The sequence below is a fragment of the Magnetospirillum sp. SS-4 genome (genome assembly GCF_902729425.1).
GTDB lineage: Bacteria > Pseudomonadota > Alphaproteobacteria > Rhodospirillales > Magnetospirillaceae > Phaeospirillum.
This window is the reverse complement of record NZ_CACVCH010000043.1, coordinates 1-56,831: the sequence shown is the minus strand read 5'-3', so window position 1 is coordinate 56,831 and position 56,831 is coordinate 1. Positions and strand designations below refer to the sequence as shown.

Annotated in this window: 46 protein-coding genes and 1 tRNA gene (1 of these 47 running past the window's edge); 28 read left to right on the top strand and 19 right to left on the bottom strand. The window is 67.4% G+C overall.

The window, feature by feature from the left end:
- Positions 1-318, bottom strand: the 5' end (the start) of a protein-coding gene (gene rarD / locus MTBSS4_RS05940; protein WP_173982479.1) for an EamA family transporter RarD. It extends 585 nt beyond the left edge of the window; 318 of the gene's 903 nt are visible here — the first part of the coding sequence; its start codon is at positions 316-318; its stop codon lies off the left edge, out of view.
- A 115-nt stretch (positions 319-433) separates the two neighbouring features.
- Here rarD and MTBSS4_RS05935 point away from each other — a divergent pair, with 115 nt between their 5' ends.
- Positions 434-1,672 (top strand): DUF2325 domain-containing protein, encoded by a 1,239-nt coding sequence (locus MTBSS4_RS05935; RefSeq protein ID WP_173982478.1) that lies wholly within the window; start codon positions 434-436, stop codon positions 1,670-1,672.
- A gap of 9 nt (positions 1,673-1,681) precedes the next feature.
- Here the strand turns inward: MTBSS4_RS05935 and MTBSS4_RS05930 are convergent, their stop codons facing one another.
- The 7 genes from MTBSS4_RS05930 to MTBSS4_RS05900 all read right to left on the bottom strand — a co-directional run bounded on the left by MTBSS4_RS05930 (position 1,682) and on the right by MTBSS4_RS05900 (position 9,640).
- Positions 1,682-2,851: an NnrS family protein gene (locus MTBSS4_RS05930; RefSeq protein ID WP_173982477.1), complete on the bottom strand. Its 1,170-nt coding sequence runs from the start codon at positions 2,849-2,851 to the stop codon at positions 1,682-1,684.
- Positions 2,848-3,582 (bottom strand): ABC transporter ATP-binding protein, encoded by a 735-nt coding sequence (locus MTBSS4_RS05925; protein ID WP_173982476.1) that lies wholly within the window; start codon positions 3,580-3,582, stop codon positions 2,848-2,850. Before MTBSS4_RS05925 ends, MTBSS4_RS05930 begins: the two co-directional genes overlap by 4 nt.
- Positions 3,582-4,403: an ABC transporter permease gene (locus MTBSS4_RS05920; protein ID WP_173982475.1), complete on the bottom strand. Its 822-nt coding sequence runs from the start codon at positions 4,401-4,403 to the stop codon at positions 3,582-3,584. The genes MTBSS4_RS05925 and MTBSS4_RS05920 overlap by 1 nt, the downstream gene beginning before the upstream one ends.
- A gap of 4 nt (positions 4,404-4,407) precedes the next feature.
- Positions 4,408-5,397 carry an ABC transporter substrate-binding protein gene (locus MTBSS4_RS05915; RefSeq protein WP_173982474.1) on the bottom strand — a complete coding sequence of 330 codons (990 nt, stop codon included), beginning with the start codon at positions 5,395-5,397 and terminating at the stop codon, positions 4,408-4,410.
- A 22-nt stretch (positions 5,398-5,419) separates the two neighbouring features.
- Positions 5,420-7,426 carry a TonB-dependent receptor gene (locus MTBSS4_RS05910; protein WP_173982473.1) on the bottom strand — a complete coding sequence of 669 codons (2,007 nt, stop codon included), beginning with the start codon at positions 7,424-7,426 and terminating at the stop codon, positions 5,420-5,422.
- A 115-nt stretch (positions 7,427-7,541) separates the two neighbouring features.
- Entirely contained in the window at positions 7,542-8,921 is a 1,380-nt protein-coding gene (locus MTBSS4_RS05905; RefSeq protein WP_173982472.1) for an ATP-binding protein, read from the bottom strand.
- Positions 8,918-9,640 (bottom strand): response regulator, encoded by a 723-nt coding sequence (locus tag MTBSS4_RS05900; RefSeq protein ID WP_173982471.1) that lies wholly within the window; start codon positions 9,638-9,640, stop codon positions 8,918-8,920. Before MTBSS4_RS05900 ends, MTBSS4_RS05905 begins: the two co-directional genes overlap by 4 nt.
- A 194-nt stretch (positions 9,641-9,834) precedes the next feature.
- Between MTBSS4_RS05900 and hisG the strand changes: the two genes are divergently transcribed.
- From hisG to MTBSS4_RS05870, 6 genes are all read left to right on the top strand, one after another.
- Positions 9,835-10,434 (top strand): ATP phosphoribosyltransferase, encoded by a 600-nt coding sequence (gene hisG / locus MTBSS4_RS05895; protein ID WP_254432410.1) that lies wholly within the window; start codon positions 9,835-9,837, stop codon positions 10,432-10,434.
- Entirely contained in the window at positions 10,431-11,729 is a 1,299-nt protein-coding gene (gene hisD, locus MTBSS4_RS05890) for a histidinol dehydrogenase (RefSeq protein ID WP_173982469.1), read from the top strand. Before hisG ends, hisD begins: the two co-directional genes overlap by 4 nt.
- Positions 11,729-12,202 carry a UPF0262 family protein gene (locus MTBSS4_RS05885; RefSeq protein WP_173982468.1) on the top strand — a complete coding sequence of 158 codons (474 nt, stop codon included), beginning with the start codon at positions 11,729-11,731 and terminating at the stop codon, positions 12,200-12,202. The genes hisD and MTBSS4_RS05885 overlap by 1 nt, the downstream gene beginning before the upstream one ends.
- 2 nt (positions 12,203-12,204) lie before the next feature.
- Positions 12,205-12,648 carry an arsenate reductase ArsC gene (locus MTBSS4_RS05880; protein WP_173982467.1) on the top strand — a complete coding sequence of 148 codons (444 nt, stop codon included), beginning with the start codon at positions 12,205-12,207 and terminating at the stop codon, positions 12,646-12,648.
- A gap of 90 nt (positions 12,649-12,738) precedes the next feature.
- Positions 12,739-12,957, top strand: coding sequence for a translation initiation factor IF-1 (gene infA / locus MTBSS4_RS05875; protein ID WP_068495116.1), 219 nt, complete (start codon positions 12,739-12,741; stop codon positions 12,955-12,957).
- Between the two features lie 4 nt (positions 12,958-12,961).
- Entirely contained in the window at positions 12,962-13,549 is a 588-nt protein-coding gene (locus MTBSS4_RS05870) for a nucleoside triphosphate pyrophosphatase (protein WP_173982466.1), read from the top strand.
- Positions 13,550-13,607: 58 nt separating this feature from the next.
- Here the strand turns inward: MTBSS4_RS05870 and MTBSS4_RS05865 are convergent, their stop codons facing one another.
- The gene (locus MTBSS4_RS05865) at positions 13,608-14,642 is read right to left on the bottom strand and encodes a TIM44-like domain-containing protein (RefSeq protein WP_173982465.1); all 1,035 of its coding nucleotides are present in this window, start codon (positions 14,640-14,642) and stop codon (positions 13,608-13,610) included.
- Positions 14,643-14,805: 163 nt separating this feature from the next.
- Here MTBSS4_RS05865 and MTBSS4_RS05860 point away from each other — a divergent pair, with 163 nt between their 5' ends.
- Complete coding sequence (locus MTBSS4_RS05860) at positions 14,806-15,558, top strand: hypothetical protein (RefSeq protein ID WP_173982464.1); 753 nt, start codon at positions 14,806-14,808, stop codon at positions 15,556-15,558.
- Here MTBSS4_RS05860 and MTBSS4_RS05855 read toward each other — a convergent pair.
- The gene (locus tag MTBSS4_RS05855) at positions 15,536-16,165 is read right to left on the bottom strand and encodes a YkgJ family cysteine cluster protein (RefSeq protein WP_173982463.1); all 630 of its coding nucleotides are present in this window, start codon (positions 16,163-16,165) and stop codon (positions 15,536-15,538) included. The two genes, MTBSS4_RS05860 and MTBSS4_RS05855, sit on opposite strands and share 23 nt — an antisense overlap.
- A gap of 1 nt (position 16,166) precedes the next feature.
- Complete coding sequence (gene rnd / locus MTBSS4_RS05850) at positions 16,167-17,360, bottom strand: ribonuclease D (RefSeq protein ID WP_173982462.1); 1,194 nt, start codon at positions 17,358-17,360, stop codon at positions 16,167-16,169.
- A 149-nt stretch (positions 17,361-17,509) separates the two neighbouring features.
- On the opposite strand from rnd, the gene MTBSS4_RS05845 reads away from it, so the two are divergent.
- The 4 genes from MTBSS4_RS05845 (at position 17,510) to glyS (ending at position 21,484) form a co-directional block, all read left to right on the top strand.
- Positions 17,510-18,016 (top strand): ferritin family protein, encoded by a 507-nt coding sequence (locus tag MTBSS4_RS05845; RefSeq protein WP_173982461.1) that lies wholly within the window; start codon positions 17,510-17,512, stop codon positions 18,014-18,016.
- Positions 18,017-18,131: 115 nt separating this feature from the next.
- Positions 18,132-18,446, top strand: coding sequence for a TusE/DsrC/DsvC family sulfur relay protein (locus MTBSS4_RS05840; RefSeq protein WP_173982460.1), 315 nt, complete (start codon positions 18,132-18,134; stop codon positions 18,444-18,446).
- 93 nt (positions 18,447-18,539) lie between these two features.
- Positions 18,540-19,415 carry a glycine--tRNA ligase subunit alpha gene (locus tag MTBSS4_RS05835; RefSeq protein ID WP_173982459.1) on the top strand — a complete coding sequence of 292 codons (876 nt, stop codon included), beginning with the start codon at positions 18,540-18,542 and terminating at the stop codon, positions 19,413-19,415.
- 2 nt (positions 19,416-19,417) lie between these two features.
- Positions 19,418-21,484 (top strand): glycine--tRNA ligase subunit beta, encoded by a 2,067-nt coding sequence (gene glyS, locus MTBSS4_RS05830; protein WP_173982458.1) that lies wholly within the window; start codon positions 19,418-19,420, stop codon positions 21,482-21,484.
- A 37-nt stretch (positions 21,485-21,521) separates the two neighbouring features.
- Here the strand turns inward: glyS and MTBSS4_RS05825 are convergent, their stop codons facing one another.
- Complete coding sequence (locus MTBSS4_RS05825) at positions 21,522-23,636, bottom strand: ATP-binding protein (protein ID WP_173982457.1); 2,115 nt, start codon at positions 23,634-23,636, stop codon at positions 21,522-21,524.
- A 167-nt stretch (positions 23,637-23,803) separates the two neighbouring features.
- Here MTBSS4_RS05825 and MTBSS4_RS05820 point away from each other — a divergent pair, with 167 nt between their 5' ends.
- The 6 genes from MTBSS4_RS05820 to MTBSS4_RS05795 all read left to right on the top strand — a co-directional run bounded on the left by MTBSS4_RS05820 (position 23,804) and on the right by MTBSS4_RS05795 (position 32,352).
- Entirely contained in the window at positions 23,804-27,169 is a 3,366-nt protein-coding gene (locus MTBSS4_RS05820) for a chemotaxis protein CheB (RefSeq protein ID WP_173982456.1), read from the top strand.
- Between the two features lie 12 nt (positions 27,170-27,181).
- Positions 27,182-27,811: a LysE family translocator gene (locus MTBSS4_RS05815; RefSeq protein WP_173982455.1), complete on the top strand. Its 630-nt coding sequence runs from the start codon at positions 27,182-27,184 to the stop codon at positions 27,809-27,811.
- The gene (locus MTBSS4_RS05810; protein WP_254432409.1) at positions 27,811-29,247 is read left to right on the top strand and encodes an ATP-binding protein; all 1,437 of its coding nucleotides are present in this window, start codon (positions 27,811-27,813) and stop codon (positions 29,245-29,247) included. Before MTBSS4_RS05815 ends, MTBSS4_RS05810 begins: the two co-directional genes overlap by 1 nt.
- 9 nt (positions 29,248-29,256) lie before the next feature.
- On the top strand, positions 29,257-29,889 hold the full coding sequence (locus MTBSS4_RS05805; RefSeq protein WP_173982453.1) for a response regulator transcription factor: 633 nt from the start codon (positions 29,257-29,259) through the stop codon (positions 29,887-29,889).
- Positions 29,890-30,022: 133 nt separating this feature from the next.
- A complete protein-coding gene (locus MTBSS4_RS05800) occupies positions 30,023-30,442 on the top strand; it encodes a response regulator (RefSeq protein ID WP_173982452.1) in 420 nt (139 codons plus the stop codon).
- Positions 30,439-32,352 (top strand): hybrid sensor histidine kinase/response regulator, encoded by a 1,914-nt coding sequence (locus MTBSS4_RS05795; protein ID WP_254432404.1) that lies wholly within the window; start codon positions 30,439-30,441, stop codon positions 32,350-32,352. The genes MTBSS4_RS05800 and MTBSS4_RS05795 overlap by 4 nt, the downstream gene beginning before the upstream one ends.
- On the opposite strand, the gene MTBSS4_RS05790 is transcribed toward MTBSS4_RS05795, so the two are convergent.
- On the bottom strand, positions 32,331-33,029 hold the full coding sequence (locus MTBSS4_RS05790; RefSeq protein ID WP_368667764.1) for a response regulator: 699 nt from the start codon (positions 33,027-33,029) through the stop codon (positions 32,331-32,333). The two genes, MTBSS4_RS05795 and MTBSS4_RS05790, sit on opposite strands and share 22 nt — an antisense overlap.
- 188 nt (positions 33,030-33,217) lie before the next feature.
- Here MTBSS4_RS05790 and MTBSS4_RS05785 point away from each other — a divergent pair, with 188 nt between their 5' ends.
- The 7 genes from MTBSS4_RS05785 to MTBSS4_RS05755 all read left to right on the top strand — a co-directional run bounded on the left by MTBSS4_RS05785 (position 33,218) and on the right by MTBSS4_RS05755 (position 45,389).
- Positions 33,218-34,255: an ATP-binding protein gene (locus MTBSS4_RS05785; RefSeq protein WP_173982450.1), complete on the top strand. Its 1,038-nt coding sequence runs from the start codon at positions 33,218-33,220 to the stop codon at positions 34,253-34,255.
- 304 nt (positions 34,256-34,559) lie between these two features.
- The gene (locus tag MTBSS4_RS05780) at positions 34,560-35,816 is read left to right on the top strand and encodes a D-alanyl-D-alanine carboxypeptidase family protein (protein ID WP_254432403.1); all 1,257 of its coding nucleotides are present in this window, start codon (positions 34,560-34,562) and stop codon (positions 35,814-35,816) included.
- An 80-nt stretch (positions 35,817-35,896) separates the two neighbouring features.
- Complete coding sequence (locus MTBSS4_RS05775) at positions 35,897-36,844, top strand: hypothetical protein (RefSeq protein ID WP_254432402.1); 948 nt, start codon at positions 35,897-35,899, stop codon at positions 36,842-36,844.
- A gap of 55 nt (positions 36,845-36,899) precedes the next feature.
- Complete coding sequence (locus MTBSS4_RS05770; protein ID WP_173982448.1) at positions 36,900-38,960, top strand: adenylate/guanylate cyclase domain-containing protein; 2,061 nt, start codon at positions 36,900-36,902, stop codon at positions 38,958-38,960.
- 38 nt (positions 38,961-38,998) lie between these two features.
- Complete coding sequence (locus tag MTBSS4_RS05765; RefSeq protein WP_173982447.1) at positions 38,999-42,658, top strand: tetratricopeptide repeat protein; 3,660 nt, start codon at positions 38,999-39,001, stop codon at positions 42,656-42,658.
- A complete protein-coding gene (locus tag MTBSS4_RS05760; protein ID WP_173982446.1) occupies positions 42,658-44,934 on the top strand; it encodes a cyclic nucleotide-binding domain-containing protein in 2,277 nt (758 codons plus the stop codon). Before MTBSS4_RS05765 ends, MTBSS4_RS05760 begins: the two co-directional genes overlap by 1 nt.
- Positions 44,928-45,389: a hypothetical protein gene (locus tag MTBSS4_RS05755; RefSeq protein WP_254432401.1), complete on the top strand. Its 462-nt coding sequence runs from the start codon at positions 44,928-44,930 to the stop codon at positions 45,387-45,389. Before MTBSS4_RS05760 ends, MTBSS4_RS05755 begins: the two co-directional genes overlap by 7 nt.
- A 33-nt stretch (positions 45,390-45,422) precedes the next feature.
- Here MTBSS4_RS05755 and MTBSS4_RS05750 read toward each other — a convergent pair whose 3' ends face one another.
- Together MTBSS4_RS05750 and MTBSS4_RS05745 are read right to left on the bottom strand one after the other, a co-directional pair.
- Entirely contained in the window at positions 45,423-46,484 is a 1,062-nt protein-coding gene (locus MTBSS4_RS05750; protein ID WP_173982445.1) for a M48 family metallopeptidase, read from the bottom strand.
- Positions 46,484-47,560: a YjgN family protein gene (locus MTBSS4_RS05745; protein WP_254432400.1), complete on the bottom strand. Its 1,077-nt coding sequence runs from the start codon at positions 47,558-47,560 to the stop codon at positions 46,484-46,486. The genes MTBSS4_RS05750 and MTBSS4_RS05745 overlap by 1 nt, the downstream gene beginning before the upstream one ends.
- Positions 47,561-47,683: 123 nt before the next feature.
- Between MTBSS4_RS05745 and MTBSS4_RS05740 the strand changes: the two genes are divergently transcribed.
- Positions 47,684-49,132, top strand: coding sequence for a glycosyltransferase (locus tag MTBSS4_RS05740; protein WP_173982443.1), 1,449 nt, complete (start codon positions 47,684-47,686; stop codon positions 49,130-49,132).
- Between the two features lie 9 nt (positions 49,133-49,141).
- Here MTBSS4_RS05740 and MTBSS4_RS05735 read toward each other — a convergent pair whose 3' ends face one another.
- Together MTBSS4_RS05735 and MTBSS4_RS05730 are read right to left on the bottom strand one after the other, a co-directional pair.
- On the bottom strand, positions 49,142-50,041 hold the full coding sequence (locus MTBSS4_RS05735; protein WP_173982442.1) for a 50S ribosomal protein L11 methyltransferase: 900 nt from the start codon (positions 50,039-50,041) through the stop codon (positions 49,142-49,144).
- Between the two features lie 13 nt (positions 50,042-50,054).
- Positions 50,055-52,433 carry an ATP-dependent helicase gene (locus MTBSS4_RS05730; RefSeq protein ID WP_254432399.1) on the bottom strand — a complete coding sequence of 793 codons (2,379 nt, stop codon included), beginning with the start codon at positions 52,431-52,433 and terminating at the stop codon, positions 50,055-50,057.
- A 72-nt stretch (positions 52,434-52,505) separates the two neighbouring features.
- Between MTBSS4_RS05730 and MTBSS4_RS05725 the strand changes: the two genes are divergently transcribed.
- Positions 52,506-52,581: transfer RNA gene (locus tag MTBSS4_RS05725), tRNA-Glu, on the top strand.
- A gap of 1,104 nt (positions 52,582-53,685) precedes the next feature.
- Positions 53,686-55,011, top strand: a complete 1,326-nt coding sequence (locus MTBSS4_RS05720) for a HEPN/Toprim-associated domain-containing protein (protein WP_173982441.1) — start codon at positions 53,686-53,688, stop codon at positions 55,009-55,011.
- 81 nt (positions 55,012-55,092) lie between these two features.
- Here MTBSS4_RS05720 and MTBSS4_RS05715 read toward each other — a convergent pair whose 3' ends face one another.
- A complete protein-coding gene (locus MTBSS4_RS05715; protein ID WP_173982440.1) occupies positions 55,093-55,494 on the bottom strand; it encodes a hypothetical protein in 402 nt (133 codons plus the stop codon).
- A complete protein-coding gene (locus MTBSS4_RS05710) occupies positions 55,491-56,810 on the bottom strand; it encodes a recombinase family protein (protein ID WP_173982439.1) in 1,320 nt (439 codons plus the stop codon). The genes MTBSS4_RS05715 and MTBSS4_RS05710 overlap by 4 nt, the downstream gene beginning before the upstream one ends.
- Positions 56,811-56,831 lie beyond the last annotated feature (21 nt).

Below are 56,831 nucleotides of genomic sequence, written 5' to 3'. Positions count from 1 at the left end.
GGCTTCCAGCACCTTGCCGCCGCCCACCGCCGCGATGAACACCAGCCAGTTGACGCTGATGCAGGCGGTCGAGGCGGCCAGCACCGCCAGCCGTCGCCGCGATCCCAGCAGGACGAGTACGTCGTTCCAGCGCCGCTGCCATCCCACCAGGATCAGCACCGCCAGCAGCGACCAGACGATGCGCCAGGCCAGCACGTCGGCCGGGGGCAATTCGGCCAGCAGCCGCCAGAATGCCGGAAACAATCCCCAACTGCCGTAGCAGGCGATGGCGAACAGCACGCCCTTGCGGGCTTCGGCGGGGGATAGGGAAGTGGTCATACCGCGACCATGCCCGAGCTGGATTTCGACCACAAGCCCGCGATTTGCGGGAAAGTAATTGAAATTAAGAATTACTCGCATATAAGATCGCCTCTCGATCTTTCCGGAGGTGATCATGTGCGAATCCTGCAAGGCGGATGCTCTCCCGGTTCCGGTCGCGGGAAAGCGGCTGAGGCTTTCCGACCTGGAAACCGGGTGGTACTGCACCATCATCGGCACCTGTCTCAGCATGGGCGAATTGCGGCGGCTGGCGGTCAGGCAGGGGGCGGTGTTTCCCCGGCCCAATCCCACCGATTACGAGGTCCACACCGGGATGATCCAGCTGGCCTCCCGCGAGCGGGCGGTGTCCAAGGCCATCACCAAGCTGCTGGATCACAAGCACGCTTCCGCCCTCGGCCGCTTCCGCCGGGCCGCCTCGGTCGCCGACCTGGAGGCGCTGTGGCGCGACGCCATGGACAAGGGCGAGGTGGCCGGGGCCTGCTGGGCGCTGATGTCCCATCCGGCGGCGACCGAGACGCTGCGCGCCAGCGTGTTCGGGGAAATCCACATGCTGTCGCATCAGGTCGGCGCTGCCGCCCGTGTCGACCTGAAGCGATTCCACGACCTTCAGAAGGAAAACGCCGAACTGGAGGCCAGGGCCGCCCGCCAGCAGGAACGCCTGCGGGCCGAGACGGAGGCCCGCGACGCCAGCATCCGGGAACTGAAGGAGCGGCTGGACCTGGAACTGGCGGAAAACCGCCGGCTTGCCCATGCGGTCGACGCCGCGGCCGAACTGACGGCGCTGAAGGCGCTGGTGGGGGAATTGCGCCAGAGCCTGATTCTGGAGACCGCCGCCCTGAAATCCGCCGAAGCCGCCCGGCGGGATCTGGAGGCCAAGGCGGCCGAGGCCCTGCGCGAAAATCTTGATCTCAGCCAGGAGATGAACGACGTCCGCGCCGAGCTGGCGGCCATGGAATCCCGTCTGGGCGGCGTGTTCGATGGCGATGCCGCCGCATTCTGCGGCCGGACGTGCGGCCGGCCGGATCTGTGCGGCCGCTGCATCCTCTATGTCGGAGGGCGGGCCGGCCACGTCCAGCACATGCGCCGTCTGGTGGAGGAATGCAACGGCACCCTTGTCCATCACGACGGCGGCTTCGAGGAAAGCATGGGGCGGCTGTCGGGCCTGCTGAGCCAGGCGGACGCGGTGATGTTTCCGGTCGATTGCGTCAGCCACATGGCCCACGACCAGCTCAAGCGCCTGTGCAAGCGGTGGGAAAAGCCGTTCGTTCCCGTCCGCCGCTCGGGCCTGGGCGCCTTTCTGCGCGCCCTGGAGACGGTGGGGCACGCGCCGGCGGCGGCCGGCGGCTCGGCCTGAGGCGATTTTCTATCCCGGCTGGCCGTCGGCGCGGGGGGCGGTCAGCCACCGGGCGAAGCGCCAGCCCCAGAAGAGGAACGCCGCCGCCCACAGCACGGCGGGAACCGTCACTCCCCACGTCGCCATGGCCTGCGGCGCCAGATGCGGCACGCCGACCCGCAGCGCCGCCGCCAGGCCGACCAGGGCGGGGGCCACCCATGTCGCGCCGGGCAGCGGGAACGCCCGCCCGGTGTGGCGAAGCGTGACGATGGACATCACCGCCAGCACGGTGAACGCCGCCGCCCCCAGTCCCAGGGCGTGCCGCATGGCGGTCACGTCGAGGGGGGCGCCCAGGACGGCCAGCCCGACGCCGCCCAATCCGACCACCATCCAGGCATGGGCCAGATGGAACAGCAGAACCTGGGGCCGCAGCATCGACCGGCCGATATGCATTTCGGTCATGCGGTCGGCCTGGGCGCAGGCGGCGGCCAGGGCGATCCAGCCGGTGACCGGGCCGTGCGGCTGAATCAGCTCGGCGATGGCGAGCAGGCCGAGGGTGACGCTGGCCAGATGGCGGCGGCCGGGCGCCAGCCGGACCATGACGGCGGCGCCCGTCTCCGTCAGTGCCGACCGCAGGGTGACCGGCAAGATCCGGCCGCTGGCGATGGCGATCATCATCAGGAACAGGTCCAGGCCGGCGTACAGAAGCCGCTCGGGGGGCAGGTCGATCAGTCCCAGCCGTCCCAGGTGGAAGGCGGCATTGGCCCCGGCCAGGAGTGCCAGGGCGGCGGGCAGCTCCCACGGCTTGCGTTCCGCCCCCAGCAGGGCGGGAAGGGTGGTGGCCAGCAGGGCGGGAAGGAACATCGCGTCCAGGCCGGCGACCAGCCAGGACGGCAGCGCGCCGTCCAGCCAGAATCCCAGGCGTCCGGCCAGCCACAGCGCCACCAAGGCCTTCAGGGGAGTCCCGGTCACCGGCCGGGTGTTGGTCCAGCTGGGCAGGGCGGTCAGCAGGAATCCGGCCAGCGCCGCCGACAGAAAGCCGAACACCTGTTCGTGGCCGTGCCAGAGGCCGGCGGGCATGCCGCCGCCGCTTCCTCCCAGTCCCAGCCACAGGACCGGCAGGGGCAGGACGGCGGCGATGGCGCCCACGGGCAGGATCAGGAAGAAGGGACGAAAGCCATAGGCCCAGAGTGTCATCATGTCTCCATCGCCAGCGCCTGGGCGGTGGCCGGGTCGGCCAGCAGGCGGTTGACCATGCAATGAACGAAGCCGTCGTCGCGGGCGGCGAAGGGCTCGGCGAGGGTGTGGCTGGCCGCCAGCCGGCCGGGCGAGGGCGACAGCACCAGGATGTGGTCGGCCAGCCGCACCGCTTCCGCCAGATCATGGGTGACCAACAGGGCGGTCAGGTCGCGTTCGGCGATCAGGCGGCGAAGCAGGGATTGCATCTGACGGCGCAATCCGACGTCGAGGGCGCTGAACGGCTCGTCCAGCAGCAGCAGGTCGGGCTCCACCGCCAGGGCGCGGGCCAGGGCGACACGCTGGCGCATGCCGCCGGACAGTTCGTGGGGGAATTTTCCGTGGTCCTCGGGCGCCAGTCCCACCGCCTCCATCAGCCGTTCGGCGCGGCTCCGCCGGGTCTTGCGGTCCATGTCCGTCGCCTTCAGTCCGAAGGCGACGTTGTCGCGGGCGTCGCGCCAGGGCAGCAGGCAGGGGTCCTGGAAGACGAAGACCGGATGGCGGAAGGCATGGTCTATCCGCCCCGAACCGGGCGCGATCAGGCCGCCGATCATGGACAGAACCGTGGTCTTGCCGCATCCCGACGGACCGATCAGGCAGCCGAGCGAGCCGGCCGGAAGCGAGAACGACAGGTCCTCGACGATGGGCTGCGGGCCGAAGGCGTGGCCGAGCCCCGTGACCTCCAGACCGGCCATCAGAATCCCCCGGCCTGAATGTCGCCGCTGCCCGGCATCTCGCGCCGCCAGACCTGCAAGTGCCGGCGGATGGGTTCCAGCATCAGATATTCCACCGCCAGCAGCAGGCCGACCACCGCCAGCACCCAGGCCATGGCCTTGACGGTGTCCACCTGGACCCGCGCCACCGCCAGCCCGTCGCCGATGCCGCCCGCCCCGCTCAGCAGTTCGGCCATGACGGTGACCTTCCACGACAGCGCCAGGCCGGTGGCCAGGGCGGGAAACAGATAGGACAGCATGTGCGGCAGATAGACGTCGCGGATCAGGGTGGTGGCGGGAACTCGGAACGAACGGGCCATGCGCCGCAGGCTGCCGTCCAGGGTCCGGGCGCCCTGGGCCGCGCCGGCGAAGACGATGGGGGCGGTGGTGATCAGCACGGTGAACGAGACGGCGGCGCCGGTGCCGCCGAACCACAGCAGCGCCAGCACCACCCAGGCGATGGCGGGAATGCCCAGCAGCAGGGTGGCGATGGGTTGCAGCAGCCGGCGCATCATGTCGGACGCGCCGGCCATGCCGCCGAGAATGCCGCCGGCCACGGTGGCGGACAGAAAGCCGCCCAGGGCGTTGCGGCTGGTTTCCAGGATGGCCGGCAGGACCTTGCCGGCCGCGCTCATGTCCCACAGGCTGGCGACGGTGTCCCTGGGCGACGGCAGCACCAGGGTGCCGTAGGCGGCGTGCCCCGCTTCCCACAAGGCGGTGAGCAGGAGCAGGCTGGAGGCCGCCCCCCAGCCCCCCCACATGTAATCCAGCGCCCTGAGGGCACGGCCGCGGCCTTCCTCCATCGGGCTAGACGCCCCAGTAGAAGCGGGAATCGGGCAGCTTGCCGCCCAGGATGTCGGGCGACATTTCCAGCAGGTCGCCGAAGAAGGCTTCCAGTTCCGGACGAGCCTCGGCCGCCGGGACCACTCCCAGGCGGAAATGCGGCAGCGAGCGTTCGATGATCGGCGCCGCCAGATCCAGGTAATCGGACCCCAGGCGGCCGGCGCTGGCCGGGTTGTTGATCACCCAGCGGGCGCTGGCGACGCAGGATTCGTGGATGGCCTTGACCAGATCGGGGCGTTCCCGGGCGAACTCTTCCGAGACACCCAGCCCGGCCTGGGGAATGCGGGCCGGGCGGTTGTTGACCCGGCCGTAGACCTCGGTCAGGTCGATGGCGCGGTGGACGGCGATGCCGGCCTGGAGACCGCGTATCTGGGCCGCCGTCGCCATGGGCTCGGACAGGATGGCGATATCGGCCTTGCCGGCCAGGAACAACTGGGTGGCCTCGGTCGGCGTCGCCACGTACTGTAGGGTGACGTCCTTTTGCGCATTCATGCCGAGGCGGCGTAGAATCTGGCGGAACACCAGGTCGGGGGCGTCGTTGCGGAACGATTGCAAGATGGTGCGGCCGGCCAGATCCTCGATCTTGGCGATGGCGGGATCGCGGCTCATGACGTAGAGCAGCCCCCAGGTCAGGATGTTGACCATCCGCACCTGGGCGCCGCGGTTGAGCAGGTTGGCGCAGGAATAGCTGGGGATGCCGAACACCTTCATCTCGCCGGAAACCACGCCGGCCCGGACCTGATCGGGGGTGCGCCACACCTTCAGCCGGGTCTTGTCCGCATGGGCGGCGAGGGCGTTGGACTCGATCATGTGGGCCAGGATCACCGACGGGGTGGCGGGCATGCCGGAGATGGTCAGGCTGTCCAGGCGGCCGGCGGCGCGTCCGCTCCGGGGCGGGATGGCGGCGGCGGCGGCCAGACCGGCCAGGACGGCGCGGCGGGAAAAGTCAGACATCGGTTTCGGTCCTTTCAATGCGTCAGAAGGTGGCGACGGCGCGGGCGTAGAAGCTGCGGCCGGGGCCGTTGACGGCGGATGGATTGGCGTCGTCGGTGGCGTTGAGGGGGCGGTGCTCGCCGTAAGTCTTGTTGAGGACGTTGTCGACGCCGATGCGCAGGCCGACGGTGTCCATCAACTGCACCCCGCCATAGAGGTCCAGCAGGGCGAAGCCGCCGCGCGAGGCCACGTCGAAGCCGCTGCCGGTCTTGGGATCGGCGTCGACCCTGGTCTGGGAGGCGACGGCGCGCAGCTTGAAGCCGGCGTTCCACGAACCGATCTCGCCCAGGGTGTCCTGGTAATCCACCAGCCAGTTGCCTTCCAGCGGGTCGATGCCGTAAAGCGCCCGGCTGTCCAGCGTGTTCTCGCCCCAGCGGTAGGACACCACCAGACGGGTCGACCAGTGACGGGTCAGGTTCACCGCCAGTTCGGCGTCGGTTCCGGCCATGCGGGCGTCGACATTGCGCCAGATGAAGGCGTTGTCGTTGAGCAGGATTCCGGGCTGGCCATGGGCGCGGTCGCGGCTGATGAAATCCTCGATCTCGTCGACATAGCCGGACACCGATATCCGCCACGACCGGCTGGCCAGGCCGTCGTCGCCACCGGGCCGCTTGCGGCCGTAATCGATCCAGTCCTCGCCCTTGAGGGCGGCGCCGGCCTCCGCCCGGTAATGGACCTCGGGCCTCAGGTTGGGATTGCCGATCTGCCGGGCGGAGGTGCCGGCGGCGGTGGCGTTGTTGGCGGCCGGCAGCGCGAAATACCGCTCCCTGGTGTCGGCGGCGCGCATGATCCGGCCCACCGAGCCGGTCAGCGACAGGCTGTCGCCGAGCATCTTGTGCTCGCCGTCCAGCTTGACGCTGATCAGATGGTCATCGCGGGAAACCGGGGTGTCGGCGCCGTTGTACAGGCGATACAGGGTCCGCGACGTGCTGGTGAAGCCGCTGACGGTGGTGATGGTGTCGGCCTTGGTGGCCTGGGCGGTGACGTAGTCGTAGCGCAGGCCCAGATTGACGTTGGTGGGGGCCGCCGGCTTCCAGGCAAGGTCGAGATTGGCCGAGCTTTCCCACATCTTGACGCCGGGAAACTGAAATCCGGACAGGGTGGAAAGCGAGGTGTTGGGGCCGCCGAACCGGGCGGCGTCGTGCCAGACGTTCTTGGTCGACAGGGTCAGCCGCGACAGCAGGTCGTCGCGCAGGGCGCTTTCACCCTGGATCGAGCCGCCGAACTCGTGACGGGCGGGACGGGCCTCGTTGCGGCTGGTGGCGGCGGTTTCCGGACGGAGATCGAAATTGTTGGCGATTCTTTGCAGGCCGCTGTAACGGAACTCCATCTTCAGGCGGTCGATGCCCGACATGGGTTTCCGGGTCTCGGCCGTCACCACTCCCACCGTCCGTTCGGTCTTGACCGGGTCGGCGCCGTAGCCCTCGGTCACGGCGACGCCGCCCTGGATGGTGCTGGCCGCCAGCGGCAGCTTGTGGTCGTCGATCTGGTCGTGCAGCAGCATCATGCGCAGCGATGCGTCCGGAGAAGGGCGGTAGGCCAGCATGAGCTGTTCGGTATGGCGGTCGTAGCCGGTGCGGACCTTGTCGCCGTTGCCGTCCTCGAACGATCGCGCCCGGTCCATGTTGCCGATCGCCCGCACCATGCCCAGGGGATGGTTGACGGTCGCCTGGATGAAATGCTCCATGGCGGTTCCGGCGTTGCCGTACCCGGTTCCCAGCTTGACCGGGGCCGCCGAATCCATCACCGAGGTCAGCACGCCCATTCCCGGATGCACCTTGTCGCGGCGATAGGGCATTTCGGTCGGCGCCCATCCCAGATCCCACATGGGCAGGACCGGGAACGGTCCCGGCGCCGCGTGCTGGACCAGTTCCGGCACGATTGCGGCGGCGGGAAGGGTCGGTCCGGCGGAAGCGGCCTGCTGGGCCGATGCGGACGAGGAAAAGGCGATGGCGGCGGTCAGGATGGCGGCGGAACGGGGACGGGACATGGAAGGTTCCCTTGTGCGAATGAGAGGCGTTGGCGACAAATACAGACGCAATTAAGACTCATTCGCATTGACGTTGGTCAATCGACCCGTGATGCCCCATCGGGGACGGTTCCATTCATCCCTTCGGCAGGCCGACGGTCACCCTGAGGCCGCCCTCGGGGCGGTTGGCGAGGCGGATGTCGCCGCCGTGGGCGCGGATGGCGGCGCGGGCGACGGCGAGGCCGAGACCGGAGCCGCCGGTATCCCTGGAGCGTGAAGCCTCCAGCCGCACGAAGGGGGCGAACACCCGTTCGAAATCGCCTTCTGGAATGCCGGGGCCATCGTCGTCGACGGTCAGTTCAACCTCGGCATCGCCCTCGGCCAGCGTCAGGCGGGCGCCGCCGCCATACTTCACGGCGTTGTCCACCAGATTGGCGATGGCCCGCTTCAAGGCCGCCGGCCGGGCCTCGACCACCAGGCTTTGCGGTCCGGAATAGGCGCAATCGGTTCCCAGATCCTCCAGGTCCTCCACCATCCCCTGCACCATGGCGGCGAGATCCATGCGCAGGCGTGGTTCGCTGGTGGCGTCGTCGCGGGCGAAGGCCAGGGTGGCGCTGATCATCGCCTCCATCTCGTTCAGGTCGGCCAGCATCTTGGCCCGCTGCTCGTCGTCGTCGACGAATTCGGCGCGCAGCCTGAGCCGGGTGATCGGGGTCTTGAGGTCGTGGCTGATGGCCGCCAGCATCTGGGTGCGGTCCTGGACGAAGCGGGCGACGCGGCTCTGCATGATGTTGAAGGCCTGGGCGGCCTGGCGCACCTCGCGCGGGCCGTGTTCCTCCATGGGCGGGGCGGTGACGTCGACCCCCAGGCGCTCGGCGGCGGCGGCGAAGCGGGCGAAGGGCGAGGTCGCCATGCGCACCGCCAGCAGCGCCACGGTGGTGACCAGCACCAGCGCCAGCAGCAGCGGCAGCACGAAGCGGGGGCGCCACAGGGAATCGCCGTGGTCGAACGGGGCCAGCACGTTCAGCCAGCTGCCATCCGCCAGCCGCACCGAAATGCGCAGCGCCGGCGGGGCGATATGGCCGGGGCCGCCGCCGTGGGAATGCATGCCGCCGCGCCCGCTGAGCCCGGTGGCGGGTCCGCCCAGCGGGCCGGGGCGGGTGGAGATCAGCACCTGGCGACCTTCCAGGCCCTTTTCCAGCACGTCGCGGACATAGCCGGCCAGACCGAAGGTCTCGTTCTCGGTCACCACCGGGGCGATTCCCCAGCCCACCCGGAACCGGGGGGTGTCGAGGTTGCGCAAGGTGGCCTGACGGAGTTCCGGCGGGATCTGCTCGCTGATAGTGACGAAGCCGCCCACCCGTTCGGCGGCGTTGCGGCCGCCGATGGCGGTCAGCGCCTCCTGGCGCTGGGCCGAGAACAGCGCCACCGCCGCCAGGGCCGACAGCAGCAGGGCCGCCACCAGCACCAGGGCGGTGCGGCCCAGCACGCTGTCGGGAAGCAGGCGGGGCTTCATGCCTTCTCCACTTCGGCGGTGAACAGGTAGCCGCCGCCCCTGACCGTCTTGATCAGTTGCGGGTCCTTGGCGTCGTCGCCCAGGCGGCGGCGCAGGCGGCTGACCTGGATGTCGATGGAACGGTCGAACGGTACCGCCGTCCGCCCCCGGGCGAAGTCCAGCAGCTGGTCGCGCGACAGCACCCGGCGGGGGTGCTCGACGAAGACCTGGAGCAGGCTGAATTCGCCGGCCGACAGCGCCACCATGATTCCATCGGGCGAGGTGAGGTCGCGGGTGGCGAGATCGAGGCTCCAACCTTGAAAGCGCAGCCGGGCGCCGTGGGGCAGGGCCGGGCCATCGGCGGCGGACTGCACCCGGCGCAGCACCGCCTTGATGCGGGCCAGCAATTCGCGCGGATTGAACGGCTTGGGGACATAGTCGTCGGCGCCCATTTCCAGCCCGACGATGCGGTCGGTGTCCTCGCCCATGGCGGTCAGCATGACGATGGGAAGGCTTGATCGGGCCTCGCGCAGCCGCCGGGTCAGGCTGAGGCCGTCCTCGCCCGGCAGCATCAGGTCCAGCACCACCAGGTCGACGCGGCGTTCGTCCAGCAGCCTCATCATCTCGGCCCCGTCCCTGGCGGTGGTGACGCGCAGGCCGTGGCGGGCCAGGAAGCGGGCCAGCAGGTCGCGGATTTCGCGGTCGTCGTCGACCACCAGGATGTGGGCTTGAGTGTCCATGTTTCCGTTATAGCGCGGCGGCGCCCAGGAATCGGCGTTGTTTCGGTAACCGATGGTAACAGCGGTAGGGCTGGTGTGCGGGCGCGAAACGCTGTAGATATTTCAGCCCCCGCAGGAACCAGAGTATCAAGACCGTGCGAGCTGAAGACAAACTGGTGATCGCCCTGCCCAAGGGCCGCATCCTGGACGAAGCCATGCCGCTGGTGAACGCCGCCGGCATCATTCCCGAACCGGCCTTCGACGATCCGAAAAGCCGCCTGTTGCGCTTTGGCACCAACCATCCCCATATCGACATCATCCGGGTGCGTTCGTTCGACGTGGCCACCTTCGTCGCCTTCGGCGCCGCCCATCTCGGTATCGCGGGCAACGACGTGCTGATGGAATTCGACTATCCCGAACTTTACGCGCCGCTGGACCTCGGCATCGGCAAGTGCCGCCTGTCGGTGGCCGAGCCCGAATCCGTCGCCGCCGACGACGATCCCAGGCGGTGGAGCCACATCCGCATCGCCACCAAGTATCCCGAGGTGACCCGGCGCCACTTCGCCGCCCGCGGGGTCCAGGCCGAGTGCGTCAAGCTCAACGGCGCCATGGAACTGGCGCCGTCGCTGGGCCTGTGCACCCGCATCGTCGATCTGGTGTCGTCGGGGGCCACCCTGCTGGCCAACGGCCTGAAGGAGGTTGAGGTGATCGCCGAGGTGACCTCGCGTCTCATCGTCAACCGCGCCGCGCTCAAGACCCGCCCCGACGAGATGACCGGCTGGATCGAGGCCTTCCGCAAGGCGTGCGGCGCATGAGGGAGCTTCTCCACACCGATTCCGGCTTCGAGGCCGCCTTCGCCGCCCTCATCGACATGAAGCGGGAAAACGACGAGGACGTGGATTCCCTGGTCGCCGCCATCCTGGCCGACGTGAGAAAGCGCGGCGACGCCGCCCTGCTCGGCTATACCGCCCGTTTCGACCGGGTGGAACTGACGCCGGAGACGTTGCGATTCACCGCCGCCGAAATCGACGAGGCCGCCGCATCCTGCGATTCCGGCCTGATCAAGGCGCTCCATCTGGCCGCCAGGCGCATCCACGCCTTTCACGCCAGGCAACTGCCCAAGGACTACGCCTTCACCGACAAGGCCGGTGTCAGGCTGGGGCTGCGCTGGACGCCGGTCCAGGCCGCCGGCCTCTATGTTCCGGGCGGCACCGCCGCCTATCCCTCGTCGGTGCTGATGAACGCCATTCCCGCCAAGGCGGCGGGGGTCGGGCGTCTGGTGATGGTGGTTCCCACTCCCGGCGGGAGGCTCAATCCGCTGGTGCTGGCCGCCGCCCGCATCGCCGGCATCGACGAGATCTACCGGGTCGGCGGCGCCCAGGCTATCGGCGCCCTGGCCTACGGAACCGAGACCATCCGCCCGGTCGACAAGATCGTCGGCCCCGGCAACGCCTATGTCGCCGCCGCCAAGCGCCGGGTGTTCGGCACCGTCGGCATCGACATGATCGCCGGCCCGTCGGAAATCCTGGTGGTGGCCGATGGCGCCAACGATCCCGGCTGGATCGCCGCCGACCTGCTGAGCCAGGCCGAACACGACGCCGCCGCCCAAAGCATCCTGATCACCGACGACCGCGAATTCGGCCGCCGGGTGGCCGAGGCGGTGGAGTCCCATCTGGCGACCCTGCCGCGTGCCGCCATCGCGCGGGACAGCTGGACCCGGCACGGCGCCGTCATCGTGGTGCCGGACCTGGAGGCGGCGATTCCGCTGGTCGACCGCATCGCGCCCGAGCACCTGGAACTGGCGGTGGCCGACCCCGATTCCCTGGCCGCCCGCATCCGCAACGCCGGCGCCATCTTCCTGGGGCGCTACACCCCGGAGGCCATCGGCGATTACGTCGGCGGCCCCAATCACGTCCTGCCCACCGCCCGCTCCGCCCGTTTCTCGTCCGGGCTGGGGGTGATCGACTTCATGAAGCGCACGACCCTGTTGGGCTGCGATTCCGACTCGCTGCGGGCGATCGGCCCGGCGGCGGTGACCCTGGCCGAGGCGGAAGGGTTGGGCGCCCACGGATTGTCGGTGTCGCTGCGTCTCAATCTCGGGGAGGCCTGATGCCGCACCGGCAGAAGCTGATCCATATCCAGCTCGACGAGAAGACCATGGTGCGGCGCGCCGCCGAGGTCGAGCACGAACGCGCCGTGGCCATCTACGATCTGCTGGAAGAGAACTACTTCGCGGTGAACGGCGATTTCATCGGCCCCTACAATCTGCACATCCGGCTGGAAGACAACCGGCTGATCTTCGACGTCCGCTCCGAGGACGGCGGGCCGCTGACCGAGGTGCCGCTGCCGCTGAAGACCTTCCAGTCGGTGGTGAAGGACTATTTCCTGGTCTGCGAAAGCTATTACGCCGCCATCAAGAAATCGACCCCGGCCCAGATCGAGGCCATCGACATGGGGCGGCGGGGGCTGCACAACGAAGGGTCCGAACTGCTTCAGGAGCGGCTGAAGGGGCGGGTCGACATCGATTTCGACACGGCGCGGCGCCTGTTCACCCTTGTCTGCGTGCTGCACATCAGGGGGTAGGCTTGGAGGACTTGCCGTCGGCCGTCCTGTTCTGCTGCACCATGAACGCGGTGCGCTCGCCCATGGCGGAAGGCATCATGAAGCGCTACCACGGCAAGCGCATCTACGTGTATTCTGTCGGCGTGCGGCGGGGGGAGGCCGACCCGTTCATCGTTCAGGTGATGGACGAGATCGGCGTGGATGTCTCGAAGCATCGGCCGCGCACCTTCGACGACCTGGAAGACACCAGCTTCGACGTGGTGGTGTCGCTGTCGCCCGAGGCGCAGCACAAGGCGGTGGACCTGACCCGGCATTTCGCCTGCGAGGTGGAGTACTGGCCCACCTTCGATCCGACCCTGGTGGAGGGAAGCCGGGAAATCATGCTGGACGCCTATCGCAAGGTCCGGGACGAATTGGAGCGCCATATCCTGAAGCGTTTTCCCCTTCCGGGCATGGCGAGGGAGTAATCCAGTTGTTGCGGCGCGAAAACGCTTGACCAAACAGCGCACAGCGCTCACTTATCTTTCCGCGCGGAAGAAGCCCGGAATGGAGGACCAATGGCGAAAGAGGATGTAATCGAGTTTTCTGGCACGGTGACCGAACTGCTTCCCAATGCCATGTTCCGGGTCAAGCTCGACAACGAACACGAAATCCTTGCCCATACGTCGGGCAAGATGCGCAAGAATCGCATCCGCGTCCTCGCCGGTGATCGGGTCAACGTGGAAATGACGCCCTATGACCTGACCAAGGGCCGCATCACCTTCCGCTACAAGTAGGATGATGAGCGGGACCGTCGCGGGTCCGGCGCTGGTTCTGGCGTCGGCTTCGCCCCGACGCCTGGACCTGCTCGGCCAGATCGGCATCGTTCCGGGACGGGTCGATCCCGCCCATGTGGACGAAACCCCCGCCAAGGGCGAGTTGCCCGCCCCCCATGCCCGCCGGCTGGCCGAAGCCAAGGCGGCCACCGTGGCGTCGCGTCATCCCGGCTGCTTCGTTCTTGCCGCCGATACCGTGGTGGCGTGCGGCCGGCGCATCCTGCCCAAGGCCGAGGATGCCGCCACCGCCCGCCAATGCCTGGACCTGCTGTCCGGCCGGCGCCACCGCGTCCACGGCGGCGTCTGCGTGCTGGCTCCGGACGGCCGGCGCAGCCTGCGTCTGGTCACCACCGTCGTGACCTTCAAGCGGCTGTCCCCGGGCGAGATCGAGGCCTATGTCGCCTCGGGCGAATGGGACGGCAAGGCCGGCGGCTACGCCATCCAGGGGCTGGCCGCCCGCTTCGTGCGCGACGTGTCCGGATCGTATTCCAACATCGTCGGCCTGCCCCTGTTCGAGACCGCCGCCATGCTGGACGGTTTGGGCTACGCATGAAAAAGCCTTCCCAGCCGTGGCCGGGAAGGCTTCATCGGGACGACGGCTCCTTGTGCCGTCAGACCTGTTCCACCGCCGACAGCAGCCACTTCCCGCCGCTGGACGACCGGACGAAGGTCCAGGCCTCGGTGTGCTGCACCGGCGTGTCCGGGCTGCCGCTGGCCACGGCGCCGGTATCTGCCCGCACCATGTAGTCGACGCACTCGAAGGTGATCATGGCGGTCAGGTAGTCGAAGCCGTTTTCGCTCCAACTCTCGCTGACGTCTCCCTTCAGCAGTTCGACGTTCTCGACCTTGTTCACCAAGCCTTCGCTGGTGTTGCGCGACAGGTCCTCGGACAGGAACATCACCACTTCCGGGGTGGCCCAGCGGCGCAGTCCGGCAAGGTCGCCGTCGCTCCACGCCTTCTGGACGCCAAGCAGGATGTCGGTGAAGGCCTGCTGGTCATCGCCCGAGGCGTCGAATTCGCGTTCGACCCGGGGGGCCGCCGGGGCCGCCGTCATCGCCCCCTGGCGCGCCATCACCGGTTCCGCATGCTGGCCGGGCATGGCGGCGCGGGCATAGGGATTGGCGGTTCCCGCCGGCGTGGCCCGGCGGCGGAACATCCGCACCGCCAGCCAGACAAGGCCGCCGATCAGCGCCAGTTGCAGCAGCATGCCCAGCATGCTGGCGCCGGGCGAGGCGTCGCTGGCCGCCGCCATGGCGGGCGAGTTGCCGAACAGCATCCCGCCGATGCCGGCGCCGATCATGCCGCCGGCGAGGCCGGCCATGAAGGGATTGCGCTGGAAGAAGCCGGGGGACTGCGCCGCCATGCCGGCGGCCGGGGCCATGGCGCCGGGGCGGGCCACGCCGGCGGGGGCCAGCGGGGCGGAATCGACGGCGCCGGGGCGGGGGGCGGCCTGGGGCGCCGGGGGCACGCCGCCCGGCGCGGCCTGGCTTGTCGGCGGCGTCAGCGAACGCTGCATGGGCGCGTCATAGGTCCGCGATCCCTTGGAGCCGAAGCCGCCGGATTTGCCGGCCCTGGCCAGCGCGTCGGCGGCTCCGGCCAGCGACAGGGTCAGGGCGACGAGTGTGGTGAGGATGATCCGCTTCATGTCGGTCCTTGCGCGGGAGAAATCTCGATGAGCTAAGGTATAGGTCGGTCTCGGCGAAATGCAAATGCGCCACCGAAATTCAGGTGGTTCCGACATCTCCTCGACAAGGTCGCGCTTCTGGCCGACACTGGTGCCTCTGTCAACCAAGGGTAAGGGGACGTCCATGCGCAAGCTGCTTATCATCGGTGGCGCCGTCGTGGCGGTGGTCATCGGCGCGGCGGTGTTTCTGTTCTCGTCGTTGGACGGCATCGTCAAGACCATCATCGAGGAGGTCGGCACCCAGGTCGCCGGAGTCAAGGTCTCGGTGGACGGGGTCAAGATCTCGCTGTCCGACGGCAAGGCCTCGATTTCCGGCCTGTCGGTCGCCAATCCCCCCGGCTTTTCGTCCGATCCCGCCTTTCGGCTGGGCGAGATCAGCGTGGCCCTGGATACCGGTTCCCTCGGCAAGAATCCCATCGTGGTCAAGGAGGTGCTGGTGGGCGCCCCGGCGGTGGCCTACGAGATCGCCTCGGGCGGCAGCAACCTCGACGCCATCCAGAAGAACGTCAAGGCCTTCACCGCCAAGCAGGGCGGCGGCAAGGACGCGGCCAAGGCCGAACCGGCCAAGGGCGAGGACAAGAAGGTGGTGATCGACCGCCTCGCCATCACCGGCGGCCAGGTCAAGCTGGCGGCCGGCGGCATTCCCGGCGCCAACACCACCGCCAAGCTGGGCGACATCGTGCTGACCGGAATCGGCAAGGATTCGGGTGGCGCCAGCGCCGCCCAGGTGGCGCAGCGGGTGCTGGATTCCCTGGTGGCCGGCGCCATCAAGTCGGCGTCCAGCTTCGGCAACCTGCTGGGCAATGTCGGCGACAAGGCCAAGTCCCTGGTTCCCGCCGATGCCGGCGGTGCCGTCAAGGGGCTGTTGGGGAAATAGTCAGCCCATCCGCCAGGGCGACCGGGCCGGGAGCGATTCCGGCCCGGGCCAAGGCGTCGGCCAGCCCGGCCTGGGCATGGGCCCAGGTGCCGTGCTGGGCCGCCAGGACGGGGATACGGCCGGTCTCGCCCAGGAACGAGTTGTGGCAGACCGTCGCGTCGGCCGAGTTGAAGGCGCGGCAGGCCATGGGGCGCGCGGCGTGGACCAGGCAGCGGTCGGTCTCGTCCAGCAGCGGACAGCGGATGTGGGCGGCCCAGTATCGGCCGGGATCGAGCCCCCGCCCCCGGACGGCCGCTTCGGCGGCGCTGGCGCGGACCTCGGCGCGGCGTTCGGGCGGCAGTCCGGCCACCGCCTCAACGATCAGGGCCAGTTCGGCCGAGGTGACCGCCACCTGCTGGTAGCAGCACCATGCGCAACCGGCCTTGCAGGCCATGCGGGCCAGATGGCCGTCCAGATTCAGGGTGTGGCGGATCAGGTCGAAGAAGGAATCGGTGGCGGCGACGGCGGCGCGGGCGGCGGCGGCCTGACCGCCTTCGCGGGCGAGGGCGGCTCCGGCCGCCTGATCGGCCCGCCGCCGGGCCTCGCCATAGCCCGGAGCCGACGACATCTCAGTCGATGATGGCGGCGGGAGGGGCGGGATCGACCGGCTCGGACGGAATCAGGCGCAGCCGGCGGCCATCGGTGCAAAACCCCAGTCCCAGATGGCCGTGCTTCAGTTTCAGCGCATCCTCGCCGAACAGTTCGCGGCGCCAGCCGTGCAGGGCGGGAACGTCGGCGGCGTCATCGGCGGCGATGGCGTCGATATCGGCGGAATTGGCCACCAGTTTGCTGGCGACGCCGTGTTCGTCGCATTTCATCTTGAGGAGGACCTTCAGCAGTTCCACCACCGGCCCCAGGCCCTTTGGCACCTCGACCCGGTCGGGCGGGACGGGGCAACGGTCCTCGGGCGTGTCGAGGCCGCGGCGAACCGCTTCCAGGATGGCCAGGCCCATCTTGCCCTCCACCAGCCCCTTGCCGATGCCCCGCGTGCGTCCCAGTTCATTGACGTCGGTGGGGTGATGGGCGGCGATCTCGGTCAGGGTCTCGTCGCGCAGCACCCGCTGGCGCGGCAGGTCGCGCTCTTGCGCCTCGCGCTCGCGCCAGGCCGCCAGCTCCTTCAGAACCGCCAGGAAGCGGGGCGAGGTGGAACGCGGCTTGAGCCGGCGCCATGCGTTGTCGGGATCGACGCGATAGGTGGCGGGATCGGCCAGCAGCGCCATCTCCTCGGTCAGCCAGTCCAGGCGCCCGTTCTTCTCCAGCTTGCGCACCAGCTTCTCGTAGGCGACGCGCAGATGGGTGACGTCGGCCAGGGCGTACTGGATCTGCTTTTCCGACAGGGGGCGGATGGACCAGTCGGTGAAGCGCATGGTCTTGTCGATGCGGGCCTTGGCCAATTGCGAGGCCAGGGTCTCGTAGCCGACCGAATCGCCGAAGCCGCACACCATGGCGGCGACCTGGGTGTCAAACAGCGGCGTCGGGACGGCGCCGCCCTGATGCAGGAAGATTTCCACATCCTGGCGAGCGGCGTGGAAGACCTTCAGCACGCTGGCGTCGGCCATCAGCCGGTATAGCGGGGCGAGGTCGATGCCGGGGGCCAGGGGGTCGATGGCGCGGGCCTCGTCGGGGCCGCCCAGCTGTACCAGACAGAGGATGGGCCAGTACGTCTTTTCCCGCATGAACTCGGTGTCGACGGTGATGTAGCTGGCGGATTTCAGCCTCTGACAGAAGGCATCGAGCGAGGCGGTATCGGAGATCATAGGCATGGAGAATTGATACACTCTGGCCGCGGAGCCGGCAAGGGGGCAGACGGGAATCGTGTCGGTCTGGATTTGCCCCGATCACCGTTCGGGGGCATACTGGAACGAGGATCGGGACCGCGGGGTAGTCCCGGCAGGCTGGGAAGGACATCCGCATGACCCAGAAGGTAGCCCTATTTCTTGCCCATGCCATGGCCATGGAACAGGAGGCGGCGGACCGCTACGACGAACTCGCCGACACCATGGAGGTTCACAACAACCGCGAGGTGGCCGAACTGTTCCGGCAGATGGCCAAGTATTCGCGCCTGCACGGCGCGTCGGTGGCGCAGCGGGCCTCGTCCCACGACCTGCCCCGCCTCAAGTCCTGGCAATACCGCTGGAACATGGCCGAACCGCCGGAGGTGGGCGAGGTCGAAGGCGGCCATTATCTGATGACCCCCTATCACGCCCTGGTCTTCGCCCTGGAGAACGAGAAGCGCGGCCATCAGTACTACGCCTTGCAGGCCACCGACAACGACGACGCCGAGGTGCGCGCCATGGCGGCGGAGATGGCCGACGAGGAAGCCGAGCACGTCGCCGAACTGGAAGCCTGGATCGCCCGGACGCCCAAGCCCGCCGCCGACTGGGCCGACGATCCCGACGACGCGGTGGTGGTCGACTGAGGCGGAGCCCCTCCTCCGGCCCCGGCCGGGGGAGGGACGCGCCGGTTGACCGGCGTCAATCCATGGCGGCGCCCCGGCGTTTCATACTGCTCTTCGCTTAACGGAGAGCCATGCCATGTCCGAGAATCCGCGCCTGGACGCCGAGGGCTATCTGATCGATTCCTCCGAGTGGAGCGAGGCCGTCGCCGAGGAACTGGCCCGGCGGGAAGGCATCGCGCTGGGCGAGGAACACTGGAGCGCCATCCGCTTCATGCGGTCCTGGCTGGAGGAACGCCAGGTCGCCCCCGACGTGCGCCACGTCATCCGGCATCTGGGCGAAACCCACGGGGCCGGCCGCAACCGGGTGTTCGAGCTGTTTCCCTACGGCTATGTGCAGCAGGCCTGCAAGATCGCGGGCATGCGTCGTCCGCGCGCGTGGAGCACCGGCTGAGCGAAACTCGGCCGCCCGCCCCCTTGACCGGCTCCGGCCCCGCCGCTAGGGTTGCGGCCAATTTGTTGCATCCCTTTGAAATGGCGGATTCCCATGGGCATTAGCGGCGCGAGGAAGCCCAGCTTCCAAAGCCTGATCCTGACCTTGCAGGCCTTCTGGGCCGAGCAGGGCTGCGTCATCCTCCAGCCCTACGACATGGAGGTGGGCGCCGGCACCTTCCACCCCGCCACCACCTTGCGGGCGCTGGGGCCGGAGCCGTGGAAATGCGCCTATGTCCAGCCGTCCCGCCGGCCCAAGGACGGCCGCTACGGCGAGAATCCCAACCGCCTCCAGCATTACTACCAGTATCAGGTGCTGCTGAAGCCCAGCCCGCAGAACGCCCAGGACCTTTATCTGGAATCCTTGCGCCGGCTCGGCGTCGATCCCATGGCCCACGACATCCGCTTCGTCGAGGACGATTGGGAAAGCCCGACGCTGGGCGCCTGGGGCCTGGGCTGGGAGGTGTGGTGCGACGGTATGGAGGTGACCCAGTTCACCTATTTCCAGCAGGTCGGCGGCATCGAATGCGATCCGGTGGCGGTGGAACTGACCTACGGCCTGGAACGCCTCGCCATGTACATCCAGGGCGTCGAGAACGTCTATGACCTCGACTTCAACGGCGACGGCGTCAGCTATGGCGACGTCTTCCTTCAGGCCGAGAAGGAATATTCCGCCCACAATTTCGAGCACGCCAACACCGACATGCTGCTGCAACATTTCCTCGACGCCGAGACGGAATGCCAGAGCCTGCTGGAAAAGGGCGTCACCCTGCCGGCCTACGACCAGTGCATCAAGGCCAGCCACCGCTTCAACCTGCTTGACGCCAGGGGCGTCATCTCGGTCACCGAGCGCCAGGCCTATATCGGCCGCGTCCGCGCCCTGGCCAAGGCCTGCTGCGAAGGCTGGCTGGCCAGCAGGAAGGGAATCTGACCATGGCCGAGTTTCTGCTTGAAATCCTGTCCGAGGAAATCCCCGCCCGCATGCAGGCCGGCGCCGCCGACGCCCTGCGCAAGCTGGTCACCGAATCCCTGGGCAAGAACGGCATCGTCTTCGAGGCGGCGCGGGCCTATGTGACGCCGCGCCGGCTGGTGCTGGTGATCGAGGGCCTGCCCCTGGCCGGCCCCGACGTGTCCGAGGAAAAGCGCGGCCCCCGAATCGGCTCGCCGGCCCAGGCCATGGACGGCTTCCTGAAATCCACCGGCATGAGCGTCGAGCAACTGGAGCAACGCGACACCGGCAAGGGCGTGTTCTATTTCGCGGTGATCAACCGCAAGGGCCGCCCCACCGCCGAGGTGCTGAAGGAAGCCGTCGAAGACGCCATGGCCGGCTTCCCCTGGCCGAAATCCATGCGCTGGGGCAGTAATTCGGTTCGCTGGGTGCGCCCGGTCCAGTCCATCGTCTGCCTGTTCGACGGCCAGGTGGTGCCGGCGTCGTTCGGGCCGGTCACGGCGGGCAATCTCACCTCCGGCCACCGCTTCCTCGCCCCGGAGACCTTCCGGGTCAAGGATTTCGCCGATTATCTCAACAAGCTGCGCCACGCCAAGGTGATGCTGGACCCGGTGGAGCGCCGCCATGCCATCCTGTCGGGGGCCGAGGCCCTGGCGGCGGCCGAGGGCCTGACCCTGAAGGCCGATGACGGCCTGCTGGCCGAGGTCACCGGGCTGGTGGAATGGCCGGTGCCGCTGACCGGCTCCATCGACGAATCCTTCATGGACGTGCCGGCCGAGGTGCTGATCACCTCCATGCGTTCGCACCAGAAATACTTTTCGCTGCTGAAGGCCGACGGCTCGCTGGCGCCCCGCTTCGTCGTGGTGTCCAACATGGAGGCCGCCGACGGCGGCAAGGCCGTCGTTTCCGGAAACCAGCGCGTGCTGCGCGCCCGGCTGTCCGACGCCAAGTTCTTCTGGGACACCGACCGCCGGCATTCCCTGCGAAGCCGCCTGCCCAAGCTGGAGGAACGGCTGTTCTACGCACGCCTCGGCACCCTGGCCGACAAGGTGGTGCGCATCCAGACCCTGGTGTCCGAACTGCCGTTCCTGTCGCTGGAGCAGAAGGGCGCGGCGCTTGCCGCCGCCACCTTGTGCAAGGCCGACCTGTCGTCCGAGATGGTGGGCGAATTCCCCGAGCTTCAGGGAATCATGGGCCGCTATTACGCCCTGAACGATGGATTGTCGGCCGAGATCGCCGACGCCATCGCCGAGCATTACTCGCCGCTGGGACCCGCCGATTCCTGCCCCACCGCCCCGGTGTCGGTGGCGGTGTCGCTGGCCGACAAGGTCGATTCCCTGGTGGGATTCTTCTCGATCGGCGAAAAGCCCACCGGGTCGAAGGACCCGTTCGCGCTGCGGCGCGCCGCGCTCGGCATCATCCGGCTGATCGTCGAGAACGGGTTGCGGCTGCCGCTGCTGGGCCTGTTCAAGGCGTCGCGCAAGACCTTCGCCGTCGCCCTGGAAACCGATGCCGACGCGGTCGGCGCCGATCTGCTCGACTTCTTCGCCGACCGCCTCAAGGTGGCGCTGAAGGAAAAGGGGGTGCGCCATGACCTGATCGACGCCATCTTCTCGCTGGGCGGCGAGGACGACCTGGTCCGCCTGCTGAAAAGGGTCGACGCCCTGGCCGCCTTCCTGGCCTCGGACGACGGCGCCAACCTGCTGGTGGCCTATCGCCGCGCCGCCAACATCGTGCGCATCGAGGAGAAGAAGGACGCCACCACCTTCGCCGGTCCCGCCGATGCCGCCCTGCTGGCCCTGGCCGAGGAAAAGGCCCTGGCCGACGCCCTGGCCTCGGTCGGCCCATTGGTGGACAAGGCCCTGGACAGCGAGGACTTCGCCGCCGCCATGGCCGCCCTGGCCCGGTTGCGCCGGCCGCTGGACGCCTTCTTCGACAAGGTGACGGTCAACGCCGACGACGCGGCCCTGCGCGTCAACCGTCTGAAGCTGCTGGCCCTGATCGGTTCGGCCATGGGACGCCTCGCCGATTTCTCCAGGGTCGAGGGGTAGGCGGAGCGTTCCCCTCCCTTCTCCATCCGTCCCGGCGTTACAGCCCGCTCGGCAGGGTGACGTGGAAGGTGCTGCCCCGGCCGGGAACCGAGTCCACCCGGATGGTTCCCTGGTGCTGGTCCACCACCTTCTTGCAGATGGCCAGCCCGATGCCGGTGCCTTCGTATTTGTCGGGGGTGTGCAGGCGCTGGAACACCCGGAAGATGGTGTCGAAATAATCCGGCGCGATGCCGATGCCGTTGTCCGCGACGGAAATGGTCAGGTGGTTGTCGTGGGGCCGGGCGGTGATCTCGATGACCGGCGGACGGTCGGAATCGCGATACTTGACGGCGTTGTCCAGCAGGTTCTGGAACAGCCGCACCAGATCGGTGTGATTGCCCCGGATGGCCGGCAGCGAATCGGGCCGCATCACCCGCCCGCCGCATGCGGACAGCGCCGCGCCGATATTGCCGAGGGCCTCGGCCATCACCCGGTTCAGGTCGGCGCGCTCGCCGGGAGCGGCATTGCGGCCGATGCGGGAATATTCCAGCAGATCGACGATCAGGCGGTCCATCCGCACCGCCCCTTGCCGGGCGAAGGCGATGAAGTCGTGGGCGTCCTGGTCCAGGCTGGCCCCATAGCGCCGTTCCAGCAAGGCGACATAGCTCGATATCTGGCGCAGCGGCTGGCGCAGGTCGTGGGAGGCCACATAGGCGAACTGTTCCAGGTCGGCGTTGGACTGGGCCAGATCGCGCAAGGTGGCCTCTTCCTCCTGCACCGCTCCGATCCATCGCGCCAGCAGCCGCATGAACTCGCGGTCGCCGTCGTCGAAATCGCGCCGGTTGGGCTGGGCGGCGCTGAAGCTGACGGTGCCGCGCAAGTCGCCGCGGCAGCGGATGGGGGCGCCGATATAGCTTTCCAGGCCGCGGGCCCGATAGCACGGATGGTCGGCATGGGGCGAGCGCCCCATGTGGGGGATGGCGATCACGTCGTTGGATTCCACCACCAGTTCGCAATAGGTCGAGGCTAGGTCGAAGACCTCTCCGGCCCGGCACGGGCCGTCGCTGGCGTGGTGCTCGATGACGTAGCGCCCACGGTCCACATGACTGACGATGCCCTGGTCGAGGCCGAGATGGCGGCGGGCGAGGTCGAGGGCCAGCGCCATGCGCGGGGCCGGGGCGGAGGTGGGCAGGGCGGCGATCTCGCTCAGGACCCGCAGGTTGTCGTGCTGGCGGCACAGCCGTTCGGTCCGTTCGGCCAGCGTCGCCTCGGCCCGCACCCGCTCGGTGATGTCCTCGTGGACCACCACCGCTTCATGGATGGCGCCGTTGTCGCCCTGGCGGATGGGATAGACATAGCCCCTGACCCACCGGTTTGCCGAAGGGTCGGCTTCCGACGGAATCGCCATGGGGGCGATCTCGACGCCGCGCCCCTTCAACGCCTCGGCAATCCTGGGCTTGAGGCTGGCATGGTCCGGGGCTTCCCATAACCCGTTCCAGGCGGGATTGGCCATGGCGGTTCGCCCGGCCGCGTCGATGATCTCCATCGCCAGCGGGCTTTGTTCGAAGATCGCCCGGAACCGCGCCTCCGAGGCGCGAAGCGCCATTTCGGCGCGCTTGCGGGCGGTGATGTCGAGGGCGGTGGAAAGACAGCGCCAGTCGTCGCCCCAGCCCCGCCTCAGCGCCACGCTTTCCAGGATCACCGGAAACGGTTCCCGCCCCTCGGGCGTGATCCATATCTCGCTGGAGGCGCGGTCGCCGCCGCGAACCAGCCGGAAATGGTGATCGAGGACGGGACGGCTGTCGCGGTCGACGAACAGCAGGAACGGCTTGCCGGCGATGCGCCCCTTGGCGCGGCCCAGCATGCCGAGGCCGGCGATATTGACGTCCACCACGGTGAAGCGGTCGCAGATGATGAAATAGCCGGCGGGCGAGCTTTCGAATAGTTCGTGATACTTGTAGCCGGTGGATTCGAGGATGCCCTGGGTGATCCGCAGATCCTCGTTCTGTGCCCGCAATTCCTCCTGGTGGACCTGAAGGCTGTGCAGCGTCTCCGCCATTCGCCGCTGGATGTCGGACATCTCCGGGTGGGTGGCGCGAAGCCCGCCCAGTTCCGCCTGAAGACCCGCGATCTCGGCCTCCAACTGTGCCTTGGTCTTTCGCGGCCCGGTCATGATTTCATATCCTTGGAATTGATGAAGAATGGGGCGGGCGACGCGGAATATGGATTGGTTCGTCCTGAATGAGCTTTTATCTGGAATTTTTCAACACGCCATATAGCCTACCGGATCGGGGAGGGGACGATGTCGCCACCCCCCCCAGGGGATTGCAGGAGGGGAGCATGGCGCGGAAACCAAAGGAGGCCGTCTCGGCGTCCAAGGGGCGCGGAACGGCGCCGACGGACCCGATTGCGGCCGAACCGGGCGGCAAGGCCAAGGGACGCCGCAGCACCCTGCACGTCGTCGGAATCGGCGCCTCGGCCGGCGGGCTGGAGGCGCTGCGCCCGTTCGTGGCCAATCTGCCGGCCTCGGCCAACATGGCCTATGTCATCGTCCAGCACCTGTCGCCCGCCTATCGCAGCATGATGGTGCAATTGCTGGGACGCGAGACCAAGCTGCCGGTGGAGGAGATCAAGGACGGCCAGGTGCTGGTTCCCAACACCATCTACATCACGCCGCCCAACAAGGATGTCCGCGTCAAGAACTCCACCTTGTGGCTGCGCGAGCCCTCGGCGCCGCTGGGGCCGAAGCCGTCGGTGGACGTGTTCTTCGCCTCGCTGGCCGAGGATCGCGGCCAGCACGCCATCGGCGTCATCTTGTCGGGAACCGGCAGCGACGGCGCTCACGGCATGCGCGCCATCAAGGCCTGCGGCGGCCTGACCGTCGCCCAGGACCCCGAGACCGCCAAGTATGACGGCATGCCGAAATCGGCCATCGATTCCGGCTGCGTCGACATGGTGCTGCCGCCCGACGGCATCGGGCCGGAACTGGCCTCGATCTCGCGCTTTCCCCGGCCGGTGGTGCAGCAGAAATCCGCCGAGTCCGAGACCCGCGACACCATCACCGAAATCTTCCTGCTGGTCCGCAAGCGCACCGAGGTGGATTTCACCCAGTACAAGCCCAATACCGTCCGCCGCCGGCTGGAACGCCGCATGGCCGCCAATCGCATCGAGACCCTGGACGCCTATCTGGATTTCGTCCAGCGCCACCCGTCCGAGCTGGACCTGCTGTGCAAGGACATCCTGATCTCGGTCACCTCGTTCTTTCGCGACACCAAGGCGTTCGACGAGGTCAAGGCCACCCTGGCCGATCTGCTGACCACCAAGAAGCCGGGCGATTCCATCCGGATCTGGGTGCCGGCCTGCGCCACCGGCGAGGAAGCCTATTCCTTTGCCATGATGCTGAACGACCTGCTGGGCGAGGCGGTCAAGTCCTACAAGATCCAGGTGTTCGCCACCGATATCGACCTGGACGCCATGCGCCACGCCCGCAAGGGCACCTATTCCGCCACCACGGTCGAGAATCTGGACAAGTCCTACGTCTCCACCTATTTCGACGCCATGGGGCAGAACTATCAGGTCAAGAAGCCCATCCGCGAGATGGTGGTGTTCGCCCGCCAGGACCTGATCAAGGACCCGCCCTTCGTCAAGGTCGACCTGATCAGTTGCCGCAACGTCCTGATCTATTTCAACACCGACCTTCAGGACCGCATCTTCCAGGTTTTCCACTACGCCCTGCTGCCCGACGGGCATCTGTTCCTGGGCAAGTCGGAATCGGTGGGGCGCTGCGCCGACCTGTTCCGCCCGGTCAAGGCGAGCTCGAAGATATTCCAAAAGCGCATGGTGGCGCCGCGATCCAACAATCCGGTATTTGGGGCCTTCCGCCCCAAGCCGCCGGAACTGCCGGAAACCGGGGCGATCACCGGCAATTCCATCGAGGCGCTGGTGCGCGACGGCTTCGTCGAGGCCTGCATGCCGCCCAGCGTCGCCATCAACGAGAACCTGGACATCCTCTATTACCACGGCGACGTGGACGGCTTCGTCCGCTTTCCCCAGGGGCGGCCCAACCAGAACCTGGGCAAGCTGATCGCCGACGATTTCCGCATCGACCTGCGCGCCCTGGTCCACCGCGCCCGCGAGACCGCCACCCTGGCGCTGGGGACCAGGCGCCAGCTGCGCACCCGCGACGGCGACATCTCCGCCCGTCTGGCGGTGCGGCCCCTCAAGGTCGACGGCGGCCGCGAAAGCCTGTTCCTGGTCTGCTGCGAGAAGGTCGAGGCGGGCGGCGGCGACGCCGAGGCCGCTCCCGCCGCCGCCGGCAGCGATATCCGTCTGATCGAGCTGGAACAGGAACTGACGGCGACGCGCGAGCATCTCCAGACCGTGGTGGAGGAACTGGAGACCTCCAACGAGGAGCTTCAGGCCCTCAACGAGGAAATGCAGGCCGCCAACGAGGAACTGCAATCCTCGAACGAGGAGCTGGAAACCTCCAACGAGGAACTGCAATCCACCAACGAGGAACTGACCACCGTCAACGAGGAGCTTCAGGTCCGCACCACCGAGTTGGCCGGCGCCAACGCCGACCTCCAGAACATCCAGGACAATGTGGGATTCCCCATGCTGGTGGTGGACAAGTGCCTGCGCATCACCCGCTTCACCCCGCCGGCGGCGCGCATGTTCGGATTGCTCCCCTCCGACGCCGGCCAGCTGATCACGGCGGTGCCCAGCCAGTTCCACGTCAAGGACCTGCGCGCCATGCTGCTGGCCGTCACCAACAGCGGCGTCTCCCACGAGGAGATCATCGAGGCCGACGGCCGCCTCTATCGCATGGGCATCTACCCCTACCGCGACCTGCGCGAGCAGAATGCCGGCACGATCCTCACCTTCATCGACGAGACCGAGCTGCGGACCACCCAGAAGGAGCTGGAAGCCACCATCGAGAGCCTGCGCGTCACCCAGGGCGAATTGCGCGTCGCCCGCGACCATGCCGAGGCCGCCAATCGGGCCAAGTCGGAATTCCTCGCCAACATGAGTCACGAACTGCGCACGCCGCTGAACGCGGTGCTGGGCTTCGCCCAGATCATGGCCGACGAGATGTGGGGCGAACTCGGCAACCAGCGCTACAAGGAATACGTCGGAATCATCGTCGACAGCGGCCAGCACCTGCTGTCGCTGATCAGCCAGGTCCTGGACATGTCGGTGATCGAGGCCGGCCGCGCCACCTTGCGCGAGGGCACGGTCAAGGTCGCCGATGTCATCGCCAGCTCCATTCGCCTGCTGTCGTCCCAGGCCGAGGAACGCAGCATCCGCCTCGGCACCCGGGTGCCCGACGACCTGCCCTGGCTGAAGGGCGACCTGACCGCCGTGCAGCGGGTGATGCTGAACCTGCTGGGCAACGCCCTCAAGTTCACTCCCACCGGCGGCAGCGTCCATCTGACCGCCGTCAGCGATTCCGACGGCATGAGCATCAGCGTCACCGATACCGGCATCGGCATCAAGGCCGCCGACATCGCCCGGGTGCTGATGCCGTTCGAGCAGGGCGGCCAGCGCACCCTGGTCAAGGAACGCGAGGGCGTCGGGCTGGGGCTGCCCATTTCCAAGTCGCTGATGGAACTGCATGGCGGCAGCCTCGGCATCGAAAGCGCGGAGGGGCGGGGCACCACCGTCACCGTCCGCTTTCCGGCCGAACGCCTGCTGCCGCCGCTGTGAGGGAGGGGGAGGATGCTTGAACTGTGGCAGGCGGTCGGCTTTCTGGCGGCGGCGATGCTGGTCACCCTGTCGCCCGGTCCCGACAACCTGATGATCCTGTCGCTGGGCGTTTCGCGCGGTCGGCGCCAGGGCATGGCGTTCGGCCTGGGCTGCGCGCTCGGTTGCCTCAGCCACACCACCCTGGCCGCCCTGGGGATCGGCGCGGTGATCGCCGCCTCGCCCTGGGCCTTTGTCGCCCTCAAGGTGGCGGGCGGGTTGTATCTGGTCTGGCTGGGGCTTCAGGCCATCCGCAGCCGGGGCGGCGTCACCGTTCCGGGCCAGGGCGCCGGCGGCGGCGAATCGCTGTGGTCGCTGTTCGTCAAGGGCTTGATCGCCAACGCCATCAATCCCAAGGTGGTTCTGTTCTTCCTGGCCTTCCTGCCTCAGTTCGTCGCTCCGGCGGCGGAAAACCCGGCGTGGCAGACGGCCCAGCTCGGCGTGCTGTTCACCGCCCAGGCGGTGGTCCTGTTCGGACTGATCGGCTGGTTCTCCGGCTGGGTCGGCCAGGGGCTGAACCGGACCCCCGCCATCGCCGCCTGGCTTGACCGGGTCGCCGGCGGCATCTTCATCGCCCTTGGCGTCAAGCTGATCGCCTCGCCGTGATGCCGCCGAGGCGGGGAATCGGCTGGCGGCTGCTGTTGGCCATCGTGCTGTTCAGCTCGGCGGTGACGCTGCTGCTGACCGTCTTCCAGCTTTATCTCGATTACCGCGGCGAGGTCGGCGACATCCACGCCCGCTTCGACGAGATCGAGAAGAGCTATCTGGCCAGCCTGGGCGGCAGCCTGTGGAGTCTGGACAGCGACCAGATCCAGTTGCAGGTGGACGGCATGTGGCACCTGCCCGACATGCAGTACATCGAGGTGCGCGAGACCGGCGCGGCCCGCAAGCGCCAGTTGCTGATCTCCGTGGGGGAGCGGGGAACCGGGCACCTGATCAGCCGCGAGATGCCGATCCTCTACGCCAGGGACTGGGAAAGCGGCGGCCCGCAGGTGATCGGCGCCCTCTATGTCGAGGCCACCCTGGCGGGGGTTTACCGCCGTCTCGCCGACAAGGCCATCACCATCCTGGTCTCGCAGGGCATCAAGACCTTCCTGGTGTCGGCCTTCACCTTGTTCATCGTCCATCGTCTGGTCACCCGCCACCTGATCGCCATCAGCCGATTCCTGCGCGGCTACGGGCCTGGGGCCGGGACGGCCGCCATTCAGCTGGACCGGCGCCGCCGCTACGACGACGAACTGGACGAGATGGCCGATTCGCTGAAGGCCATGTCCAGCGGCCTCGCCGAAAGCATCAACGGGCGCGAGGCGGCGTTGCGCCAGTTGCGGCGCCAGGAGGCGGCGCTGGATCGCGCCTATCGTCACTTCACCACCCAGCAGACCGCCGCCAAGCTGGCGCACGAGATCAAGCAGCCGCTGGCCTGCGCCTCGACCTACGCCCAGGGAATCCAGGGCATGCTGAGCCGCAACGAACTCGATCCGGCCGAGCTTCCCCAACTGGTCGAGCGCATGGTCCGCGAGATCGAACGGGTCAGGGAAATCATCGCCCAGAGTCAGGACCGGCTGGACCGGCAGGCCGACGCCGGCGAAATGGAGACGCTTCCCCTGGGTGGCGTCATCGGCGACGTGCTGCCGCTGCTGCGCCAGATTTGCGACGATCACGGCACCAGGGCCGAGGTGGAGATTCCCGACGGCGGCCCCATGGTGCGCGGCAACCGGGTGTCGCTTCAGCAGGTGGTGCTCAACCTGGCCCGCAACGCCTGCGAGGCCATGGCGCATCAGCCCGAGGCAAGCCGCCGGCTCCGTCTCTGGCTGATCGAGACCGCCGCCTCTGCCGGCTTCGGCATCGACGACAACGGCCCCGGATTCCCGCCCGAGGTCGTCAGGACCGGGCATGCCCTGTTCGCCTCGACCAAACGGTCCGGCAGCGGCTTTGGCCTTCCCATCGCCACCGCCATTCTGCATGCCCATGGCGGAACGCTTGAAATCGGCAATGACGAGCCGGGTGGTGGGCGGGTAATATGCATGCTGCCGAAAGCATGAGGCGAATGCATGTCCCCCGAAAAGCAATTCAAAGTGGCTCTGGTCGACGATGATCCCGGATTCAGGGATGCCTTGCGCTGGCTGCTGGCGGCCAACCGCTACGACGTCAGCTGCTATGGCGACGCGGCCGCGTTCGTCGACGGCCACGACATGGAGGCTATCGGCTGTTCGCTGATCGACCTTCAACTGGGGGATGACAACGGCATCGAGGTCCTGACCCAATCCCGTCTGAGGGGGCACGACGCCCCGGCGATCATGATCTCGGCCTATGGCAATATTCCCACGGCGGTTCGGGCGGTTCAGGTGGGGGCGCTGGAATTCATCGAGAAACCCTTCGACAACGACAAGCTGCTCGACGTGGTCGCCGCCGCCTGCCGCCGCCACGCCGATATCTGCAAGACCCACGGCCGCGCCGTCGACGCCATCCGCAAGTACCGCCTGCTCACCGAACGCGAGGCCGACGTTTACTGGCTGCTGGCCACCGGCATGGCCACCAAGGAGACCGCCGCCCAGCTCGACATCAGCACCCGCACCGCCGAGACCCACAGGGGGCGGGTGTTCGACAAGTTCGAGGCCCGTTGCCTGGAAGACGTGGTTCGCACCCAGTTCCACGTCAAGCCGCTGTTCCGCCCCGCCGCCTGATGCCGTTTCATGGCCGGGCCGGCGGACAAAGTGGGGCGAGGCCGGCGACAGCCCCTTGCGGCGGCATGGTTTTTCCGCCAGTTATTAGGACGGGGATGCTGGATGGCCGGGGTTCGCGGTGAGCGAGAAGGACATGCACGACGTTCTGTTGGTCGAGGACGATCCCGGCGACGCCGGACTGGTGCGGATCGCCATGCGGCGTTCGCAGCATCCCTGCCGGCTGCACCACGTCAAGGACGGCGGCGAGGCCATGGCGTTCCTGCGGCGCGGCGAGGGCCATCCGCACGCCCCCCGCCCCGACCTGATCCTGCTCGACCTCAATCTTCCCGGACGCAGCGGCCATGAAATTCTCGAGGAGATTCGCGCCGATTCCCTGTTGCGGGCGATTCCGGTGGTGATCTTGTCCACCTCGGGGGCGGAACGCGACATCAGGAAGGCGTATTCGCTGGGGGCCAGCAGCTACGTGTCCAAGCCGATGGATGTGGATGCCTTCACCGCCGCGATCCACTCCATCGAGGATTTCTGGTTCGGAACGGCCCAGTTGCCTGCGTGAGCCCACCGATCCGCATCCTGCTGCTGGAAGACGACCCCGCCGATGCCCGGCTGGTGGGGCAGATGCTGCGCCGGGTCAAGACCACCCCGTTCGAGGTCGTCGTCGTCAGCCGCCTGTCCGAGGCGGTGGCGCGGCTGGAGGCCGGCTCCGCGGCCTTCGACGTGGTGCTGGCCGATCTCGGCCTGCCCGATTCCACCGGAATCGCCACGCTGGACGCGCTGACCGGCGCGGCGCCGCGCCTGCCGGTGGTGGTGCTGACCGGCAACGACGACGACGCCATCGCGCTGGAGGCGCTGAAGCGCGGCGCCCAGGACTATCTGGTCAAGGGCATCGGCGACGCCTTCATCTTGTCGCGGGTGGTGCGCTACGCCATCGAGCGCAAGCTGACCGAGGCGGCGCTGCGCGAGGCCCGCGACACCGCCGAGCAGGCGGCGCGGGCCAAGACGCTGTTTCTCGCCATGATGGGCCACGAGATACGGACCCCCCTGAACGGCGTTCTCGGCATGGCGAGGCTGCTGATGGAATCCGGGCTGGACGGCCGCCAGCGGGTCTTCGCCGAAACCCTGGTCTCGTCGGGTGAGCTGCTGCTGGGGCTGGTCAACGACATCCTGGATTTCTCGCGCCTCGACGCCAGCGGCCTGACCTTGGAATCCGAACCCTTCGACCTGATCGACACCTTGGAGGAGGTTCGGCTGATCCTGGCGTCGCGGGCCGACGAGAAGGGGCTTTCCCTGGCCCTGCGCTGCGCTTCCGGCCTGGATCGCCCGGTGCTGGGGGACCGCCTGCGCCTGCGCCAGATTCTGTTCAATCTGGTGGGCAACGCCATCAAGTTCACCGATTCCGGCGGCGTCGTCGTCACGGCGGACCATCTGGAGAACGGAATGGTCCGCATCTCGGTGATCGATACCGGCATCGGCATTTCCGGCGAGGCGCGGCCGCACCTGTTCACCGAGTTCTGGCAAGGCGACAGCGGCGCCGCCCGCCGCTTCGCCGGCGCCGGGCTGGGACTGGCCATCTGCGCCCGTCTGGTGGCGCTGATGGGGGGCGCCATCGATTGCGTCAGCGAACTTGGGCGCGGGACGACCTTCATGGTCGACCTGCCGCTGACCGGGCGGGACGAACGCCTTCCCCACCGCGAGAGTCCGGAGGGGCGGCCATGCGGACCGCACGCCATCCTGCTGGTCGACGACAATCAGGTCAATCGCGAGGTCGCCGCCGGCCTGCTGGAGCGGCGGGGACACAAGGTCAGCATCGCCTGCGACGGTTTCGAGGCGGTGGACAAGGCCCGTTCCGGCGGCTTCGACCTGGTTCTGCTCGACATGCGCATGCCCGGCATGGACGGCATCGAGACGGCGCGGGCCATCGCCGCCTTGCCCGGCGCGGCCGGCAAGGTTCCGCTGGTGCTGCTGACCGCCAATCCGATGGTCGAGGATGAAGCCCGCTGGCGCGAGGTGGGAATTCGGGGCTGTCTGGCCAAGCCGTTCCGAATCGACGATCTCGGCCGGCTGCTGGCGGGCCTGGAGGATGGCGGCGCGGCGACGGCAAGCGAGCCGCCGCTGCTGGTTCCGTCCGGCCTGCAAGCAGATCTCCGCGACCTGGGCGCCGAGCGCATGGCCGGTCTGGCCGCCTTGTACCGGCGCTCGTCCTTCGACGACCTCGTCCTGATCCGCGAGCATTGCCGGTCCGGCCGCCTGGACGATCTGGCCAAGGTGGCGCATCGCATGGCCGGGGCCGCGTCCAGCCTGCATCTGGCGTTGCTGGCCGCCCGCTGCCGGTCGCTGGAGGATACGGCGCGCCGCTCCGATTCCCCGGGCTGCGCCGCCGGGCTGGACGATCTGGAGGAATTGTGGACCAGGTCGGCGGCGGCCCTGGACGAGGCGCTGGGTGGTCAGCCGGCGACCAGCCGGTAGCCGATGCCGTGGACGGTCAGGATGACGCTGGGGTGGCGGGAATCCTGTTCGATCTTGCGGCGCAGCCGTCCGACCAGGACGTCGATGGTGCGGTCGATCACCGCCTCGCCGTCATGCTGGGTGAGGTCGAGCAGCTGATCCCTGGTCAGGGCGCGGCCGGCATTGCGGGCCAGCGCCGCCAGCACGTCGAATTCTCCCCGCGTCAGCCGGACATTCTCGCCGGTGGGGGAGAGCAGTTGGCGGGCGTCGCAATCCAGCCGCCAGCCGGCGAAGACGTAAAGGCCGGAGGCCGAGCGTTCCGCCGCCATGGTGGGCGCCACCCGCCGTTGGAGATTGCGGACCCGCACCGCCAGTTCGCGGGGGTTGAACGGCTTGGTGATGTAGTCGTCGGCGCCGATCTCCAGCCCGACGATGCGGTCGGTCTCGTCCTGGCGGGCGGTCACCAGGATGATGCCCACCGACGACCTGGCGCGCAATTCGCGGGCCAGGATCAGGCCGCTTTCGTCGGGAAGGTTGATGTCGAGCAGGACCACGTCCGGAACCGAGCGGGCGAGGATCGATTTCATGTCGCGGGCATCCCCCGCCTCGCTGACCTGAAAGCCGTCGGCGGTCAGATAGGCCGCCAGTTTGGCACGGGTCACCGGTTCGTCCTCGACGATCAGGACATGGGCTTTCACCGGCAAGTCTTTCTCCGATCAGCATGTATGCATTCACAAACCGTTTACAGGGTATTGACGGGCAATTCAATCGCCACCGTAAATCCGTTCCGATAAAGCGGGTATAACAGCCGTCATGAGCAATCGGCCGACATGGCCGGAGTATCGCCGGAAAAGTGGGGTTTGCCGTGCCGGGAGAGGCTTCTTCCATGGATCGTTACGGAGACGGCGGCGCCCGGCGCCTGTTGCCGTTGTTCGGCGGCGTGATGGTGGCGGTCGCCTGGCTTGGGCTGTGGTGGGATGCCGGAGTCGCCCGCCGGATACTGCCGGGCGAATCGATCCAGCCCCTGTGGTCGGAATTCAGCCGGGCCGGCGGTATCGCCATGTTGCTGGCCGGGGTGGCGGGCGTCACTCTGGCGTTGTTCCACGTCGTCCGCCAGCACCGCCGCGCCGTCGCCGAACTGAGGCTCCGCGAGGCCGAGTTGAGCGAAAGCCGCGAGCGTCTGCGCCGCTATGTGGTCGACCTGGAACGGGTGGCCCACGTCTCGTCCCACGACATGCAGGAACCGTTGCGTCGCATGGTCGCCTATGCCCAGTTGCTGGAACATCACGGGCGCGACGGACTGGACGAGGAGGGCCGCGTCTATGTCGGCCATGTGGTGGACGCCGCCCGGCGGATGAAGGCGCTGGTCAGCGGCCTTCGCGCCTATGCCTCGGTGGACAGCCTGCCGCAGCCGGAAACCAGGACTTCCGCCATCGGAGCCGTCGGCGTGGCGCGCCAGCGCCTGGGCGAGAGCCTGAGCAAAGCCGACGTCGCCCTGGTGGTCGATCCGCTGCCAGACGTCGCCGCCGATCATGCCTCGCTGGTGGAGATCTTCGTTCAACTGATCGACAACGGCATCCGCTTCCGCTCGGCGGGCCGGCGTCCGGTCATTCACGTCTCGGCGTCGCGTGTCGGCGCCATGGTCGAATTCAGCGTGCGCGACAACGGCATCGGCATCGCGCCCGGCCGGGTGGCGCGGATGTTCGAGATTTTCTACCGCCCCCACGAGACCGAGGCTGCCGCCGGCGGCGGCGTCGGCATGGGGCTGGCGGTGGTTCGCCGGCTGGTCGAACGGCTGGGCGGCGCCGTCAAGGTCGCGTCGGCGGCGGGAGAAGGCAGCACCTTCAGTTTCACCTTGCCCGCGGACCCGGCGCCGCCGGCCGCCATGATACGGAAATGGAGTCAGGAGGCTACGTCCACCTGATTCCGGTGGAGCGCGTTCTGCCCGCGGCAATCCCCGAACCCCAACGCCGCGGGTGGATACGAAGAGGGGAGGATGCCCCCAACGTCCTCCCCTCACCGCACCACGACGACGTTCCTCCGCGACCATCCCCGAACCCCAGTGTCGCGGAGGGGCTTGGAGGAGGGGGCGATCCCCAAACGCTCCCTCCTCCTTCACATGCGCATCGGCCACATGCGCATCGGCAATCCGGCCATGATCGCGTCCGCCCCAGGCGGCGATGGCCTTCCCGCTGCGGGAGGATTATGCTGGCCCGGTGGAAAATGTCGTGATCAGCCGGACGGGGAAGCTTCTCGCCATCGTTTCCCTGGCCTTCGGACTCGCCGCGCCGGCGGCGGCGCCTGCCGCCGACGCCAGGCCGGCTGACGGGCCGCTCGTCGTCCTGACCGTCGACGCCCTTACCGGGACGGTCCTGTCGGACCAGGGCGGCGGCCGGCCGCATCATCCCGCCTCCCTGACCAAGATGATGACCGCCTATGTGGCGTTTCGCGCCGTCGAGGCCGGCAAGGCCTCGCTGGACGCGGTCATCGCGGTCTCGCCGGCCGCCGCCTCGCAGGGCGGCTCCGTGCTTGGGCTGCGGACCGGGGAGTCCATAACCCTGGGGGCCGCCCTCAAGGCCATGATCGTCCGCTCGGGCAACGACGCCGCCGTGGCGGTGGCCGAGCATCTGGCCGGCAGCGAGGCGGCCTTCGCCGAGCGCATGACCGCCGAGGCGCGCCGCCTGGGCATGACCTCGTCCAGTTTCCGCAACGCCACCGGCATGACGGCCGCCGGCCACGTCTCCACCCCTCGCGACATGGCGGTCCTGGCCCTGGCCATCGAGCGGGATTTTCCCGGTTTCAGGCCCATCTTCGCCAGTCGCGACACCACCTGGAAGGGGCGGTCGTTGCCCTCGGTCAATGGCTTTCTCGCCAATTTCCCCGGCGCCGAGGGTATGAAGACCGGCTTTACCTGCCCGGCCGGATACAATCTGGTGGCGGTGGCCAGCCGTGGCGGTCGCCGCGCCGTGGCGGTGGTGATGGGGGCGGGCAGTTCGGCCCAGCGCCTCGCCACCGTCCAGGGCGCCATGGAGCGGGCGCTGAGGACGGAACCCGCCCCCGGCCGGCCGCTGGCCGCCGTGGTCAATCTGTCCGACCCGCCGCCGGACCTGTCCATGCAGGCCTGCGGAATTCGCTCGGGCGGCCTTGGCGCCCAGGTGGCGGCCGGCCGCCCGGTCCCGCCGGGCTGGGCGCTGGAGGTGGCGTTCGGCGTCGATCGGAGCAAGGTCGCACGGCAATTGGCCACGGTTCATCGCGAGCTTTCCTCCCGGCTGGGCGGCGGCACGGCGCTGATCGTCCTCAAGCCGAGGGATGGGCTGCTGCGGTATCGCGGCCTGATCGTCGGCCTGGCCGAGCGCCGCGCCGTCGACACCTGCCTGGCCGAGCGCGCCCGGGTGGGCGAGGAGCGCTGTCTGGTCTTGACACCGGTCATGTTGAATGGCGCACTGGAGGACGAACGCCGGTTCCGCATGATTTCCGCGCGTTAATTCGGGCGCGTGTAGTGTAAGCGCCCGATTATCCGGCCCGTGGTTGTGTGGTAGAGTGCAAGGAGTCGGCTAAGGAGGCCATGATGAAGACCAAACTGTTCACTGCCCTGTTTATCGCGGTGGGGCTGCTGCTGACCCAGGCGCCGAGCACGGTTGTCGCCGCCGATCCGCCGGTTTCCCTGCTGATGCAGGTGAGCGGCACGGTCGAGCACTCGCGCGACGGCAACACCTGGAAACCGGTCACCCGCAACAAGTATCTGTTCGCCGGCGACATGATCCGCACCGGTTCCGACGGTTCGGGCAAGCTGGTGGATCAGGCCACCAACATGGCCCAGACCATCGCCGCCGGAAGCAAGATCGAGGTCGCGGGAACCGCGCTGAAGGTGGTCAGCGGCACCCTGTCGGCGCCGGAAGCCGCGTCGGGCGATCTGGTGGCCGGTCTCGGCAACCGCTTCGCCGAGGCCCAGCGCTATACCACGGTGCGCCGCTCCGTCCAGAAGGAGGGGCCGATCAAGTTGCGCGTCGTGCAGCAGATCACCCTGTCGGCCACCTATCCGGAACTGGCCTGGCAGAGCTTCGGCAAGAAGCACGACTTCGTCGTCACCATCGGCGGCGCCGCCCACAAGGTGGCCGGAACCGATTCCGATCTGGTCCGCTTCAAGGTGCCGGAACTGGCTCCCGGCAAGCACAGCTTCACCGTGGCGGTGATGGACGGCGCCAACAAGGTGGCCGAGACCGACAAGGAAGGCGGCATCATCTGGCTGTCGGCGGCCGAGGACAAGGCCCTGGCCGAGTCCATCGCCAAGATTCGCGCCATCAACGCCAAGGACGACTTCTCGGTCGCCAACCTGCTGGACGAGAAGGGCGTGACCGTGGCGGCCATGGACCTGTACCGCAAGTACTTCGACGACAACAGGGACGACAACGAGATGCGTCCGCTGCTGATCCGCGCCTATAACGAGCTGAAGCTCGTCGAGATGAAGAACAAGGAGGCGCTCGTTTACAACGAGAAGCTCAACGCCAACTGATCCGGGAAACGGGCGTCCGCCACCAGGCGGGCGCCCTTCGCCTTTGGGGGGCGCCATGAGCGGAAAGTCGAAGCGCTACGATATTGTCTTTACCATCCTGTTCTTCCTGATCGCCATTCCTGCCCAGCATTTCGAATGGTTCGCCCTGCTGGAAGATCAGACCATCACCATCCGCCACCAGATGCGCATGGCCTATGGCGATACCCGGGCTTTGACGGTGTCGCCGGAAGTGGTGCTGGTCAATACCGACGAGGCATTCTTCAAGGCGTATAAAAGCTTCCCCCTGCGGCGCACCGACATCGCCGCCATCGTCGCCAACCTGAAGGAACTGGGCGCCAAGGTCATCGCCGTCGACATGCTGATGGATTTTCCGTCGTCCTATGGCGAGGACCCCAAGCTGGCGCAGACGCTGAGGGAGGCCGGCAATACCCTGCTGGTGGCCCAGGGCGAGTTCCGCGACGGCGCGTTCGTCAAGATCAACTATCCCACCGCGATGCTGGACCAGGCTTCGGCCAGCGCCTACACCAACATCCAGTCCAACAGCAAGCTGGTGACCTCGCTGTCGCGGCTGCGCATCTATCCCGAGATGACCGGCGAGAAGGGCGGCTGGCCCTTCGCCGTCAAGGCGGCGGCCATGTTCCTGGGGGTCGAGCCCAAGCTGGACGGCAACACCCTGGTGCTGGGCGGCCTGCGGGTTCCGCTCGACCACGAGAACAGGCTTTACATCGATTTCCCGCCGCTTCCCGCCGGCACCCGTTTTCTCAGCCAGTCGGCCGGGATCAGCGCCCTGGAATTCCTCGACATCTCCGGTCTCGACGACAGCGAGCGGATGGAGCTGAGCTTCTGGATCAAGGACAAGATCGTGGTGGTCGGCGACACCTCTGAGGTGTCGCACGACTGGTTCGACACCCCCGTCGGCATGGTCTACGGAGTCGAGATCATCGCCGATTCCATCAGTTCCATCCTCAAGGGCGCGCCGCTGCGCGCCGCCGGTCCGGGAACCGCCGCCGCCGCCGCCATGGTGGCGATGATGGCCATGGTGGTTCTGTCGCTGGCCCTGACCCGGCCGCTGCTGCGCGGCCTGTGCGTCCTGGGGCTGGCGGTAGGGTTCTTCGGCCTGTCGACCATGCTCTACGTCAATGCCGGGCTGGTGCTGCCCACCTTCTACGTGGTGCTGGCCATCGTGCTCAGCTACCTGCTCATGGAATTCCGCCAGTATCTGGTGGAGCGCAGCCAGAAGCAGCAGATCGCCAAGACCTTCGGTCAGTACATTCCGCCGGAGCTGGTGGCCGAGATGAACCGGAGCGGCCAGCAGGTGACGGTGGGCGGCGAGTCCCGCGAGATGACGGTGCTGTTCTCCGACGTGCGCGGCTTCACCACCATCTCGGAGGGGCTGGCGCCGCAGGAACTGACGGTGCTGATGAACGCCTTCCTCAGCCCCATGACCCACGTCATCCACGACCATCGCGGCACCATCGACAAGTACATGGGCGACGCCATCATGGCGTTCTGGGGAGCGCCGCTGCACGACCCGGACCACGCCCGCCACGCCATCGAGGCGGCGCTCGGCATGGTCAAGAGGATGGAGGACCTGCGCGACGACTTCATCGCCCGCGGCTGGAAGCCCATCAAGGTCGGCATCGGCCTCAACACCGGCATCATGAATGTCGGCAACATGGGCTCGGACTTCCGCATGGCCTATACCGTGCTGGGCGACGCGGTCAACCTGGGCTCGCGCATCGAAAGCCTGACCAAGCAATACGGCGTCAACCTGATGATCAGCGAATACACCAGGGCGGCGGTGCCGGACCTGATCGTCCGCGAACTGGATCTGGTGCGGGTCAAGGGCAAGGACACCCCGGTCGGGCTGTTCGAGCCGCTGGGCTTCGAGGGATCGGCCGACGCGGCGGCCCTGGCCCGGATCGATCGCCACCATTCGGGCCTGGCCTTGTATCGCGCCCAGGACTGGGACGGGGCCGAGGCCATCTTCGCCGCCCTGGCGGCCGAGGAGCCGGACCGGATGATCTATCGCATCTATCTTGACCGCATCGCCCATTTCCGCGAGGACCCGCCCGGTGATGCCTGGGACGGGGTCTATACGCACAAGGAGAAGTAGGGGGCTTTCGTCGCCGACCTGCTTTGGGAGAGACTTCGATGACACCATGCCGCGCCGTCACCACCCTTGGCTCTGTCTTGCTGGCGGCTTGGCTGCTGCTCACCCCGGCCTGGGCCGAACCGGCCGACGACCTGATCGCGAAGTCCGGTCAGGCCATGCGGGCCGGTCAGGCCGAGGAGGTCATGCGCCTTGGCGCCGAAATCTCGAAGCTGCGGGACGCGATGCCGGCCTGGGTGGCGGAAAGGCAGCAGGCGGCCTCCGCCGTGCCCCAGGCCAAGCAGCGGGCCGCCATGCTGTGGAACCGGGCGCATCAGCAGGCCATCGCCTCGGCCGGCGGCGGCGACCTCGCCAAAGCGACCGGGGAGGCGGCGCAGGCCCTGTCCATCGCCCGCGACAATCTGGGCGAGGGGCACCTTGCCACCATCATCAGCGCCACCGATCTGGCGGCGCTCCAGAATCTGGGCGGTCAGATCGAGGCGGCCGAGGCCAGCTTCCTGACGGCGCTGAAGATGGCGCAGGCGGCGCTGGGCGAGGGCCATCCCGAAACCCTGAAGATCGCCCAGGCGCTGGCGGAATTCCATCAGTCCCAGGCCCGCTTCGATCCGGCCGTCACGGTCTATCAGGCCGCCGCCAAGGCCGCCGCCGCCGCCCTGGGGGCGGCGCATCCGCAGACCCTGTCGTTGCAGTTGGCGGTGGTGCGGGCGCAGATCAACGCATCGCGGACCAAGGAGGCCGGCGCGCTGCTGGATTCCGCCTGCGCCGCCGCGCGCAAGACCTATGGCCCGGCCCATGCCGAGTTTTCCCGCTGTCTCGCCCTGCAAGGCCAGTTCAAGCGCCAGATGGGCGAATTCAACGCCGCCGCCGGTCTTTACGATCAGGCGCTCGCCATCCAGAAGCTGGCGGTGCCGCCGACCCACCCGCTCAGCCTCGCCACCCGCATGGATGCCGGCGGCGTCTATCACCGCCAGGGCCGGCTGGCCGAGGCCCAGGCCATGCTGGAAGGGGTGGTGAAGGACGCCGGCACCACCAGCGATACCGCCAGCCAGCTGAGCGCCAAGGGCGATCTGGCCGACGTGCTGGACGACCGCGGCGACTACGCCGCCGCCGAGGCCATGGCCCGGGAGGTGCTGGAGCAGCAGACCGCCCGCCTGGGCGCCGCCCACCCGAACACCGTGGCGGCGTTGTCGTCGCTGGCCAGCATCTATCGCAAGCAGGGCCGTCTGGTCGAGGCGGAAAAGGCCTTCCAGGACGCCTGGGAGCGGTACCGCAAGATTCTGGGCGAGAACCACCGCTCCACCGTCATCGCCGCCAACAATCTGGGCGAGATCCTGGAGAAGGAGGGCATCTACGAGCGGGCCGAGCCGTTCCTGCGTGGCGCTCTGGAGGGCAGTCGCAAGTCGTTCGGCGAGACCCATCCCACCACCATGACCACCATGAACAACCTGGCGCTGCTCTACGAGAGCCAGGGGGTGTTCGACAAGGCCGAGCCGCTGTATCAGAGCGTCATCGCGGTGTTTTCCAAGACCATCGGGCCGAAGCATCCTGACACCATCGCGTCGACCAACAATCTCGCCTATCTCTACATGCTGAAGGGCGAGTACGACCGTGCCGCGGCCATGTTCCGGCAGGTTCACGAGGCCTGGGTGAAGGCCTATGGGCCACGGCACCAGAACACCTTGAAGGCGCTCAACAATCTGGCGCGGGCCACCCACCGGCTGGGCAAGCTGAAGGAGGCCGAGCCGCTGTTCAACCAGGCGCTGGCGGCCCGGCGGGCGGTGCTGGGCGAGACCCACATCGACACCTTGCGCTCCATGCACGACCTGGCGGCGCTCCACCGTTCGGCCAAGCGCCTGAAGGAGGCCGAGGACCTGCTGAGGAAGACCCTGGCCCTGAACGAGAGCGTGCTGGGGCCGGCCCATCCCTACACCTTCGAGACGCTGAACACCCTGGCGGCGGTGCAGGAAGACAAGGGCGACGCCAAGGCAGCGGCCGAGACCCGCAAGACCACCTTCACGCGGCGCACGGATTTCCTCAACCGGGTGCTCTACGTCACCGGCGACAATGCCCGCGAGGGCTATGTCCGGCTGCATTCGCCGGAACTGGCGTCCTATGTGGCGGCGCTGAGCCGTCTGGATGAGAGCGCCGCCGGCCGCGCCCTGCTGGAGGTCAGCCTCAACCGCAAGGGATTGCTGCTGAAGGTGGCGTCCGAGATTCAGCAGATCACCCGTCTGTCGCGGGACCCCGAGCTGACCAGGATGACCGAGGAACTGGCCGAGGCCCGCAAGCGGCTGGCGGCGCTGACCCTGTCGGGGCCGACCGAGGAGACCAAGAACAATCACATCGAGGTGGTCAACAAGCTGGAAGAGGACATCGACACCCTGCAAGGCAATCTCGGCCGGGCCAGCGCCCGCTTCCAGCGAACGGTCAAATCCATCGCCGTCGATGATCTGGTCAAGGCGCTGCCCGACGATGCGGTGCTGGTGGACTTCTTCATCCATGGCGAGGACGGCCAGCAGAAGCTGGTGGCCGGCGTGCTGCGCAAGGATGCCGGCGTCCCGGTGTTCGGGCTGGTCAAGTTCGACTCGCTCGCCGCCATCGACGCAGCCATCCTCAAGTACCGCGCCGAGATTCAGAACGAGGACGTCGATTTCGACGACCTGCTCGATATCGGCGAGGAGGTCCACAAGCTGGTGTGGCAGCCGCTGGAACGCCTGCTGGGGGGGCGCGCCAAGGTCTACGTGGTGCCCGACGGCAGCCTGAACATTCTGCCCATCGCCGCCATGGTGGAGAAGAACCGCAAATACCTGATCGAACGGGTCGACCTGCATGTGCTGAATTCCACCCGCGACCTGCTGCCGTCCCCGGTCAAGGCGGCGTCGGGCGGTTACATGATCAATGCCGGTCCCGACTACAACACCGAGGAGGTGGTGGGCAAGGAGACGCTGGAAAAGGCCCGTTCGCGTTCGGCCAATCCCGACGTGATGAACGCGGTGCGCGGCATGTCGTCGGGCATGCGCGGCCTGAAATTCGATCCGCTGCCCGGCGCCGAGAAGGAAGGCCAGCTGATCCAGAAGACCGTCGAGGGGCAGGGCAAGGCCACCACCATCTATTCCAAGGGCGCGGCCCAGGAAAAGGTGCTGCGCGAGATGAGCCAGCCGCCCGAGGTGCTGCACATCGCCACCCACGGCTTCTTCCTCAAGGCCGACGACACCTTGAGGAAGCGTCTGCTGAAGTTGCAGCGTTCCAGCGACTTCTCGTTCCCGCCGCCCGGCGACAATCCGCTGCTGCGCGCCGGTCTGGCCTTCGCCGGCATCAACTCCAACGCCGGCGTGCTGGGCGAGATCGACACCGACAACGACGGCGTTCTGACGGCGCTGGAGGTGCTGGGCCTCGACCTCGCCGGCACCAGGCTCGCCATCCTGTCGGCCTGCGAGACCGGCCTGGGCGAGGTGCACGAGGGCGAGGGCGTCTATGGCCTGAGGCGCGCGTTCCAGGAAGCCGGAGTCCAGTCGGTGGTGTCGTCGTTGTGGGAAGTCAGCGACGCTGGAACCCAGACCCTGATGGCGGCTCTTTACAAACGGCTTCTGGCGGGCAAGACTCCTCACGATGCTTTGCGGGAGGCACAGTTGGAGATGCTCAGAAATCCACAGTGGAGCATGCCGTATATTTGGTCCGCCTTCTTCATGGTCGGTGGTTGATGGCGCGAACGGGACGACAGGCCAGTTCCCTGCCGAATTCCAAGCCGGCGGCTGGCGGCCGCATGCGGGTGGTGCCGGTTTCACCCGGCATCAGCTGGGTCGAGGTGCCGGAGGCCGATCTGCGCGTGCTGTGCGGCTGTCCCGCCGACAGCGTCAAGCACCTGATCAAGCGCGGCCTGATCATTCCCACCGAGCGGGGCGGCGTCACCTTCGAGACCGGTCCCAACGTCATCTTGCTGTCCGACGTCAGCTTGCAGAACGGCGCTTTTTGCAATCTGTCGGAATTTCCCATTCTCCAGATGCTCTACCGGCAGGGAATGATCATTCCCGGCCACCCCAACTGCACCAGCCGCAAGCCGCTGATCATGGGGCTGGCGCAGCAGGTCGAGGCGCAGCTGGACTATGTGATGCGCGGCAATTACGGCCTGCTGTCCGAACAGGAGATGGTCGACGCCGGCGTTCCCCCCGACATGGCCCAGGAATGGATGCGCATGAAGCTGCGCTTCGCCTTCGGCGCCATTCGGCCGCCCCGCGACCTGCTGGACACCTGCGTCATCGGCGATGGGCCGGCCATCCTGCCGGGCGGGGTGACGGTGCGCCGCATCGAGCTCAACATCTTCGAGTTCGCCTTCGAGGACGAGACCGCCATCGTCGACCTGAACCTGGGGCTGGGGCGGACCTACGAGATGCCCTATCACCTGGGCTATCACGACCTGAAGCGCGGCTATTTCTCGGTGGTCCATTCCGGCGAGGGCGACGGCTGGGACCCCGAGCGGGCCGCCATGTCCACTATCATGATGTTCCAGGGCAAGGTTTATCTGATCGACGCCGGCCCCAACATCCACGGCGCCCTGCAATCGCTCGGCATCGGCGTGCAGGAGGTGGAGGGCATCTTCCACACCCATTGCCATGACGACCACTTCTGCGGCCTGACCACCCTGTTCCGCGCCGATCATCGCATCAAGTACTACGCCACGCCGGCGGTGCGGGCCTCGGTCGCCAAGAAGCTGTCGGCGCTGACCGCCATCGCCGAGGATTCGTTCGGCGAGTATTTCGAGGTCTGCGACCTGGAAATGGGCGAGTGGAACGATATCGAGGGACTGGAGGTCCTGCCGCTGTTCTCGCCGCATCCGGTGGAGACCACGGTGTTCCACTTCAGGACGCCATGGGAGGACGGCTACCGCTCCTACGCCCACATGGCCGACATCGTCTCGCTGGACGTGCTGGGGCAGATGGTCGACGACGACGAGACCCGCCACGGCATCAGCAGCCAGCTGATGGGCCAGGTGCGCGAGCAATACCTGATTCCGGCCGACATCAAGAAGCTCGACATCGGCGGCGGCCTGATCCACGGCTGTGCCGAGGACTTCCGGGACGACGCCTCGGGCAAGATGATCTTGTCCCATACCGCCCTGCCGTTGACCCGCACTCAGAAGAGCATCGGTTCGGGCGCGCCGTTCGGCACCGTCGACGAACTGATCCCGTCGCTTCAGGAATACCGGCTGAAGGCGGCGCACGGCTACCTCGCCGCCTATTTCCTGGGGGTGCCGGAACATCAGATCCGCATTCTGCTCAACCATCCGGTGGTGACCTTCAATCCGGAGAGCATCCTGCTGCGGGAAGGCAGCCGGTGCGACGACGTCCACCTGATCCTCACCGGGCTGGTGGAAACCATCGAACCCGACAGCGACCGCAGCGCCATCCTGTCGGCCGGGGCCATGGTGGGGGAATCCTACGCCCTGTCCGGAGAGGGATCGCAGGAGACCTTCCGGGCGCTGAGCTTCGTGCGGGCGCTGCGCATTCCCTCGGCGCTGTACCGCAATTTCGTCGGCCGCAACGAGATGACCGAGCGGATCTATCGCCTGGCCGATCTCCGCAATTTCTTCAACCGCACATGGCTGTTCGGCGAAAGCCTGTCCAACCTGACCGAGGTGACCATCGCCGAGGCGTCGCAGCCGTTCTATCTCGCGGCCGGCGAAACCATCGACCCCTGTGGCCAGGATTACGTCTACATGGTGCGCGACGGTCTGGTGGAGCGCATCATCGACGGGAACGTGGTGGAATATTGCGGCATCGGCGAGCCGTTCAACGAATCCGAGGTGCTGTTCGGCGCCCAGCCGGTCGGCTGTCTGGTGGCCAGTCTGCGGACCGAGCTGCTGATGGTGCCGGGGGCGGTGGTGCGCGCCATTCCGGTGGCCCGCTGGAAACTGCTGGAACTGCACCAGCGGCGCCTGCGCACCTTTTCGTCCATGACCCAAGATCCGGCGCCGTGCTGATCCGTCGCCTGCTGGCGGGAGCTCCGGTTCTGGCGCTGGCCGCCTGCGCCGCCCTGGTCAACCCGTCGCAATCCGAGGTCCAGATTCACACCAGCCCCGAACGGGCACGGTGCGAATTGTCCGGTCGCGGCGGCTTCTCCACCGTGGTGGACACTCCGGCGAAGGCGGTCATTCCCCATGCCGCCGCCCCGGTGACGGTCGCCTGCGAGGCGCCGGGCCACCGCCGCACCGTCAGCAGCCTGAACGCCACCAGCAGCGGCTGGGTGTGGGGCAATTCCGCCCTGATCGCCGTCACCGGCGGCGTCGCCGCGCTGGGCCTGCTGGTGGATCAGGCGCTGGGGGCCGACTGGACCTACGGCAAGGATCACCGGGTCGACCTGGATGCCGAGCGCAAGCGGCCGCTGCGGGCGCGAAGCCGCGACGGCGTGCACGACCTGGAACTGGAAGCCCGCTGATCCCCGGCCGGTTGGGTGATCCGCATTCCCCGGTCAGGCCCTGGTCGCGCACAGATCCTTGATTGCCTGCCACTCGCCCTCTCTCAGGGCGGGAGGGCGGGGGACGGGGTCGGCCCTGGCCTCGACGGCGGCGGCCCTGGCCTTGGATTCGGGATGGGTGCTCATCCACGCGGGCAGCAGCGTGCCACCGCCGCGTTCCCGCTTGTCCAGCCGGTGGAAGAACGCGGCGAATCCGGCGTTGCCGATGCCGGCCCGCTTGAGGAGCGCCAGCGCCGCCCGGTCGGCGGCGGCCTCGTCGTCGCGGGTGTAGGCCGAGGCCATCAGGCCGGCGACGGTGCTGGCCACCACGCCCGAGGCGTCGCCGGTGATCAGGGTGGCGACCACGCCCACCCCCAGCCCGCGCAGCAGGGCGGCGGCGGGATGGCGGTCGGCCACATGCGCCAGTTCGTGGGCCAGCACGCCGGCCAGTTCGTCGGGGCCTTCGGTCAGGTCGATCAGGCCGCGGAACACGACGATCTCGGAGCCGGGCAGGGCCAGGGCGTTGACCGGCCTGGCGTCGACGACCCGCACCGTCACCGGCAGGCGGTCGGCGGGCAGTCCCCCGGCCAGCCGGTCCACCAGGGTCTTGAGGGCGGCGTTGCCGGCCGGCGAATTGCAACGACCCGCCTGCGCCTCGATCCCGTGGGCGATCTGACGGCCCCAGCCGCGTTCGATCTCGACCGGAATCAGGCCGGCGATCAGTCTCGCCGCGTCGGGAAGGGCCAGATAGACTCCGGCCAGCAGCAGGGCGGCTGCGGCGAAGCCGGCGGCCATGCCCCATGGGAAGCGGCGGCGACGGCCGGTGGCGGACAGCAGCCGGCGGGCGAATACGGCATCGTCCAGCGTCAGGCGGGCGTCAGGCTCGGCGGCGCAGAACAGCCTGACGCCGCCGGGATATTCACCGCCGGCGCGCAGGTCGCCGCTCTTCCATGCCGCCACCAGCAGGCCGTCCTCGCTCCGGATTTCCAGCCCGTCGGCCGATGCCCTGACCACGACCTCGCGGCTGGCGGCGCTGCGGCCGTCGCTGAACCGGCCCGGGCGCAGGGTGTCGCCCATCAGAACTCGCCCGCCCCGTCCAGCACCGTCATCACCCCTTCTCCCATGCTGGGGCCGGCCTGGGTGGTCTGGTGGATGGCGGCGAAATCCGGATGGCCCTCCAGGGAGACGACGGCGCAGGTGAAACGGAAGGTGCGCAACGCCGCCCAGGGCCGGAGAGTGCCGAGGGACAGCAGCGAGATCAGGCCATTGCCCACGGCCAGCCGCACCAGGGGCCAGGTGGTGACGGCGGCGGAAAAGCGGCAGCCCTCGAACACGGTTCCCGTCGCCATCCGGCTGAGGAAGGCGGCACGGTACCATGCCCACGGCAATGCCAGCACGATGATGGACAGCGGCGGCATGGCGACGACGACGATGGCGACGGCCGCCGCCTCGTCGATCAGGCCGGCCTCGAACATTCCGGTCATCATCGCCGTCAGCCCCAGGACCAGGGCGGTGAAGACGACGCCACACGCCCACACCACCGCGAACCGCCCATACAATCCGGCGACGCCGGCGTCGCAGACGAAGCCGCGATCGCCGAAACGGGTGTGGCCCAGGCGATAGCGGGCCAGCCACATCTCGCCCCACGGCCACGCCCAGCCGAGGCTGATCGGAACCGCCAGCCATACCAGCAGGGACCGGGCGGCGTAGGCGACGGCCGAGCCGCCCTGGCCCCCCCTTATGCCGCGCCACACGGTGCGCGACATCTGGTAGCGGCGGGCGCGGTAGGTGCCGGCGGCGATCAGCAGCGCCGCCAGGATGTACAGCACTCCCAGCATTCCCTCGCCCACCGGGTCGTCGGCCATGATCAGGGATTGGGCCCAGGAGAAACCGGCCACCAGCGGCAGGTAGATCAGCAGCAGCGCCAGCACGAAGCCCTTCAGCAATTCCTTGCCGGTGCCGGTGTACTCCACCGGATCGTCCCAGGCGGTGGTGGTTCCCCACAGCAGCCGCCGGACCCGGGTGCGGCCCCAGAACCGCCAGAACGACAAGGTGACGATGTTCAGCCCCAGATTGACCAGGGCGAGACGGACCATTTCCCCGGTTCCGCCATGCTGACGAAACGGCCGAACGGCGGTGCTGTCGGACTCCACGGCCCTCTCCCCCCATTTTGATCCGCCGAGACTACTCCGGAACGGCGGAGGAGAAAACGGCATGTGTACGGCCGGCCCGGAATTGCCCTAGATTGGACGGAGCTTTCCACCGGCGGAGCCGTCATGAGCAGCGTCAGAACGATGATCGACCGGATGGCGGCGGACGGTAACCTTGCCGGAGCCTGCGAGGTCGCCGACCAGAACGTGGTCGACAATCCGGACCGGCCCGAAGCCTTCTTCCTGGCCGCCGACATTCATGCGCGGATGGGCCGCTTCGCCGAGGCCGGCTCGATGATCCGCCACGGGCGGCGGCTGGGCGGCGAGTTTCCCCGGGACATGTCTAACGATTTCAACAACGTCTGGGTGGTCAGCCCCATCGATTTCGAATATTCCGAGATTCTCTGCCGCCCCTCGTCCTATCTCGGGACATGGACCGGCGGCGATCTCGGCGAGGTCCGGCGGGCGGTGCTCCGCTCGTTGCTGGATACCCATTGGGAGGCTTGGCAGCGGGGCGAGGTGGCGATGCCGTCCCGTGCCTCGGTCCTCGACGGGGGAATTGCCGGTCCGGTTCCGGCCCGCCGCCCCCGGGTGCTGGTCGCCATGCCGGAGTACATCAACTGTTCGCCGCTGTTCATCCGCAACGACATCAGCCTTCATTTCGCCGCCTCGGCCGCCCGTCTTGGCCTGGAAGTCCGCTTCTTCGCCACCGACGCCTGCGCCGAGGACGGCAAGGGCATGGTTCGCAGCCGGGAGGCGGCGGCGGAGTGCCGGCGGGAACTGGGCCGCCTGGTCGCCGCCTTCCAGCCGGAAATCGTGGTCATCGATGGCAACGTCATTCCCGAGGACAAGGCGATCAGCCGCGACGAATGGGGCGCGCTGAAGCAGGCGCACGGCTTCAAGATCCTGGCGGTGGTGCCGGATTCCTACGATACCCCCGAATTGTTCACCGCCGACGGCAAGCTGACCTACTGGAGCGACTGCGCCGATCTGATCAACACCTATCATTGCCATGGCTACGAATTCATGACCTTTCCCAACCGGGACATGCTGCTGGCCACGCCGTCGCTGCCGTTCGACGCCGGAATGTTCGACGGGCCGCCGGTGGAAAAGGACCAGTCCTACTTCCTGGTGGGAACCAATTCGCGCTATCGCCTGACCTTGCTGAACGCGGCCCGGTCGTCGGGCCTGGATGGCATCGGCCTCATCCACGACCGCAGGGCCGATCAGGTCCCGTCCTACGATGCCTATGTGGAGGCCATCAAGCGGTCGAAGACGACGATCAACAATGGCCGGGTTTCCGAGAACAACTACATCATCACCGGCCGGGTGACCGAGGCCATCCTGGCGCGCTCGGTCGTGCTGGAGGATGCCGGCTCACCCCTGGACGATTATTACGTGCCGTTCGTCCATTACATGCCGTTCTCGACCTATCACGAGCTGATCTTCCTGATTCAGTTCTTCGAGGCCGAGCCCGAACGGCGGGACCGCATGACCGGGGCGGCCCACGCCTTCTGGTCCGGGCATTATTCGTCCGGGCGGTTCTGGTCCCAGGTCCTCGCCCGCCTGGGATGACCCTGGACGCTAGCGTCCGATCACCAGGGTGGCCCAGCCGTCGATGGCGAAGCGGCGTTTCAGGGTCAGTCCCTGCTTCTCGTGATTGGCCATGACCATCCGTTCCTGGCGCTCCAGCAGGCCGGACAGCACCGCCAGCCCGCCGGGGGCCAGATGGGCGGCCAGATCGGGGGCGAAACGGCACAGCGGCCGCGCCAGGATGTTGGAGAACACCAGATCGTAGGGGCGTCCCTTCCCCACCACCGGATTGCGGTAGCCGTCGCTGACCACGGCGGTGACCAGGGCGGCTTCGCCGTTATTGGCGGCGTTGCCGGCGCAGACCTTGACCGCCGCCGGGTCGATGTCGGTGCAGATCACCGATGCCGCCCACACCTTGGCGGCGGCGATGCCGAGGATGCCCGAGCCCGAGCCCAGGTCCAGCACCCGCGTCCGGCGTCCCTGCTTGGCGATGGAATCCAGCGCCAGCAGGCAGCCGCGGGTGGTGGCGTGCTCGCCCGAACCGAAGGCGGTGCCGGCATCGATCTCGATGGCGTGGCAACCGGCCGGCGGCCGGCCCTGCCAGTGCGAGCCGTGGACGAAGAAGCGGCCGGCGCGGATGGGGGGGAAGTCGCGCAGGTTCTCCAGCACCCAATCCACGTTGGGCAGGCGCTCGATCTCCAGCGGTGGCGCCTCGATTCCGTTGGCGGCGGCCATGGCCGACAGGGCGGACACGATGGCGACCCGGTCGGGCGGCATGCGCGAGAATCCTTCCAGGAACCAGTCGCAATCGCCGTCCGAGATGCCTGATCGGTCCTCCATGAACATGGTCACCGCCTCGGCGAAGCGCTCGAACACCTCCTCGAACACCGGCAGGGTGTCCATGGAGACGGTCAGGCGCAGACGCCAGATTTCGGGGAAGACGGGGGGCATGGATGGAACTCCGCTATAAGGCACTCACGAAACTGTCCAGCACCTTCTTGGTGCCGGCCTTGTCGAAGGCGATTTCCAGCTTGTTGCCGTCGACCGCCACCACGCTGCCGTTGCCGAACTTGTCGTGGAATACCCGGTCGCCGGCCCTGAAGCCGCCGCCGGACTGGCGCGGCGCGGTCTTCAGCGGGGCGGGGGCGGGGCGGGCGGTCTGGCGGCTCCGGCGAACGTCGCTCCAGCCGGACTCGTTCCAGGCTGCATTGGAATCCTGCCGGCCGCCGCCATGGAGACCGCGATCGGCCGAGCGTTCCACATGTTCGTCGGGCAGTTCCTCGACGAAGCGGGACGGCAATTGCGATTTCCACTGGTTGTAGATGCGGCGGTTGGCGGCGAAGGTGACCAGGGCGCGCTTGCGGGCGCGGGTCAGCCCCACATAGGCGAGGCGGCGCTCCTCCTCCAGCCCCTGGGTGCCGGTCTCGGCCAGGGCGCGGGCATGGGGAAACACCTCTTCCTCCCAGCCGGGCAGGAACACCGTGTCGAATTCTAGTCCCTTGGCGCCGTGCAGCGTCATGATGGCGACGCGGTCCTGCTCGGCCTTCGCGTCGTTCTCCATCACCAGGGCGACGTGCTCCAGGAAGGTGGCCAGGGACTCGTATTCCTCCAGCGCCGCCACCAGCTCCTTCAGGTTCTCGACCCGCCCCGGCGCATCGGGCGACTTGTCGGCCTTCCACATGGCGACATATCCGGATTCCTCCAAAATGGTGGCGGCCAATTCGGCATGGGGCATGGAGTCGAGCAGCGAGCGCCAGCGGGCGACGTCGGAGACGAACCCGGCCAGCGCCTGACGCGCCCTGGGCTTCAACTCGTCGGTTTCCACCAGCCGGCGGGCGGCCTCCAGCAGCGGCACGCCGGCGTGGCGGGCCAGGATGTGGACGGACTGGATGGCGGCCTCGCCCAGGCCGCGCTTGGGCGTGTTGACGACGCGCTCGAAGGCGAGGCCGTCGGCGGGCGAGGCCACCAGCCGCAGATAGGCCATGGCGTCGCGGATTTCCAGGCGTTCGTAGAAGCGGGGTCCGCCGATCACCCGATAGGGCACGCCGGTGGTGATCAGGCGTTCCTCGAACTCGCGGGTCTGGAAGCCGGCCCGGACCAGAATGGCCATGGACGACAGCGTTTCGCCGCGCCGCTGGATGGTCTCGATCTCCTCGACCACCAGCCGGGCCTCGGCCTCGCCGTCCCATACGGCGCGGGTCCGCACCTTCTCGACGGAATCGGACTCGTGGCTGAGGCCGGACCGCAGCGTCTTGCCCAGGCGGCCTTGGTTGTGGGCGATCAGGGCCGAGGCGGCCCCCAGGATATGCGGCGTCGAGCGGTAATTGCTTTCCAGGCGTACCACGCGGGCGCCGGGGAAATCCTTGTCGAAGCGCAGGATGTTGCCGACCTCGGCGCCGCGCCAGGAGTAGATGGACTGGTCGTCGTCGCCGACGCAGCAGATGTTGCGGTGGGTCTGGGCCAGCAGGCGCAGCCACAGATACTGGGCGACGTTGGTGTCCTGGTACTCGTCCACCAGCAGATAGCGGAAATGGCCCTGCCAGTGCTCCAGCACCCGGGCATCGGCCAGGAAGACGGTGAGGGTGTGCAGCAGCAGATCGCCGAAATCGCAGGCGTTGAGCCCCTTCAGCCGGTCCTGGTAGAGGCGGTAAAGCTCCGGTCCCCGGCCGCCGGCGACGTCCGAGGCGTGCTCGCCCCGGACCTTGTCGGGAGTCAGCGCCCGGTCCTTCCAGCGCTGGATCACGCCCATCAGCGCCTGGGGCGGCGTCGCCTTGGCGTCGATGTGCTGATCCGCCATCACCTGCTTGAGGACGCGCAACTGGTCGTCGGCATCCAGCACGGTGAAGTCGGCGCCCAGCCCCACCGCCTGGGCGTGACGGCGCAGGATGCGCAGGCACAGGGAGTGGAAGGTGCCCAGCCACAGGTCCTGGGCCGCCGGCCCGACCAGGCCGGCGACGCGCTCCTTCATCTCGCGGGCGGCACGGTTGGTGAAGGTGACGGCCAGGCACTGCCAGGGCTGCGCCCGCCGGGACGCCAGGATATGGGCGAGACGGGCGGTCAGCACCTTGGTCTTGCCGGTCCCCGCCCCCGACAGCACCAGGACCGGCCCGTCCAGGGAGGTGACGGCCTCCAGCTGCTCGGGGTTGAGGCCCGCCAGCCACGGCGCGTCGGCCGGCACCGGCAGCGGCTCGCCCCCCCGCGCCCTGGCGGGCGGCGGCGGAAACGGGATGGCGTCGTCGAGGGCGAAGGGATCTGATTCTGGATGGGGCATGGCCGGGATATTGGCCGAATGGCGCGCTGGCCGCAGCAGCAAAATGCCCGACGGCGAGGAATGATCCATCATCGTCTCGAATTCCGCATTGCGGTCTTGATTTTCCCGATCAGGGCGGCTATCTAGACGCCCTCGCGCCTCGACGTCCCCATCGTCTAGAGGCCTAGGACACCGCCCTTTCACGGCGGCGACGGGGGTTCGAATCCCCCTGGGGACGCCAATCTTCCAAATAAAACTGGCTCTACCGCTAAGACGCGGCCTTGGATACCCCAAGGTTCCGCGCGGTTTTCGCATGTCTATGTGCTGACACGAGCCTGCCGGAAATCGACTGACTTCTCTCTCCGTGGCGCCTTTCTCTCCAGACCTGTTGACACGCCCTTCCGTATCAACAGGTCGGCAAGCACCTGAAATCTCAAGATATCCCGGAAATCTCCGCGCCGTGTGGTTTGGCGATTTTCGCGGATGACCGACGGAGTCCGGCAACGGAGCCTGTTCGCTGTATCAACAGCGTCTTCTACTTTGGGCGGTACCCTGGTGCAGGAGGGCCGGAAGCGAAAGGCTGCATTCCGGAATAAATAAACGCGTCCCAAACGGAACAGTCCCAAACGGAAATATCGACGTCGCAGTGGGACAATGCTACTCTACAGTCGCTCTTCGGGGAGCCGGGGAGTTCAACTCTCGCAGGCTGGCTGACGTTCGGTGCCCTCTTTTTAATCCTTGGCCTGCTTCGCTACGCGAGCACGCTGTTGATGATGGAGGTAACCATGAACACAGAAACCAAGCGGTCGCGAGGCAACTCGCATAAGCGGACGTATTCTCAAGCCATCCTGAACCCGGTGAATAGCGTTGTAATGTACCTGTCTGTCTTACTTGAGACTATCTGGGCATTCATCGTTAGCTGGTCTGCGGGTGCGGCCAGCCCCGCTCCATCGGCGCTGTGATAGCGTCCAATTCTCCGCGCGGCACACCCAAGAGATCGGCCGCGCGGGACGCGACGGCCATCAGGAGAGACTCAGGATGCTCGCCGCAGCGTTCCCAGACACGTCTGGCTCACCACACCGCAGCCTATCAGACGCCGAAGAAATGTGCTCAGGTTAGCCCAAAAGGCCGCTAGCCGTTGTCGTGGTACGACCGTTCCGGAGAACGCTGGTGAGGCGCAGCGATGCCTGACATGGGCACCAAGCCGCAGTGACGGGACGATAGTTGCCGATCTGTTTGTCGACAGCAAGCGGGCTGAAGGGGCCGCTGATTGGTAGCATTGGCGATCGCGCGCGCAAATGTGATGCTCCAGCCCCACGTCCTTGTATTAGGGTGATCAAATCGCATGGGCACGGAAATTCATCTCGAACTTGGCGGGCTCGCCCTATCCTGGGCCAAGAACCATTGCGGGCCCGACCATGGTGCATTGTTCCAGGAGGGGGATCGGCGCGCGGTTCGCAGCGACCAGATCGACTATGCCTATTTCCAGGAAGAAAACGAAGATCCCACCCCAATGGAAATGGCCTTCGTCCGCAAGCTCAAACAGATCGTCCCCAGGCTCGACCTGCTCGGCTTCACGCTCGAGCAGGCCAGAAGCGTCTATGATCATTGGGCGGTGCAATGGAAGGAAGAGCGCGAGGCGAACGCCGATTCTGAAGGTTCGCCCATCCCAGAGCCGCTTTCGTTCAAGGAATACTGCACATTCGCCAATCGCCAGTCCGTCACCGAACTCGACGACACCTTCCATGACGACAACGCCTCCTTAATGAGCCGCACCAAATGCAAGGGGCGCTTCATCGATGACGAGGCAACGCTCGAACGAATTCCGTGTAGCTTCGACCATGACGACCAGTACTGGTCCGAGCGCAGCTATTTCGGCAGTCGCATCAACATCCTCCATCCCTATCTGATGCTGCGCATTTTGGCTGGCAACGCAGTCAACCTTGAGACCGACGTAGTTTGGCAATACGGCCCACTGGTCGAGGCTGGGTGGGCCACGGCTGCCGAATTCATGCCCCTCGCGCGCCGCACCGAGACTTTCCTCATTGCCACAGAGGGCAGTTCGGACGCACATATCCTACGTCATGGCTTTGAGTTGCTGCGGCCCGAGGTCGCCGACTTCTTTCGATTCATCGATGTAAGCGATCGCCATCCGTTTCCTGGCACCGGCAATCTTCTCAAGTTCGCCGAGGGCCTCGCGAAGATCGATGTCCACAACCAGACCATCTTCGTATTCGACAATGATGCCGAGGGCGCCGAAGCCTTCAACAAGCTCGGCGCACTGGTGCTGCCATCTAACCTGCGCGCGATGCTTTTGCCGTCGCTAGACGCCTTCAGGTCATTTCCGGCCAAAGGTCCCCAAGGCGACCATGAGGCCGACATCAATGGACGCGCAGCAGCGATCGAATGCTATCTCGACCACCGGCTCAAAGACTATCCGCCGCCGCGCGTCATCTGGACCAATTACAAGAAGGAAGCCGACACCTATCAGGGCGCACTCGAATATAAGGAGGCCTACACCAAGGCGTTTTTGAAGCTCACACCCGACAAGTTGGCGGCGACGGGCTACGACACCGGCAATATCGAGAAGGTGCTCGATGCCTTGATCGAGCAATGCATCATAATGGCGTCAGGAGAGTTGGCAGCCCGCCTCGCAGCGTCGGATTCCTGAGTGTCCGCACTGAATTTGCTTCAATTCGGAATTGCACGTCCGCAATGGGCGCAAAGGTCGTGGACGAAGGCCCACCATGGATCAACGGCCAACATTCTCATGGTACTCGCCGTCTTCCAGGAACATCCGCCGCTGCTCCACCCACTCCGCCGGAAACGGCTCCAACAGCGCCCGCACCGTCAGCTTCTCGGGCTGGCGGCCGGCGAGGATCGCCTCAACGATATCGGGGGCCAGCAGGGTGAGGCGGAGAACACGGCTGGCGAAGGCACGGTCAACGCGTTCGGCCTTGGCCAGTTCGTTGATGGAAGCGTGGCGACCGGATTCCAGCAGGCGCCGCCAACGGAAAGCTCGGGCCAGCGAGCGGACGATGGGGCTGTCGACCGGCACGCGTGTCTCAGGATTGTACAGGCTGCCATCGGGTAGGACGATGCGCTTGCGACCGCCGATGCGGCGGAAGGTCATCGGCACGAACACGGAGGTCATGCTGCGGCCCTCCGCCCCTTGGCCGGCTTCAGTTCGCCGGCAAGCTGGGCCAGCCCATCGGTGCGGAGCGCGATGTGGACGCCGTCGGTGGAGATAACGACGCGCTGGACCAGAAGCTGGACGATGCGGGCTTGCTCGGCGGGGAACAGTTCGTCCCAGAGGGGATCAAGCTGGCCCAGAGCGGCGGCAACCTCCTTCTCCGTCATGGCTTCGCCCTCTGCGCGGACGCCTTTCCAGGCCCGCGCCACCATCTCCGGCGTGCGAAGCAGCGAGCGCAACTGGTCGATCACCGCGTTCTCCACTTGGGCGGCGGGGACGCGGCCAACCGGACAGGCTTCTGGGCCTTCCTTAATCACGTTCATGGTGACGTAATAGCGGTACAGTCGGCCCTTCTTGCGGGTGTGGCTGGGAGTCATGGCGCGGCCGCCGGGGGCGAAGATCAGCCCCTTCAGCAGGGCGGGCGTCTGCGCCCTGGTGCGGCAGGCCCGCGTACGGGGGCTGACTTCCATGACGGATCGGACCTTGTCCCATAGGGCCTGATCGATGATCGCTTCATGTTCGCCGTCATAGGCCACACCCTTGTGGACCGCCTTGCCGATGTAGAGCGGATTGGCCAGCATCTTGTAGAGGCCGCCCTTGTCCAACTTCTTGCCACGGCGCGAGATGCCCTGGTCGGCAAGTTCCTTCACCAGCAGGGTGGCGGACCCGACGCGGATGAACCGCTCGAAGATCATGCGGACAATGACTGCTTCTTCCTCCACCACCAGCAGCTTGCGGTCGGCGCAGCGATAGCCAAAGGGCAACGGTCCGCCCATCCAGATTCCCTTGCGCCGAGAAGCTGCCACCTTATCGCGGACACGTTCGCCGATCACCTCGCGCTCGAACTGGGCGAAGGACAGCAAGATGTTCAGGGTTAGCCGCCCCATGCTGGTGGTGGTGTTGAACGACTGGGTGATGCTGACGAAGGTGACGTCATTGCGGTCGAACACCTCGACCAGTTTGGAGAAATCCATCAGCGAGCGCGACAGACGGTCGATTTTGTAGACCACCACCACATCGACCAGCCCGGCCTCGATGTCGGCCAGCAGGCGCCGCAGGCCAGGACGTTCGAGGGTGCCGCCGGAGAAACCGCCATCGTCATAATGGGTTGGCACTAGCACCCAGCCCTCGGCCTTCTGGCTGGCGACATAGGCCTCGCAGGATTCCCGCTGGGCATCCAGCGAGTTGAACTCCATCTCCAACCCCTCCTCAGTGGATTTGCGGGTATAGACGGCGCAGCGCAGCTTGTGGATCATTTTGGGCGCCGTAGGTTTCATGCTCCCTTCCTCCAGTTCTTC

What these genes read in the sequence shown, in the direction of transcription:
- MTBSS4_RS05840 (WP_173982460.1), top strand. Translation starts at nt 18,132, where the DNA reads ATGTCCGAGAATCCGCGCCTGGACGCCGAGGGCTATCTGATCGATTCC.
- MTBSS4_RS05710 (WP_173982439.1), bottom strand. Translation starts at nt 56,810, where the DNA reads ATGAAACCTACGGCGCCCAAAATGATCCACAAGCTGCGCTGCGCCGTC.
- rnd (WP_173982462.1), bottom strand. Translation starts at nt 17,360, where the DNA reads ATGCCTATGATCTCCGATACCGCCTCGCTCGATGCCTTCTGTCAGAGG.
- MTBSS4_RS05785 (WP_173982450.1), top strand. Translation starts at nt 33,218, where the DNA reads ATGGATCGTTACGGAGACGGCGGCGCCCGGCGCCTGTTGCCGTTGTTC.
- MTBSS4_RS05730 (WP_254432399.1), bottom strand. Translation starts at nt 52,433, where the DNA reads ATGATGGATCATTCCTCGCCGTCGGGCATTTTGCTGCTGCGGCCAGCG.
- MTBSS4_RS05845 (WP_173982461.1), top strand. Translation starts at nt 17,510, where the DNA reads ATGACCCAGAAGGTAGCCCTATTTCTTGCCCATGCCATGGCCATGGAA.
- hisD (WP_173982469.1), top strand. Translation starts at nt 10,431, where the DNA reads ATGAGGGAGCTTCTCCACACCGATTCCGGCTTCGAGGCCGCCTTCGCC.
- MTBSS4_RS05735 (WP_173982442.1), bottom strand. Translation starts at nt 50,041, where the DNA reads ATGCCCCCCGTCTTCCCCGAAATCTGGCGTCTGCGCCTGACCGTCTCC.
- MTBSS4_RS05900 (WP_173982471.1), bottom strand. Translation starts at nt 9,640, where the DNA reads ATGGACACTCAAGCCCACATCCTGGTGGTCGACGACGACCGCGAAATC.
- MTBSS4_RS05835 (WP_173982459.1), top strand. Translation starts at nt 18,540, where the DNA reads ATGGGCATTAGCGGCGCGAGGAAGCCCAGCTTCCAAAGCCTGATCCTG.
- MTBSS4_RS05915 (WP_173982474.1), bottom strand. Translation starts at nt 5,397, where the DNA reads ATGTCTGACTTTTCCCGCCGCGCCGTCCTGGCCGGTCTGGCCGCCGCC.
- MTBSS4_RS05870 (WP_173982466.1), top strand. Translation starts at nt 12,962, where the DNA reads ATGAGCGGGACCGTCGCGGGTCCGGCGCTGGTTCTGGCGTCGGCTTCG.
- MTBSS4_RS05920 (WP_173982475.1), bottom strand. Translation starts at nt 4,403, where the DNA reads ATGGAGGAAGGCCGCGGCCGTGCCCTCAGGGCGCTGGATTACATGTGG.
- MTBSS4_RS05720 (WP_173982441.1), top strand. Translation starts at nt 53,686, where the DNA reads ATGGGCACGGAAATTCATCTCGAACTTGGCGGGCTCGCCCTATCCTGG.
- MTBSS4_RS05740 (WP_173982443.1), top strand. Translation starts at nt 47,684, where the DNA reads ATGAGCAGCGTCAGAACGATGATCGACCGGATGGCGGCGGACGGTAAC.
- MTBSS4_RS05820 (WP_173982456.1), top strand. Translation starts at nt 23,804, where the DNA reads ATGGCGCGGAAACCAAAGGAGGCCGTCTCGGCGTCCAAGGGGCGCGGA.
- MTBSS4_RS05855 (WP_173982463.1), bottom strand. Translation starts at nt 16,165, where the DNA reads ATGTCGTCGGCTCCGGGCTATGGCGAGGCCCGGCGGCGGGCCGATCAG.
- MTBSS4_RS05750 (WP_173982445.1), bottom strand. Translation starts at nt 46,484, where the DNA reads ATGGGCGACACCCTGCGCCCGGGCCGGTTCAGCGACGGCCGCAGCGCC.
- MTBSS4_RS05765 (WP_173982447.1), top strand. Translation starts at nt 38,999, where the DNA reads ATGACACCATGCCGCGCCGTCACCACCCTTGGCTCTGTCTTGCTGGCG.
- MTBSS4_RS05860 (WP_173982464.1), top strand. Translation starts at nt 14,806, where the DNA reads ATGCGCAAGCTGCTTATCATCGGTGGCGCCGTCGTGGCGGTGGTCATC.
- MTBSS4_RS05885 (WP_173982468.1), top strand. Translation starts at nt 11,729, where the DNA reads ATGCCGCACCGGCAGAAGCTGATCCATATCCAGCTCGACGAGAAGACC.
- MTBSS4_RS05910 (WP_173982473.1), bottom strand. Translation starts at nt 7,426, where the DNA reads ATGTCCCGTCCCCGTTCCGCCGCCATCCTGACCGCCGCCATCGCCTTT.
- MTBSS4_RS05865 (WP_173982465.1), bottom strand. Translation starts at nt 14,642, where the DNA reads ATGAAGCGGATCATCCTCACCACACTCGTCGCCCTGACCCTGTCGCTG.
- MTBSS4_RS05715 (WP_173982440.1), bottom strand. Translation starts at nt 55,494, where the DNA reads ATGACCTCCGTGTTCGTGCCGATGACCTTCCGCCGCATCGGCGGTCGC.
- MTBSS4_RS05930 (WP_173982477.1), bottom strand. Translation starts at nt 2,851, where the DNA reads ATGATGACACTCTGGGCCTATGGCTTTCGTCCCTTCTTCCTGATCCTG.
- MTBSS4_RS05935 (WP_173982478.1), top strand. Translation starts at nt 434, where the DNA reads ATGTGCGAATCCTGCAAGGCGGATGCTCTCCCGGTTCCGGTCGCGGGA.
- hisG (WP_254432410.1), top strand. Translation starts at nt 9,835, where the DNA reads ATGCCGCTGGTGAACGCCGCCGGCATCATTCCCGAACCGGCCTTCGAC.
- MTBSS4_RS05760 (WP_173982446.1), top strand. Translation starts at nt 42,658, where the DNA reads ATGGCGCGAACGGGACGACAGGCCAGTTCCCTGCCGAATTCCAAGCCG.
- MTBSS4_RS05810 (WP_254432409.1), top strand. Translation starts at nt 27,811, where the DNA reads ATGCCGCCGAGGCGGGGAATCGGCTGGCGGCTGCTGTTGGCCATCGTG.
- MTBSS4_RS05805 (WP_173982453.1), top strand. Translation starts at nt 29,257, where the DNA reads ATGTCCCCCGAAAAGCAATTCAAAGTGGCTCTGGTCGACGATGATCCC.
- MTBSS4_RS05815 (WP_173982455.1), top strand. Translation starts at nt 27,182, where the DNA reads ATGCTTGAACTGTGGCAGGCGGTCGGCTTTCTGGCGGCGGCGATGCTG.
- MTBSS4_RS05775 (WP_254432402.1), top strand. Translation starts at nt 35,897, where the DNA reads ATGATGAAGACCAAACTGTTCACTGCCCTGTTTATCGCGGTGGGGCTG.
- glyS (WP_173982458.1), top strand. Translation starts at nt 19,418, where the DNA reads ATGGCCGAGTTTCTGCTTGAAATCCTGTCCGAGGAAATCCCCGCCCGC.
- MTBSS4_RS05925 (WP_173982476.1), bottom strand. Translation starts at nt 3,582, where the DNA reads ATGGCCGGTCTGGAGGTCACGGGGCTCGGCCACGCCTTCGGCCCGCAG.
- MTBSS4_RS05905 (WP_173982472.1), bottom strand. Translation starts at nt 8,921, where the DNA reads ATGAAGCCCCGCCTGCTTCCCGACAGCGTGCTGGGCCGCACCGCCCTG.
- MTBSS4_RS05770 (WP_173982448.1), top strand. Translation starts at nt 36,900, where the DNA reads ATGAGCGGAAAGTCGAAGCGCTACGATATTGTCTTTACCATCCTGTTC.
- MTBSS4_RS05800 (WP_173982452.1), top strand. Translation starts at nt 30,023, where the DNA reads ATGCACGACGTTCTGTTGGTCGAGGACGATCCCGGCGACGCCGGACTG.
- infA (WP_068495116.1), top strand. Translation starts at nt 12,739, where the DNA reads ATGGCGAAAGAGGATGTAATCGAGTTTTCTGGCACGGTGACCGAACTG.
- MTBSS4_RS05825 (WP_173982457.1), bottom strand. Translation starts at nt 23,636, where the DNA reads ATGACCGGGCCGCGAAAGACCAAGGCACAGTTGGAGGCCGAGATCGCG.